Genomic DNA, 56,004 nt, shown 5'->3' with positions numbered 1-56,004 from the left:
CTGGTCCGTGAGGTCGGTGGGGACACCATCGCCGTCTGCGGGTCGGCCAGCGCCGAGCCGGGCGAGTTGCGCCGGCTGGCCTGGCAGTTGGAGGGCTCCGGCGTCGACCTGGTGGTCGCCCCGCAGCTCACCGACATCGCCGGCCCCCGGGTGCACATCCGGCCCATCGAGGGTCTGCCGCTGCTGCACGTCGAGGAGCCGACCCTCTCCGGGCCGGCGCTGCTGGCCAAGAACCTGATGGACCGGGTCGCCGCCGGCCTCGGCCTGCTGCTGCTGATCCCGCTCTTCCTGGCCATCGCCGTGGCGATCCGGATCTCCGACCCCGGGCCGGTCTTCTTCCGCCAGCCCCGGGTGGGGCACGAGGGGCGCACGTTCCGGGTGTGGAAGTTCCGGACCATGTACGTCAACGCCGAGGACCGGCTGGCCAGCCTGGTGGATCGGAACGAGACCGACGGCATGCTGTTCAAGATGAAGGAGGACCCTCGGGTCTTCCCGGTCGGTCGCTTCCTGCGGGCCACGTCGCTCGACGAGCTGCCGCAGCTGATCAACGTGCTGTGGGGCGAGATGTCGCTGGTCGGGCCCCGCCCGCTGCCGGCCGACGACGGTGACTTCCTGGGTGACGTGCGGCGCCGACTGCTGGTCCGCCCCGGCATGACCGGGCTGTGGCAGGTCTCCGGCCGCTCCGACCTGTCCTGGGACGAGTCGGTCCGACTGGACCTCTACTACGTCGACAACTGGTCGCTCGCGTATGACCTGAGCATCCTGTGGCGGACCGTCGGGGTGGTGCTCGCCCGCAAGGGCGCGTACTAGAGGGTTGGCGCGCGGGCTCGCAGGGGCGAGGATCGCTGCGTGGCTGCCAACCTCTCCGCCGTGGTCGGCGTCGTCTCACTCGTCACCGCGCTGACCGCGGCTCTGCTGGCGGTGCTGCGGCTGCGGGCCCGCCGTGGCATCGCCACCGCCACCCAGCGGGCCACCTACGAGGTGCTACACACCGCCGGCCTGGCCGCCGAGCCGCTGCGGGCGGGGTTGAGCGAGGCTGGCGCGGCGAAGGCCGTACGGCATCTGCGGGCGCTGGTGGGCGCGGTCGGGCTGGCGCTCGCCGACGCCGACCGGCTGCTCGCCCTCGACGGGCGCGGCACGCACCACGGGGAGCAACTGCTCGCGGCGGCGCAGCGGACTGTGGGCAGCGGCCGCTCGACGGTGCTGGGTGAGCAGGAACTGCACTGCGACCGGGTCGACTGCCCGGTCCGCGGGGCGGTGGTCGCGCCGTTGCTGGGGGCCGACGGCCGGGTGGTGGGCGCTCTGGTGGCGGTCGCCGACAGCCCGCCGCCTCCAGGGTTGGTGCAGGCCACCCTTGAGACGGCGCACTGGGCCGGCAACCAGCTCGCCCTGGCCGAGCTGGACTCGTCGCGGGAGCGGCTGGCCCGCGCCGAGATCCGTGCATTGCGGGCGCAGATCAGCCCGCACTTCATCTACAACGCGCTGACCGCCATCGGCTCGTTCGTCCGCACCGACCCGGAGCGGGCCCGGGAGTTGATCCTGGAGTTCGCGGAGTTCACCAGGTACTCGTTCCGGGCGCACGGGGAGTTCACCACGCTGGCCGAGGAGCTGCGGTCGATCGACCGCTACCTGACCATCGAGCGGGCCCGGTTCGGCGACCGGTTGCAGGTGCGGTTGCAGATCGCCCCGGAGGTGCTGCCGGTGACGCTGCCGTTCCTCTGCCTCCAGCCGCTGGTGGAGAACGCGGTTCGCCACGGGTTGTCCCGCAAGCCGGGCACGGGCATGGTGAGCATCGAGGCCCGGGACGCGGGAGCCGAATGCCACATCACGGTGGAGGACGACGGAGTGGGAATGGATCCGACCACGCTGACCGCCGGCATCGCCGAGCTTGCCCGCAGCACCGGCGACCCCGGTGAGGACACGGGCCAGCACGTCGGCCTCTCCAACGTCGACGAGCGGTTGCGCTCGGTCTTCGGGGACCGGTTCGGCCTGGTCGTGGAGACCGGGTTGGGCTCGGGCACGAAGGTGAGCATGCGGGTGCCGAAGTTCCACCCGGGCGTACGGGCAGGGTCGTGAGCGAGCGGACCGGGACGGGGGCGGTGAACGCGACCGGTTTCCTGCGCGTCCTCGCGGTGGACGACGAGCCGCCCGCGCTCGACGAGCTGGCGTACCACCTGCGGGCCGACCCCCGGGTGGCCCGCCTGCACACGGCCGGGGATGCCACCGAGGCGCTCCGGTTGCTGCGCGACGGTGACGTGGACGTGGTCTTCCTGGACATCCGGATGCCCGGCCTGGACGGGATGGAGCTGGCCCGGGTGCTGCGCCGGTTCGCCCGGCCACCGGCGATCGTGTTCGTCACCGCGTACGACGACGGCGCGGTGGACGCCTTCGATCTGGGCGCCACCGACTACGTGCGGAAACCGGTGCGCGCCGATCGGCTGGCCGAGTCACTGCGCCGGGTGATCGGCTCGCGGGTGGTGCCGTCGCACCCGGCGGCGCTGGCCCGCGCGGAGGAGGACCCGACCATCCCCATCGAGCTGGCCGGCACCACCCGGATGCTGCCCCGCTCGGCGGTGCGCTGGGTGGAGGCGCAGGGGGACTACGCCCGGTTGCACACCGCTGAGGGGTCGCACCTGGTGCGGGTCTCGCTGGCCACGCTCGCGGAGCGCTGGGCCGATGCCGGCTTCGTCCGGGTGCACAGGTCGTACCTGGTGCAGTTGAAGTTGATCGCGGAGTTGCGGTTGGTCAACTCCGGCTACGTGGTGGTGATCGACTCGACCGAGCTGCCGGTGAGCCGGCGGCACACCCGGGAGCTGAAGGACAAGCTGGTCAGGGCCGCGAAGCAGGACTGGAGTCGCTGAGCCGGGAATGGAAGCAGCCCTACCGTACGTTGTACGCTAGTCCGTACGACTTCCGGGAGGCCTGCCGTGACCGAGACCCCGTTCGACGCCGCATCCGAGTTCGACAACCAACTCGACCGACTGGTGCAGCTCGGTTACCCCGCCCTCGCCGGGCTGACCGAGAACGCCTTCCGCGACCTGGTCACGCCACTGCGGGCCACTGCCGTCGAGGGGGCCGCCGGACTGCCCGCCCCCACCGACGCCCGGGTGCCGTTCCTGCTGGTCATCACCCGGGACCTGATCGGTGTGCCGGAACGGGTGGAGCTCACCACACTGGCCGGCAAGCGCAAGCCCGGCGTCATCGACCGGAACTACACCGAGGACGACCTGCCCCGCTTCGACCCGATCAAGGAGCTGGAGGTCCCGGCCGGTCCGGCGTACCTGCTCTTCGACGTCGACCGGGGCGAGGAGTTCCGCAATCTGGCCCCGGCCACGGCCATGGAGGGGATCACCGCTCAGGGCCGGTTGCCGCTGAGCATCGACGAGGGGCTCGCCTTCATCACGCTGCACCCGGCCGCGTTGGCGAGCACCCGGTGCTTCTCGCTGGTCGGCTCCCGCTGTGGCGACAAGCGGGTGCCGGCGCTGTGGATCAGCCAGGGCGCACCCAAGCTCGGCTGGTGCTGGTACGGCAACCCGCACACCTGGCTCGGCTCCGCCTCGGCCCGACCGGAGCGCATCCCGTTGAAGATCTCGTAGGCCTGGTCGTCCTCGGGGAGGCCCTGGAGTTCCCACACGCCAGTCGGCATGATCCCCGAGTTATCCACAGCCGTGCGCGGTTCTCCACAGGTTATTCACAACGCAAACCACTGATCTCCACGGCCGCTCCCTACAGTCAGGACCCATGAACGAACGCCGGGTACTGGTGGTCGAGGACGAACGGACCATCGCCGAGTCCATCGCCGCCCGACTGCGGGCCGAGGGATTCACCGTGGAGATCGCGGCGGACGGGCCCAGCGCGGTCGCGCAGTTCCACGCCGGACAGCCGGATCTCGTCGTCCTCGACGTGATGCTGCCGGGCTTCGACGGACTGGAAGTGTGCCGCCGGATCCAGGCCGACCGGCCGGTGCCGGTGCTGATGCTCACCGCGCGGGACGACGAGACCGACCTGCTCGTGGGGCTGGCGGTCGGCGCGGACGACTACCTCACCAAGCCGTTCTCCATGCGGGAACTCACCGCCCGGGTGCATGTCCTGCTGCGTCGGATGGAGCGGGCCGCCGCCACTCCCGCGCCGCCTGCCATCCGCCTCGGCGACATCGAGATCAACCAGGCCGAGCGACGGGTCCGCCGGGCCGGGGCGGACGTGCACCTCACCCCTACCGAGTTCGACCTGCTGGTCCACCTCGCGGGACGACCCCGCACGGTGCTCCCCCGGGAACGGCTGCTCGCCGACGTCTGGGGATGGGTCGACGGGAGCGGCACCCGCACCGTGGACAGCCACATCAAGGCTCTGCGCCGCAAGCTCGGCGCCGACCTGATCCGGACCGTCCACGGCGTCGGGTACGCCCTGGAGATGCCCGCGTGATCGGCCGCGCGTTCGACTGGCTGGAACGGGTGCTACCGCGTCCACTGGATCCCGTCCGCTCGATCAAGATGAAGCTCGGCGTCCTGCTGGTCGCGTCCTGGGCCGTGGCCATCGGTTACTTCTGGTACGGCATCGGTTGGCTCCCGCCCGGCACGGCGGTCACCAGCATCTGCATCGCGCTGGTGACCTCGCAGGTGCTCGCCCACGGGATGACGTCGCCGCTGCGCGAGATGACGGCGGCCGCCGGCGCGATGGCCCGCGGCGACTACACACGTCGGGTGCGCGCCACCTCCCGCGACGAGGTCGGCGAGCTGGCCCAGGCGTTCAACAAGATGGCCGAGGACCTGCACGCCTCCGACCAGCGCCGACGCGAGCTGATCGCGAACGTCTCGCACGAGCTGCGTACGCCGATCACCGCGTTGCAGGGCGTGCTGGAGAACATGGTGGACGGGGTCGCCGACCCCGAACCGGCAGCGCTGCGTTCGGCGTTGGCCCAGACCCAACGGCTCGGGCACCTCGTCGCGGACCTGCTCGACCTGTCCCGACTCGACGCCGGGGTGGTGCCGCTGCGGCGGGTACGCATCGACGTGTGGGACTTCCTCGACGAGGCGGTGGAGCACGCCACCGCCAGCGCGTCCGGTGCCGGTCTGGACGTGCGCTTCGAGCTCCGGGAGCTGCCGACACCGCTGACGGTCCACGCGGACCCGTGGCGGCTGCACCAGGTCTTCGCGAACCTCCTCGACAACGCGGCCCGACACAGCCCACCCGGCGGCACGGTACGGGTGTGCGCCGAGGAACACGGCGACCAGCTCCGCTTCGAGGTGAGCGACGAGGGCCAGGGCATTCCACCGGCGGAGCGTTCCCGGGTGTTCGAGCGCTTCACCCGCGGCGACCGGTCGGCCGGCGGCGGGACCGGGCTCGGCCTGGCCATCGCCCGGTGGGTCGTCGAACTGCACGGCGGTCGGATCGGTGTCCTCGATCCCGCCGGACCGGACCGGGGTGGCCGGCCCGGCTGCCGCATCCAGGTCACCATCCCGTGCGACGGGCCATACCGAGAAGAGGCAGCATGACCAGCCCTGGCAGTACCCCTCTCCCGGCCACCGGGCCGACCGGACCGCCGGTCCCCCCGGTCGTCGGCCCCGGCCCGGCTGCCACACCGGTCGCCGGCCGACCTCAGGCGTGGCCTGTCGCACCCGCCCCGCCCAGGCCCCCGTCGCTGATCCAGCGCCGCTGGCCGGGGCCGTCCGGACCTGCCCGTCCGCTGGTGCTGGGGGCGCTGGCGGCTGCGGCGGTCATCGGGGCGTCGACCCTGACGATGCTTCGTCCCGGCCTCGGCTGGCTGGTGGCCGCGCTGGCCGTCACCGCTGCCCTCGGCACCGCCAGCGTCGTCCGTTCCGGGAGGCCGTCCCCGACGGGGAGCGCCATCACACCGACCAGCGCGGCGGTACCGCAGGGACCGACCTCCGCGCCGGAGCGGACTGTCCAGGCGGATCCGGCCGCCGCGCCCGAGCCGACCGTCCAGACGGCCACCGCCCGTCCCGGTGCCACGGGGGCACCGGGGCGGGCGGTACAGGCCCTCTGGGCCGCCGCGACGGTCGCGTTGGTCGCCGTCGGCACGGTCCGGGCCGCCGGCTGGCTCTTCGCCCTCTGCCTGCTCGCGGCGGCGGTGACCGGGGCTCTCGCGGTGACCGGTGGGCGAAGCCCGCTCGGCATGCTGGTCGCCGTGACGCTGCCGCCCGCCGCGACGGTACGGGCGCTTCCGTGGGCGGTACGCGGAGTACGCGACACCCGCCCGGCAGGGTCCGGGGTCGGCTTCGGACGAATCCTCACCAGCCTGGCCGTCTCCGCCGTCCTGCTGACGCTGTTCGGGCTGCTCTTCTCCTCCGCCGACGCGGTCTTCGCCGAACTGGTCACCGGTCTGCTGCCCGACATCTCGCTACCCGGCGTGATCGGCTGGACGTTCCGCCTGGTGGTGATCGGCGGTGGTCTGCTCGGCGGCGCGTACCTGATCAGCCGCCCACCCGACCTGGAGGGCCTGCGACCGAGGCCGTCACGACCGGTCCACCGACTGGAGTGGACCCTCCCGCTGGTGTTGCTCGACGCCCTGTTCGCCGCGTTCGTGCTGGTCCAGCTGACGGTGTTGTTCGGCGGCGCGGGGCACGTGCTGCGTACGGCCGGGCTCACCTACGCCGAGTACGCCCGTGGCGGGTTCTGGCAACTGCTCGCCGTCACCGCGCTCACCCTGCTGGTGATCGCGGTCGCCGCCCGCCGGGCGTCGCAGGCCACCCGCGCGGACCGGCTGCTGGTCCGCGTACTGCTCGGCACGCTCACCGCGCTCAGTCTGGTGATCGTCGCCTCGGCGCTCTACCGGATGCAGGTCTACGCCGACGCGTACGGGGCGACCCGGCTGCGGCTTGTCGTGGCGACCATGGAACTGTGGCTCGGGCTGCTCTTCGTCCTGGTCGGGGTCGCCGTGGTGCGGCTGCGGGCCGAGTGGCTGCCCCGGTTGGTGATCGGTACGGCGGTGCTGGCGCTGCTCGGGTTGGCGCTCGTCAATCCGGACCGGCTGATCGCCGACCGGAATGTCGACAGGTACCTGGAGACCGGCCGGTTGGACGTCGGGTACGTGTCCGGGTTGTCCGCCGATGCGGTACCCGCGTTGGCCCGACTGCCCGATCCGATGCGCATCTGCGCACTGACGCAGATCGCCGCCGAGCAGCCCCGGGACGGCCTCTGGGCGACGAACCTCGGCCGGCTGCGGGCCCGAGCGGAACTCGACACGATTCCGCTGAACCGCACCCTGACCTACTGCCTCGAACTAAGACGCTGGTGAGCGTGAGCGCTTGACAATCGCGTACGGCGGGCGAGACTGCCGGGGTGGCCAAGCAACTCCCCGACGTGGGGTCGAGCGGTGCGGTGCCGCCGCCCCGGCGGTCCCGGATCGTGCTGGCCGAGATCACCAGGCAGGACACCCGCGCCGAGCGGACCCGCGCCGAGCTGGCCCAGCAGACCCAGGTCGGCGAGGCGCTGGTCCGCGGCCTGGTCCGGGCCCAACTCGCGCTGGCGCTGCGGCTGTCCCTGGTGGTGGCCATCGGGTTGGGCGGGCTGCCCTGGCTGTTCGCGATCGCGCCCTCGCTCGGCCGGACCACTGTCGCCGGCGTCAACCTGCCGTGGCTGCTGCTCGGGGTGGTCTCCTTTCCATTCCTGATCGCGGTGGGCTGGGCGTACGTGCGGCTGGCCGAGCGCAACGAGCAGGACTTCACCGACCTGGTGCAACGGCCGGAGCGCTGAGTGGGCAACGACTTCGTGGTCCCGGCCATCGTCGCGGTCACCCTGGTCACCGTCGGGATCGGCTTCTACGGGCTGCGGTTGGCCCGGACCACGTCCGACTTCCTGGTGGCGTCCAGGGCGATCAGTCCGACCTGGAACGCCGCCGCCATCGGCGGGGAGTACCTGTCGGCAGCGAGCTTCCTCGGTATCGCGGGGCTGGTCCTCAAGTACGGCGTCGACGTGCTCTGGTACCCGGTCGGGTTCGCCGCCGGGTACCTGGCCCTGCTGCTCTTCGTGGCCGCGCCGCTGCGCCGCTCCGGTGCGTTCACCCTGCCCGACTTCTGCGAGTTGCGGCTGGGCTCGCGTCGACTCCGCATCCTGGCCACCGCCTTCGTGATCTTCATCGGTTGGCTGTACCTGGTGCCGCAGCTCCAGGGCGCCGGGCTGACCCTGGCCACGGTGGCCGGCTCCCCGTACCCTCTCGGAGCCCTGCTGGTGGCGGCCGTGGTCACCGCGAACGTGGCGCTGGGCGGCATGCGCGCGATCACCTTCGTGCAGGCGTTCCAGTACTGGCTCAAGCTGACCGCTCTCGCCGTACCGGTGATCTTTCTGGCCCTGCAGTGGCAGGCCGACGGCCGCCCGGCGGTGACCCCGCCGGACGGGCCGACGTTCCGGGCCTCGACCACCGTCGTGGTCGAGCACCGCGCGGCCCTCACCCTGCCCAACGGTGACATCCGGGAGGTACGCCCCGGCGACGAGTTGACCTTCGCCGCCGGTGATCCGGTGCCGAACGTCTCCGGGGTGGCCACCGACGCCAACGACTGGTTGCTGCCCAGCGCCGCCGGTGACGACGACCGGGGGCTGTTCGCCACGTACTCGCTGATCCTGGCCACCTTCCTGGGCACCATGGGCCTGCCGCACGTGCTGGTGCGCTTCTACACCAATCCGGACGGCGCGGCGGCCCGTCGGACCACCCTGGTCGTGCTGGCGTTGGTCGGCGCGTTCTACCTGCTGCCCACTCTCTACGGGGTCCTCGGCCGGATCTACACCCCGCAGTTGCTGCTCAGCGGCCAGACCGACGCGGTGGTGGTGCTGCTACCCGAAGCCGCCCTGGGTGACGGCCTGGCTGGGCGGTTGCTCGCCGCGCTGGTCGCCGCAGGCGCCTTCGCGGCGTTTCTCTCCACCTCGTCCGGCCTGCTGACCAGCGTCGCCGGGGTGATTTCGACGGACGTGCTCGGTCGGGGATCGGTACGCGGGTTCCGGCTGGCCACCGTCATCGCCGGTGGTGTGCCAGCGTTGCTGGCGCTGCACGTTTCCGGGCTGGACGTCTCGCAGGTCGTCGGGCTGGCCTTCGCGGTCGCCGCGTCGAGCTTCTGCCCGCTGCTGGTGCTCGGCATCTGGTGGCGCGGGCTGACCGACGTGGGCGCCACCGCCGGCGTGGTGGCCGGCGGCGGCGCGGCGATCGGCGCGGTGCTGGTCACCGTGCTCGGCCCACCGCTGTCCGGCTGGCCGGCCACGCTCATCGCCCAGCCGGCCGCCTGGACGGTGCCACTGGCCTTCACCGTGATGGTCGCCGTGTCGATGGCAACCCGCCGCCGCGCACCAGCCGACGTCGCCGCCACCATGCTCCGCCTGCACACTCCAGAAGCCCTCCGCATGCAGTGAGCGCCAACGCCCGGCCCCGGTCTCGCGCCAACGCCGGCGCCGATCTTGCAGTTTCGGTGGTGGATACGAGTGTTTATGCACCTTGTGTCGGTGCAGAAAGTGCAAGATCGCGTCGCGGTCCGCCTCGGGGATGATCGCGGGTCCGTCTGTCGCTGGAGGGCGGAACTGGTGATCGGCGGATAACGTCGGCGCATGACTGTTGAGCACCCCGCGCTCGCACTGCGTGGCCTGGCCAAGCGGTTCGACGGCACGATCGCGGTGGCCGGCGTCGACCTGGACGTCCCCGCCGGCTCCTTCTACGGCCTGCTCGGCCCGAACGGCGCCGGCAAGACGACCACGCTGTCGATGGCTGTCGGGCTGTTGCGACCGGACGCCGGCTCTGCCTGGGTGCTCGGGCACGACGTCTGGCAGGACCCGGTCACCGCCAAGCGGCTGCTCGGCGTGATGCCCGACGGGGTCCGGTTGTTCGACCGGCTGACCGGGGCGGAGCTGCTGGCGTACAACGGGTTGTTGCGGGGGATGGACCCGGCGGTGGTCGACCAGCGGGCCGCCGAGCTTCTGGACGTGCTGGCGCTCGGCGACGCCGGTCGCACGCTGGTGGTGGACTACTCGGCGGGCATGAAGAAGAAGATCGGCCTGGCCTGCGCGCTGCTGCACGGTCCTCGGGTGCTGGTGTTGGACGAGCCGTTCGAGGCTGTCGACCCGGTGTCCGCAGCGCTGATCCGGGACATCCTCACCCGGTACGCGGCCGGTGGCGGCACCGTGGTGTTCTCCAGTCACGTCATGGAGGTCGTCGAGCGGTTGTGCTCGCACGTGGCGATCCTCGCTCAGGGCGTCATCAAGCGGGTCGGGACCATCGACGAGGTCCGCGGCGGTCGCTCGTTGGAGCAGGTCTTCGTCGAGGTGGTCGGCGGGCGCACCGCTACCGGCGAGGAGCTGTCGTGGCTCTCCCAGTGAGCGCGGACGCCACCCCCGCCGCGCCGCTACGGTCGGTCTCCGCTCGACACTTCGTACGGCTCAAGCTGCGGGTGATGGGCAACAACTTCCGGGGCCAGGGCTGGCGGATCGCCCTGTTCATCGGCGGCGCGTTGCTCGGGCTCTGGTTCGCGGCCAGCGGGTTCTTCCTCTTCGCCGCGCCGGGCCTGGCCGGCAACGGCCGGTACGCGGTGCTCGTCGCGGCGGCCGGCGGCGGGCTGCTGGTACTCGGCTGGCTGCTCCTGCCACTTGTCTTCTTCGGCGTGGACGAGACGCTCGATCCAGCCCGGTTCGCGCTGCTGCCACTGCCCCGGCGCACGTTGGTGACCGGCCTGTTCGCGGCGGCTCTGGTCAGCGTGCCGGTGCTCGCGGTGCTCCTCGCGACGTCCGGGCTGGTGCTGACCGCCTGGTCGTTGGGTGGCTGGTCGGCGGGGTTGGTCGCCGCCGTGGGTGTGCTCGCCGGGCTCCTGCTCTGTGTTGCGGCGAGCCGTGCGGTGACCAGCGCCTTCGCCACCATGCTGCGGTCCCGACGGGTCCGCGACCTGGCAGCCGTGCTGCTGGCGGTGACGGCGGCGCTGCTCGGCCCTCTCCAGGTCATCGGCCTCGCCGCGCTACGGGAGGCGGACTGGAGCCGGTTGAGCGGTGTGGCGACCGTGATCGGTTGGACGCCGTTGGGCGCCCCGTGGACGCTCGGCATCGACGTGGCCCAGGGGCGTGCGTGGGCGGCACCGGTCAAGTTGCTGATCACTGTGGTGGCGCTCGGCGGCCTGCTGGCCTGGTGGTCCCGGTCGCTCGAGTCGGCGATGGTGGGCGCGGCGAGCGGCGGTAAGGCACCGGTTCGACGCGGGGTCGCGGGTGGCGCGGTCGCCCAACTGTTCCCCCGGGCCGCTGGCTGGGCCCGCCGGGACCGGTTCGGTGCCCTGGTCGCCCGGGAGGCCCGTTACTGGTGGCGGGACGCGCGCCGCCGCGCCAACCTGATCTCGATCGCGGTGGTCGGCATCTTCGTGCCCGTCTTCGTCAACGTCACCGGCGGCGACTTCGCTGCCATGGACAGCGGGGGGTTGACGGCGGCTGCCAACGACAGCTCGCCGGTCGTGGTCACCATTTCCATGGTTCTCGTGGGTGTGCTGGCCGCCGCCACCCTGGCCAACCAGTTCGGTTTCGACGGCAGCGCGTACGCCGCGAACGTGGTGGCCGGCGTGCCCGGCCGGGTCGAGCTGCGGGCGAGGATGACGGCCTTCTCGCTGTACGTGCTGCCGATGCTGGCGTTCGTGTCGGTGGTGCTGTCGGTGCTGCTCAGTCGACCCGGGTGGATCGGGCTCACCTTCGGCAGCCTGGTCGCCACCTACGGCGTCGGGCTGGCGGTGAACAGCCTGGTCTCGGTGCTCGGTGCGTACTCACTGCCGGAGACCAGCAACCCGTTCGCGATGAACAGCGGCGCGGGCCTCACGAAGGGGCTGCTCACCCTGCTGAGCATGCTCGCCTCGGCGGTAGCCGCGGTGCCGATGGTGGTGGCCGCCGCGCTGCTCGGTGACGCGTGGCTCTGGCTGGCCCTGCCGGTCGGCGCGGCGTACGGGCTGGGCGCGGCGCTGCTGGGCGCGTACCTGGCCGGCGACGTGCTGGACCGCCGCCAGCCGGAACTCCTGGCCACTGTCACCCCGCGCCGTTAACCGACGCGGCGGCCAGCCGCCTGGCCAGCGTCGGCGAGAAACCCACGCCAGGCGGCCGGAGCGAAGGTGAGGACCGGGCCGGAGCGATCCTTGCTGTCCCGGACCAGCACGACACCAGGCAGGTTGTCCGCGACCTCAACGCAATTGCCGCCGGAGTCAGTCGACCGGGTGGACGTGCGCCAGCGAGGCTCAAACATCGTCATGGGGTCACCTTCAGCTTCCGGATCAGATCCATTGAGCCGCTTGTGGACAGCGCTTCGCCGAGCAGGCTATCCCATTTACGATCAATCAACCGGAGTGTCTCCGGGTCGTCCATGACGTGTCCGCGAGCGGCATTCTCCAGGTAGAGCACCCTGTCGCCGTCTGGCAGATCGGCGAACACGAAGCCGCCTCCAAAGCCGACGTGCTCCCCGACGCTCAGGGGAATGACGTGCAGTCGGGCGGACGGAAGGTCCGCCACCTCAAGCAGTCGGCCGAGTTGGGCGTTGAGCACGGCATGACCACCCACCGGACGGTGGAGGCCCATCTCGTCCACCAGGAACACGCACGTCGGCGGCGCATCCCGGGACAGCAGCAGTTGGCGTTCCAGACGAACCGCGACAAGCTCATCAACCACCGCGGGCGGATGCAGCCCACCCGCCGAGATGACGGCACGGGCGTACTCCTCGGTCTGAAGGAGGCCGGGCACAAGACATGCCTCGAAGGCACGTAGGCGCGTCGCCCGCTGTTCGTATCCGCGCCAGGGAACGAACCAGGATGGGCCATATTCCTGGTCCGCAGCCTTGAGGAGTTCGGCGAGGAGGCCGCCGGTGGCGAGGGCCTCGTCGGCCGCCACAGCGAATTCCATCGTCGGACGGCGTCGCCCGGTCTCGATAGCCGCGACGGTGGAAGGGCTCCATCTGGTGAGCGTCGCCAACGCCTCCTGGGACACCTCGGCACCGGCGCGGGCGGCCTTCAACGCCCGTACCCACATCTCGACGTTCATCCTTACCTCTCCGGTAAGTACGTGACTGCGCTGTGTAGTAAGCCCTGGCATCCTCCCCTGTCCGCGCCTTGCCGTCCAGGGTGGAGGGCACGCGGCCCGGCCGGTGGAGGCGACGTCCCGGCGACCGGGTCCTGCGTTCGGGCCGCCCCGGTCGTCCCCCGGCCGGGGCGGCCCTCGTCGACGGGAGGAGATCGGCCATGTTCGGGTTCATCCGGGGCAGGAACGGGGCGCTCTGGTCGTACCGGAAAAGGAAGGTGGCCGCGCCGGCGGCCGTGCCGGGCTCGACCGGATCGGAGCGGTCGGCAGGCCCGCCGAACCGACCACCCGCGTGGGCTGACGGGCCGACGGTGGCCCTGCCGCGACCCGGCCGGGCCGGTTGGCTGACCCCGGCGCAGACCTGGCGGGCGAACGGCGGGCGCTGGTGAACCCCGCAGCCCAGCAGCCGGATCGGGCCTCGGACCAGGCAGGCGACCGGACGGCGCACCGCACCAGGGATCGGTGTCTCACCGCGAGCGTGATGTCTGTGAGGCATCAATATGACTCACAGACATCACGGTCGTTCGGGCATTGCCCTCCGCCGAGCGGACCGCGCCGCAGCCGGGCGACCCCACCGCCTGGGACGGCCGGAGAGCCGAGGTGAGCCGGCCACACCTGCCGATGCGGCCGCTCTGGCGGTGCCGTGGCTGTGGCCTGCACGAGCGCTTCCTTGGTTGGGCGAGGGCCCGGGGCGGCACAATGTTTCACGTGAATCATGAGCCGGGTGCCGAGATCCACCACACCGATCCGTTCGCGGTGCCGACCGGGCAACGATCGCCGGTACGCCGGCTGCGTGGTCGCCTCGCCGCACCGGTGACCCTCTGGACGGCGCCCGGTCCGGCCGGGCTGACCGTCTCGTCCACCCTGGTGGCCGAGGGGGAACCCGACCGGCTGCTCGGGCTGATCGACCCGGAGTCCGACCTCTGGGCGTCGGCCGAGGAGTCGGGTCGGTTCGCTGTCACGCCGCTCGGCCCGCCGCACCGGCAGCTCGCCGACCGGTTCGCCGGCCTCTTCCCCGCCCCGGGCGGGCTCTTCGCGACCGGCGCGTGGAACGAGACGCCGTACGGGCCGGTTCCGGCGGACGCCGGCGGCTGGGCCGGGTGCCGGCTGGACACCGCCCGGGAGTACGGCTGGGGCCTGCTGGTCGAGGCCACCATCGAGGCGGTCGACCTGACCGGGGAGGCCACCCCGCTGCTGCACTACCGGGGTCGCTACCACGAGCTGCCGATTTGAACGGAAGCCTCCCCATGAGGCGACCGATCACCGCAGTGACCTGAGTCACTTGGCGCAGCCAGCCAACCGCTCGGCGCACTCGCCGACCGGCGTCGATCTCAGCCTTCCCTGCCGGGGAGTGCGCTCTCTACGGTGCGCGAAACTCCTCTGACGCCTGTGAAGGTGGTGATCCACAGATGTCCACGGACACACCCGCTCCGGCCGCTTCCCAGTCGGACAAGTACCTGGCCGTACAACGGTCGGACGAGTTCGCCGGGCTGCGGCGTGCGCTGCGCGGCTTCGTCTTCCCGATGACCGTCGCGTTCTTCCTGTGGTATGCGCTCTACGTCATTCTCTCCGCGTACGCCCGGGACTTCATGGGCACGAAGCTGTTCGGCAGCAACATCAACGTCGCACTGGTCTTCGGCCTGCTCCAGTTCGTCTCCACGTTCGTGATCGCCTGGCTCTACTCCCGGTACGCGGACCGGAAGATCGACCCCATCGCGGACCGGATCCGCGCCGAGATCGGGGAGGTGACCCGTGAAGACGGTTCACGCGGTTGAGTCGTTCCTCGCGGCTGAGGCGGGCAATCACACCGCCCGCAACCTGACCATCACGCTCTTCCTGGTCTTCGTGGCGGTGACCCTGGGCATCACCATCTGGGCCAGCCGGCAGACCAAGACGGCTACCGACTTCTACGCGGGCGGCCGGTCCTTCTCCGGTTTCCAGAACGGCATGGCGATCGGCGGCGACTACATGTCGGCCGCTTCGTTCCTCGGCATCGCCGGCATCATCGCGTTGTACGGCTACGACGGCTTCCTCTACTCGATCGGCTTCCTGGTCGCCTGGCTGGTGGCCCTGCTGCTCGTCGCGGAGCTGCTGCGCAACTCGGGCCGGTACACGATGGCGGACGTGCTGGCCTTCCGGATGCGTCAGCGTCCGGTGCGTACCGCGGCTGCGGTCTCCACCATCACGGTGTCGATCTTCTACCTGCTCGCGCAGATGGTGGGCGCCGGCGCGCTGGTCGCGCTGCTGCTCGGCATCCGGCCGGGGACGACCTTCCTCGGCATGGACGCGGCCACCGCCAAGGTGGCCACCATCATCATGGTCGGCACCCTGATGATCATCTACGTGACCGTGGGTGGTATGAAGGGCACCACCTACGTGCAGATCGTCAAGGCGTTCCTGCTCATGGGCGGCGCGCTGTTGATGACCATCCTGGTGCTGGCGAAGTTCAACTTCAACCTGTCGGAGCTGCTCGGCCAGGCGGCCGCCGCATCCGGCAAGGGCAGCGCGTTCCTCGAACCCGGGCTCCGGTACGGCGTCGAGGTCGCCGGCAACTCGACGCAGACGTTCTACAACAAGGTCGACCTGCTGTCCCTGGGCATCGCCCTGGTGCTCGGCACCGCCGGTCTGCCGCACATCCTGATCCGCTTCTACACGGTGCCGACCGCGAAGGCGGCCCGTAAGAGCGTGCTCTGGGCGATCGGCATCATCGGCACCTTCTACCTGCTCACCCTGGCCCTCGGCTTCGGTGCGGCGGCGCTGGTCGGCAGCCAGGCGATCACGGCACAGGACAAGGCCGGCAACACCGCCGCGCCGCAGTTGGCCGAAGCGCTCGGCATCGACTTCTTCGGCGGCGAACTGGGCGGGGCAGCTCTGCTGGCGATCATCGCGGCGGTCGCCTTCGCCACCATCCTCGCGGTGGTCGCCGGGTTGACGCTGGCCTCGTCGTCCAGCCTGGCGCACGACTTCTACGCGAACGTGCTGAAGAAGGGTGAGGCGTCGGAGCGGCAGGAGGTGCGGGTCGCCCGGATCTCCGCCCTGGGGATCGGCGCGGTGTCGATCGCCCTGTCGATCTACGCGCAGAACCTCAACGTGGCGTTCCTGGTGGCGCTGGCCTTCGCGGTCGCCGCCTCGGGCAACCTGCCGGCGATCCTCTACAGCCTGTTCTGGCGGCGGTTCAACACCTCCGGCGCGGTGTGGTCGATCTACGGCGGGCTGATCTCGGCCGTGCTGCTGGTGTTCTTCTCGCCGGTGGTCTCCGGTGCGGCGACGTCGATGTTCCCGGACCATGACTGGCAGTGGTTCCCGCTGTCCAACCCGGGCATCCTCTCCATCCCGTTCGGTTTCCTCTGCGGGTGGATCGGCACTGTCATCTCCAAGGAGCACGACGAGGACAAGTACGCGGAGCTGGAGGTGCGCGCCCTCACCGGCTCAGGCGCCCACTGATCACAGCACCTGTCGAGGGGTTCCCTGTTGACGTCGCACGTCAACAGGGGACCCCTTCGGCGAATTCGGCGGTCGGTAGGCTGAGCGCATGAAGGTTGCTGAGCGCTTTGGTTCCGATCACCGCGTCCTCGTCACCGGCGGAGCTGGGTTCGTCCCGTCACATCTGGTGGACGCGCTGATCGCCCGAGGCTGCACGGTGGTGGCGCTGGACAACTTCGTGACCGGCTCCAAGGAGAACGTCGCCCACCTGCTGGACCGGCCGACCTTCACCCTCGTCGAAGCGGACATCTCCGACGGTCTGCCGACCCACCACCCGGCGCTGGCCGAGCGGTTCGACGCGATCCTGCACATGGCCTCTCCGGCCAGCCCCACCGACTTCGCCCAACTGCCGGTGGAGATCCTCCGGGTCGGCTCGGTCGGCACCCTGCACCTGCTGGAGCGCGCGGTCGCCGACGGCGCCCGGTTCCTGATGGCCTCCACCTCCGAGGCGTACGGAGACCCGAAGGAGCACCCGCAGCGGGAGACCTACTGGGGCAACGTCAACCCGATCGGGGTCCGCAGCGTCTACGACGAGGCCAAGCGCTTCTCCGAGGCCGCGACGATGGCGTACCACCGCTACCGCGGGCTCGACGCGGCGATCGTCCGGATCTTCAACACGTACGGCCCGCGGATGCGCCCGGACGACGGCCGCGCCATCCCCACCTTCATCTCCCAGGCGCTGCGCGGCGAGCCGATCACCGTGCACGGCACCGGCAACCAGACCCGGTCGATCTGCTTCGTCGAGGATCTGGTGCGCGGCATCCTGCTGCTGCTCGACTCGACCGAGACGGGCCCGGTCAACTGCGGCACCGAGCACGAGCTGACCATGCGGCAACTCGCCGAGTTGATCGTGTCACTCTCCGACAGCACCTCGAAGGTGACCTATGTCACCCGCAGCTCGGATGACCCGGAGATGCGCCGCCCGGATCTGACGCTCGCTCGCGAACTGCTCGGATACGAGCCGTCGGTCGCGCCCGAAGATGGCCTGCGACGCACGATCGAGTACTTCCGGTCGCGGCTAGGGTAACCGGATCCCCGCGTACCGCCTGCCGCTGAGTGTCGCCTGAAGGCGGCAGTGGCTCCCGCTACGTACCCTGATTTACATGTCCGCGACCTCGTCTGCCGGCGTCCCGCATCCGTACCTGCACCGCAGCGCCGGGCGCGCATCGGTGCCCGGCCCCGATCGGGGCGCCTCCGGGCGTGCCCGTCCGACCGAGGCGCGCTTCTACCCGTCGTACGACGAGGAACAGCCCCGGTCCGGCGGCCCGGCGGGGCCGACCGGGCCTGGCGGCCCGGGTGGCACCGGCGGGTCGGGACGGCGCGGCCCGCGACCGCGCTGGGGCCGGATCGCCCTGGTCGCCGGGGCCGCGGTGCTGGTGCTGGCGCTGCTCGGCAGCGTCGGCGCCTGGTTGTACGCCCGCAACCTCAACAGTGACCTGGCCCGCACCGACCCGTTCGCGGAGATCACCGGTGGTCGGCCCGCCAAGACCGTCGATGGCGCGCTGAACATCCTGCTGGTCGGCAGCGACTCACGGGACCCGGACGCACCGGTAGACAGCAAGAGTCAGTGGCGCGCCGACACGATCATCGTCATGCACATCCCGGCCGACCACCAGGAGGCCTACCTGGTCTCCATCCCCCGGGACCTGTACGTGCCGATCCCGGAGAGCGCCGGCGCGGACTGCGGCTCCGGTTCGCGCGCGAAGATCAACGCAGCGTTCGCGTTCGGTGGGCTGCCGCTGGCGGTACGCACCGTGGAGTGCTTCACCGACGTTCGGATCGACCACGTGATGGCGATCGACTTCGGCGGCTTCAAGGAGGTCACCGACGCTCTCGGTGGGGTGGACCTGAAGGTGGAGCGCACCATCACCTCGATCCACAAGCCGTACCGGACCTTCACCAAGGGCACCAACCACATGGACGGCGCGGAAGCCCTGGACTGGATCCGGCAGCGCAAGCAGTTCCCGGACGGTGACTTCGCCCGGATGCGGCACCAGCAGGAGTTCCTCCGGGCCCTGATGGACAAGGCGGCCAGCACCGGCACGCTGGCGAACCCGAAGAAGCTGAACGATTTCCTCAAATCGGTGACCGCGGCCGTAACCGTCGACCAGACTTTCTCGGTTACAGACATGGCGCTTCAGTTCCGTAACCTGCGCGGCCAGAACCTCACCTTCGTGACCAGCCCGAACTCGGGCAGCGACACGATCAACGGCGAGTCGGTGGTGGTGTCGGACCGGGAGAAGGCGCTCGCGATGTACCAGGCCATGTCCGCCGACACGATGGCCGACTGGGTCAAGGCGAACCCGCCGAAGAGCAACGACGGCGGCTGAGCGCGGCCCGGCTGGCACCAGCCGTTCGGATCATCGAGCGGCGACGATCGACTGAGTCTGCAAAATTCGACGTCCGGATTGACCCGGGATGAACTCGCCAAGTCGATTTGATGTACGTACAGTGGTGCCGCCCCCTCCTGATCACGAGCTGGAGCACGCATGCCGGTTCAGGCCAGTCGTCGCCCTTCTTCCTCCGGGTCCGCCGCCCCCAGCGGCCGAGTCGCTGCGGCCATACCCGCGCAGGCGCGCCCCTCGGGAGGCGGGCCGGGCTCGCGTCCGCCGGGTAGCGGCGGTGGTGGCGGTGGCGGCGACCGCCCGGGTGGCGGTGGGTCGAAGAAGCGGACCAAGCGCAAGGACCCGCTCTGGGCCAGGCTGACCGTCGTCTTCGGTGCCGTGCTGATGCTGAGCAGCGGGGTGGCCATCGTCGGCAGCAAGGCGTTGATCGGGCAGGCGACCGGCGGCATCGCGAAGGGCAACCTGCTGGGTGATGCCGGCAAGTCCGACGCCGAGGGCGGTGCGAGCCTGGACGGCCCGATCGACATGCTGCTGCTCGGCGTGGACGCGCGGGAGCGCTGGGCCGCCGACGACGTCCGTTCGGACAGCATCATCGTCCTGCACATTCCGGCCACGCACGACCAGGCGTACCTGATCTCGATCCCCCGGGACACCGAGGCGCAGATCCCGGCGTTCAAGAAGAGCGGCTACGGCGGCGGTTCCGGAAAGATCAACGCCGCGTTCCAGGCCGGTGCCGCCAACGGTGGCGGCTGGGAGGGTGGCGCCCAGCTGATGGCCCAGACGATCAAGCGGCTCACCGGGATCAGCTTCGACGGCGCGGCGATCATCAACTTCGGTGGCTTCAAGAACGTCATCGACACCCTGGGCACGGTGCGGATCTGTGTCAGCCAGGAGGTCAAGTCGCTGCACATGTCGTACGTCGACGGCAAGCCCATGTGGAACGCGGACGCCAAGAAGACCGGCAAGCAGCGGACCCCGGTGGTGCACAAGAAGGGCTGCCAGGAGATGGAGGGTTGGGCCGCGCTCGACTACTCCCGCCAGCGCAAGACCCTCAAGAACGGCGACTACGACCGGCAGGCCAACCAGCAGCAGCTGATCAAGGCGATGGCGAAGAAGGCCACCGAGGGTGGGATGTTGTCCAACCCGGCCAAGATGAACAACCTGATCAAGGCGGCGGGCAAGGCATTCGTGCTGGACACCGGCGGCGTGCCGATCGAGGACTTCATCTTCACCATGCGCGGGGTCACCGGCAACGAGCTGACCATGCTCAAGACCAACAACGGCACCTTCAACGCCAACAACAACAACACCGAGGGTCTGAACGAAGAGACCCTGGCGATGTTCCAGGCGGTCAAGCAGGACAAACTCGCCGAGTTCGTCTTCACCCACCCCGAGGTGATCTCCACTCGCAAGTGAGGCCGGGAGTCGCGGAAAGCCAGCGACGACCTCCTCACCGCCCGTAGCCTGACGTGAACGGGTTTCACGTATCGGCTGCGGGGAGGCGGTCACGTCCAGGTGGGGACGGAACGCAGCGGGCCGGGCCGAAGCAGCCCCGTCCGCCCGGTCGCCCCGCGCCCGTGGGCCGCGGATCCTGCTCGGCATCGGCCTGGCCCTCGTCCTGCTGGCGGGGCTCGCCGTGGCCGGGCTCAAGACGCTCAGCCACCGCTACGACCGCACGGTGACCAAGGAGCAACTGCTCGACGCCGACGCCCGCACCGAGCGCACCGACCTGGACGGCCCGCTCAACTACCTCCTGGTCGGCTCCGACCGGCGCCCGGGCGAGAGCGGCCCCGACCAGCGCTCGGACACCATCCTCATCGTGCACGTCCCCGCCGGGCAGCGGGAGGCGTACCTGGTCTCCATCCCGCGTGACCTGCTGGTCGCCATCCCGCCCGCGAACGGCTTCGGCGGCGGTCAAGACAAGATCAATGCCGCGTACGAGCACGGCGGCGGCGGGCAGGCCGGCGCCCAACTGCTCTCCGCCACCCTGCACCGGCTCACCGGCATCCGGTTCGACGGCGCCGCGCTGATCGACTTCTCCGGCTTCCGGAAGGTCATCGACCTGCTCGGCGGGGTGGAGATGTGCGTGGACACCGAGGTCCGCTCGATCCACACCAACCGGGTCTTCCCCACCGGCTGCCAGCAGATGGACGGCGCGCAGGCGCTCGACTACGTCCGACAGCGCTACGACCTGCCCGGCGGTGACTACGACCGGCAGCACCACCAGCAGCAGCTGCTCAGGGCGATGTTGGACAGCGCCGGCAAGGCGGACCTGCGGAGCAACCCCGTCAAACTGGACCAGGTGCTCCGGGCGGTCGGCGGCTCGTTGACCGTCGACACCAACGGCGTACCCCTGGAGGATCTGCTCCTCGCGCTGCGCGCGCTGCCGCCCGACGGGATGCGCGGCGTCCAGGTGCCCTCCTCGCCGCAGACCATCGACGAGGTCTCGTACGTGGTGCTGGACAACGGCGGCAACGGGCTGTTCGAGGCGCTGCGCGACACCCGGGTGCCGGCCTGGGCGCAGGCCAATCCCCGCTGGGTGACCCGGTTGTGACGGTGCCGACGGCCCGGTCGGTGTCGAACCGGGCCACGAGGATCTAGTGTTGCTTCCTGTGTTCGGACCCCAGGTTCCCACAGTGCCCGTGACCGAGATCGCCGACGAGACCTACCTGCTGGATGTGCGGGAGGACGACGAGTGGGCGGCCGGCCACGCCCCCACCGCTCACCACCTGCCGATGATGCAGCTGCCGGCCCGGCTGGCCGAGGTGCCCACCGACCGGGAGGTGGCGGTCGTCTGCCGTTCCGGCGGGCGTTCCGCCCAGGTCGTCGCCTACCTGATCAACAACGGTTGGGAGCAGGTGCGCAACGCCGACGGCGGGATGCGCCAGTGGGCTGCCGTCGGCCGACCGGTGGTCGATGCGAACGGGCAGCCCGGCCAGGTCATCTGAGGCCGGCGCAATGGGCGGGCCACTGGTCTTCGCGCACCGCGGCGCCTCGTTCGACCTACCCGAGCACACCCTCGCCGCGTACCTGCGCGCCCTCGACGAGGGCGCCGACGGCCTGGAGTGCGACGTCCGGCTGACCCGGGACGGGCACCTGGTCTGTGTGCACGACCGACGACTGGACCGCACCAGCAACGGTCGCGGTCTGGTCAGCGCGCGTACGCTCGCCGAACTGGACGCCCTGGACTTCGGCTCGTGGCACCCGGGCGGCGCCCCGGACGGTGATCTGCCGCCTGACGAGTCACACACCCGGCTGCTGACCCTGGCCCGGCTCCTGGACGCGGTGCTCGCCGCCGGGCGGCCGGTCCGACTGCTGGTGGAGACGAAGCACCCGTCCCGCTACGGCTCGAACGTGGAACGGCGGCTGGTCAGCCTGCTGCGCCGGTACGGGCTCGCCGACCCCACGCCGGACGACCCGGTGCAGGTAACAGTCATGTCGTTCTCCCCGCTGGCGGTCCGTCGGGTGCGCGAGCTGGCCCCGACGCTGCCCACCGTGCTGTTGCTGGAGGTGCTGCCGCGCTGGCTGCGGTTGGGTCGGCTGCCGTTCGGCACCCGGATCGCCGGGCCGGGCATCGGCCTGGTCCGGACCCGCCCGCAGTTGCTGCCCGCGCTACGCGCCGCTGGCAACCAGGTGTACGTCTGGACGATCAACGAGCCGACCGACCTGGAGCTGGTGCTGGCCGCCGGGGTGGACGGGATCATCACCGACCGGCCCGCGTACGCCCTCGCCCGGCTGGACCGCTGACCCATCGACCGGGCGGGGGTGCCCAAAACCGGGTCGGCGGGGCAGACTCGGCACATGCCGGAGCGTATCGATTTCCCCGCTCTCCTCGCCGGCCACACCGTCGTGATCGAGATGATCAACTCAGGCGACGCGGGCCTGCCGGTCCTCACCCAACTGCTCCGGGTGGCCCAGCCGGCGCTCGGCGCGACCGGGATGGCGTTCGTCGAGTTCGGTCCCACCGGCGGTCGCGTCATCGCCGCGACCGGCGCGGCGGAATGGGCCCTGGGCCGACCACTGGCGGTCGACGACCCGGACACCGTCTGCCTGCTCACCGGGCCACGAGTACGACAGGCGCGGGTGAGTGACCTCAACGGCAAGCTGGCCGCCGAACTGGCCGGCAGCGGCCTGCGCCGGATGGTCGTCTCCCGGGCCGAGATCGGCGGTCACACCGTCGGCAGCCTGCACGCGCTCTACCCGGGCGACGACGAGCCGGGCGCCGAGCAGCAGGGGGTGATCGCCTATCTCGCCTCCTGCGTCGGGCACATGTACGGCGACCAGAGTGGCCTGCCGGTGCACGGCGACGGCCCGGTGGTGGCGGCCCTCGCCGACGGGCTGGCCGTCGTCGACCGGGACGGGCACGTCCGGCTCTGGAACCCGGCCGCCGCCCAGGTCACCGGCCGGACGGTCGAGCAGTCGCTGAGCCGCCCGTTGCCGTTCCCGCTGCCACCCTCCGGGCAGGTTCGGGACCACCGGATGCCGGACGGCCGCTGGCTGCGGATCACCTCCGGCGACCTGCCCGGCCCGGGAACGTTACGGGTGGTCACCTTCCGCGACATCACCGACCAGCAGCGCCGCGACCACGACCGCGAACTGTTCGTCGCGGTGACCAGCCACGAGCTACGCACCCCGGTCACCGTCATCAAGGGGTACGCGGACACCCTCACCGACCACTGGGAGTCGCTGACCGACGTCGACCGAAGGCAGGCGGCCCGGGTAATCGGGCAACGCGCCAACGAGCTGGCCCGGCTGGTCGACCGTCTGCTCAGCTCGGCGGCCGAGGTGGGGCCGGGCGACGACCCTCCCACCCCGTTCGACCTCGGTGAGGCGCTGCGCTCCGCCGTCGTCGACCTGCCGGCCGAGCTGCGCCGCCGGCTGGTGCTCCGCCTTCCGAGCGACCTGCCCAAGGCGCTCGGTCACCGGCCCAGCCTGGCCACGGTGCTGACCGAGTTGACGACGAACGCCGGTAAGTACTCGGCACCTGAATCTCCCATCGAGATCACCGCCTCGGGCGACGGTCATCTGGTGGCGTTCCGGGTCAGCGACCAGGGCATCGGCATCCGACCCGAGCACGTGGAACGGGCGTTCGACAGGTTCTGGCAGGGCGAGTCCGGCGACCGGCGCGGCTATCCCGGAGCCGGGCTCGGGCTCTATCTCGTCCGCCGGATCGTTGAACAACAGAATGGATGGGTATCCCTACGTCCGAGGACCGGCGGCGGTACGGTCGCAGAGGTGCGGCTACCACGCGGTTGACCAGGGGTGGCGCGACGTGGAGGCGACGGTGGCAGCGGCAACGAGGGATCGGGCCTGGTGCGTGGTGGTTCCTCACCACCCGGGCGGGGCACGGCTGGCCCGACACCGGCTCGCCGCCGAGCTGACGGATGTCGTACCCCCGACGATCCTCGCGGACCTGATCGCGGTGCTCGCGGAGCTGGTGGGCAACGCGGTGCGGCACGCCAGACCGCTGCCCGGCGACGTGATCAGGGTTGCCTGGCACCTGCGGCCCTCGGCCGAGGGCACACTGATCCAGCTTCGGGTCACGGACGGCGGCAGCGCGAGCACCGGGCCACGGCTCCGGACGGCCAGCCCGGATGCGGCGGACGGGCGCGGCCTGCACATCGTGGCCGGCCTGGCGACCCGTTGGGGTTTCGAGCAGGACGGCATGGGCCAGCGCGTCTGGGCGGAGTTCGACGGGGTGCCGACACCCCGACCCGACCTGGTGCCGGCGGGCTGAGGACCACTCGGGCGGGTCCCGGTCACGGCGAGCCGCTCGAAGCTCTAGGCTGTGACGCCGTGAGTAAGCGTCGAAAGAGCCAGCGTGCCGCCGCCGACACCACCCCCCGTCGCGACAAGGTGCGGGACGTCTTCGTGCCGCGTCCGTTCGACGGGCTGGTCGACGAGTCCGAGTGGATCGCGCTGCGCGAGTTGGTGCCCGCTGCCTCCGCCCCGCTGCGGCTGGCGCCCGCCCTGGTCGACGAGTTCGGTGACCGGACGGCGACGCTCGCCACGGTGCTGCCCATGGCCGCCCCGGCGATCACCAAGCCGGATGGCCGGGTGCTGATCGGCCTCCAGCGCCACCAGCAGTCCGGTGACGTGTCGCGGGACCTGGCCGACGCGTTGCTCAGCGCGCTGCGTGCTGAGCCGGGTGGCCAGGTGGCGGTGGCGCCGCTGCCCGGCCCCGGGCCCCGGCTGCAGGACATCCTCGTGGACGGTCCGCTGGACATCACCATGCACGACGGTTTCGACTTCTGGCTCGACCCCGGGGCCGCCGACGATCCGACCGTCCAGGCGTCACTGGAGCGGGCGAACGCGGCCATCTACCCAACGGTCCGGCTGACCGCGGCGAAGGCCGCGTACTGGTGTCAGGTCCCGGAGAAGGCCCACGTGCGCTGGGTGCTGCCGGACGACGAGGACGCCGCCCTGGACGCGCTGGCTCGACTCGGCGCGGCTGGCACGTTGACGCTCGGCGAGCAGACCAAGTTCGCCGGCATGTTCCGCGCGCACGGTCGACTCGTGCCGGTCTGGGACCTGCCGGAGGAGACCCCGGCCGCCGAGTGGGAGGAGCCGGTGGCGCAGTTCGCCAAGCGGTACGCCGAGGCGCTCACCGTCACCGACCCACTCGACGCCGCCGGCCGCCGGGCCCGTCAGGGGCTGCTCGGCCGCCAGCTCACCCTGCGCTGAGCGGGTCCCGGGTGATCGGGCAGGACATGCAGCGCGGTCCGCCCCGACCGGAGCCCAACTCGGAGCCGGCGATCGGGATCACCTCGATGCCGGCCCGCTCCAGTTGGGCGTTGGTCGCCGTGTTGCGCTCGTAGCCGACGCAGAGCCGGGGGGCCAGCGCGAGCGTGTTGTTGCCGTCGTCCCACTGCTCGCGTTCGGCGGTGACCGGATCCAGGCCGGTGTCGATGACCCGGAGCAGGTCGAGGTCCATCGCGTCGGCGGCGGCCCGCAGGAACGGTGCCGGCCCGTCCACCCGCGGATCCTCGCCGTCCCCGCCGGCGATCACCGTGTACGCGGACAGCGTGCTGGCGATGTTGGGGTACATCAGGACGGCGTCCACGTCGACCATCGTGCACACGGTGTCCAGGTGCATGGTGGCGCGCTTCTGGGCGATCGGGACCACCAGGATGGTGTGGGCCAGGCCGGCGGCGAAGACCTGCCGACCGAGGCGTTCCGCGCCGGCCGGTGTCGTCCGCTCACCCACCCCGACCGCCAGCACGCCGGGCGCGAGCAGCAGCACGTCCCCGCCCTCCAGGTGCTCGAGGCTTGGGCGGTAGACGAACTCGGTGCCGGCGAACCGGGGGTGGTGGCGGTAGATGGCGTCGGTCAGGGTGGTCTCGCGGCGGCGGGCCGGCATGGCCAGGCTGGTGACGCCGACCCGGTCGCCGATCCACAGCGACGAGTCGCGGGTGAAGAGCAGGTTGGGCAACGGGTCGATGACGAAGTCGTGTCGGTCCATCAGCGTGTAGACCAGCCCACCGGGCCGCTCGGAGCTGATCCGCAACTCCTCGTGGGCCAGCCCGGCGGTGAGCACGTCGGCCAGCGCGGCCGGGTCCAGGTAGGAGAGGTGGTCGGCGACGCGGGCGCGCAGCGTGTCGCCGAGCCGCCGGGAGCGCAGCACCTGCTCGGTGAGTTCGGCCCGGGCGTCCGCGACGGCCAGCGTCTCGGCCAGCAGAGTGGCCAGGTAGAGCACCTCGACGCCGCGTTCGCGCAGGGCGGCGGCGAACGCGTCGTGTTCCTCCTGGGCGCGCTCCACCCAGGGGATCGCGTCGAACAGGAGCGAGTCGTTGTTGCGCGGGGTGAGCCGGGCCAGTTCGGGGCCGGGCCGGTGCAGCAGTACGGTGCCGAGCCGGCCGACTTCACTGTCGACGTAGTGGGTCACTCCCGCAGCGTAGGGCAGGGTTTAGCGGCATCCGAGAAAAGAACTGTGGATGAATATGGCATTCATCCACAGTCACTCCGGCGCTCCGGCTTGCAGAACACCGGTAGTGGCAACGTAGGGTAGTGAGGACATAACTTCGAGGGACCTTTTGCCGGAGGTCGCGATGACTGTCTTTCCCGCACGACGAGCCGTACCGTCCGCTCGGGCACTGCCGCCCGTCGCGGTGCCACACCCCCGCGTCGAGGCGCCGGGGGTTCTCGAACCGGTCCGTCCGACACCGCTCGAATGGGCCCGCCGCCGTCGTGCTGAGCGGGGTGCACGCCGCCTGGAGGCGGCCGGTGCACGGGCGTTGGGCCAACTCGACCACCTCGGGCCTTCCTGGCACGTGATCGAGTGGCCGCGCACCGACGTGACAGACGTCCTCGACCACGGTCAGGACGATCGAGCCGGGTTCCTCGCCATCGGGCCGAGTGGCCTCTTCGCCGTGACCATCGCCGACCACGGCCGGGCCCGGGTGCTCGTCGCCGGAGACGTGGTGCAGATCAACGGCAAGCGACCTCCGTACGTGGCCGAGTCCCGCCGGGACGCCAAGAGGGCCAGCAAGGCCCTCTCGGAGGCGGTGGGGCTTCCCGTTCCGGTGACACCGGTGCTGACCTTCGTCGGTTCGGGCGTGATCAGCGTCTACGGCCTTCCGAAGGACTGTCTGATGGCCACCCACCGGGAACTGGACCGGCTGCTCGTGGCCGGTGGCAGCCGGATCAGCCCTGCCACCGCCGAGAAGCTTTCCCGGGTCGCGCAACACCCGGGCACCTGGCTGAACGGCACGTACCGTCCAACCGCCGACTACCGGTGGTACGACGAGGGCCGAACGGCCGCTGACAAGCCGGCCCACCGCCGGTAACGTCACCGGCGACGCCACGCGGCTCCGGTCCCCCCGTTCACCTCACCGGTTTCCGCGCCGTCACCGGTCGCTGCGGTTCACGCTGCGCGCCCCGGTGACCCGGTGCGCTCGGTGATTCCGTCGGCGACCCGCTAGCGTGGACAGTCGATCGGTGCACATAGGAGGCGCGGTGGCCCACGTCGAACTTTCGCTCTCGGAAGCGTTCGTGCCGGCGGTGCGGGCCTCGACAGAGCCGGAGTCCGACAATGTCGGCCAATGGTCGTCGACAGTCTCCCGGGCCGACGAGCCGTGCCTGCTGATCGACGCCGACACCCGGGTGGTGGCAATCTCCGCGGCCGGTTGCGAACTGCTCTGCCTCGGTGAGCCGGCCGGGCTGATCGGTCGACCGTTGCTCGATGGCGGGCTGCGCCTGCTCGACTTCACCGCCAACCGGGGCGAGCTGACCGAAGCCGAGATCGACAAGATTCCGCCCCTGCTGGCGCTCTCCTCCGGCCGACTCGCCCGGGGGCTACTCAGGGTGCAGGCCGCCTCCGCGAACAGCTCCGACGCGACAGTTGACGCGATCTCCACCCCGGTGCTCACCGACGGCACCGTCGCCGGCTCACTCACCTTCTTCTCCGAGGTCTGACCTGCGGCGCAGTGTGTCCTTCGCCGCACGCGGCGTTGCCGGGGCGGGTTTGCACGAAGGCCGTAGGGTGCCCTCATGCTCGATATCGCTCTGCTGCCGGGGGAATACGCTGTGTGCCGGCTGGCTCCTGGCAACACCCTGCCGTACGCGCTGTCGAGCGGGCTGCGCGGCGCGGACGTGGTGACCGTGAGCTGGACCTCCGACGGGATCTCCGTGATCTGCCCGACCGAGCGGGCGCCGGCACAGGCCGTGGTGGAGACGACCTGGCGCTGCCTACGGGTCACCGCCCCGGTGACGCTGGCCGGCACCGGCAGTCTGGCCGCGCTGGTCGACCCGCTCGCCGAGGCCCGGGTCAGTGCCGTCACGTTCTCCACGTTCGACACCGACTATCTGCTGGTGCCGACCGTCCGGTTGACCGAGGGCACGGCCGCGCTCCAGCGCGCCGGGCATCGCGTCACCGGCTGACCTTCACCCGACCGGCCGCTCACCCTACGATGGGCTCGGCCACCCCGGCCGCGAAGAATTCTCCGATGTCCCGAGGATCGGCCCGTGCCGTTCATCCCGCCCCCGCCCGCGTCCCCCGCACCGCGGTCGACGATCCACCCCGCACCGGCGGCTCCTGGGCGGGCAGTCGATCGCGTTCCGGCGCGGAGCCTCGCCCGAGTCCTGCCGATGGCGCTCGCCGTCGCGGCGCTGGCCGGCTGTGGCGCCCCACCCGGGCTGGGGGAGCCGACGAGCGTTCCCACCCACACCGCAGCCCCGACACCGTCCGGCCCGAGCACCGCACCGGCCACCCCGCCGACCACCCCGCCGGCCACCGCCCCGTCTCTCGGCACTGTCACGCCCACCCCGGACGGCGGGTTGGTCGCGACGGCCTGCCGCAACGGGCCGACCGGCCAGCGTGTGCTGCAACTGTTGCGGGGCAGGGCCGGAGTGCTGCCGGCGAACGTCCGGGTCCAGGTCCGCACCGGGCCGCTCTGCGCGGGCGACTGGCAGTTCACAGTGCTGACGGTGACCGGGCACGAGGAACTCCAGGTGATCACCCGGGGCGAGCCCGGTTCCCCGGTGCTGGTCACCGCCGGCACTGACGTCTGCACCATCGAGGTCCGCGCCACCAGTCCGGCCGGGATTCGGGCCCTCGCCTGTGACGCCGGCCCGGCCAACGGGCCGGGTGCGTAGGCTGATCGGCATGCCGGGAACACCGCCGACACGTTTCGTCTTCCTCGGGCCGGAAGGCACCTTCGCCGAGCAGGCCCTGCGCTCGATACCCGCCGCCGAGCGCGGCGCCCGTACGCCCGCTCGCAGCGTCGGAGAGGCGCTGGACAGCGTCCGCGCCGGCGACGCCGACGCCGCCCTGGTGCCACTGGAGAACTCGATCGGCGGGGCGGTGGGCGTCACGCTGGACGAGATGGCCGAGGGCGAGCCGCTGGTGATCACCCGGGAGGTGATCCTGTCGGTGGAGTTCGTGCTCGCCGCACGGCCCGACACCCCGCTGACCTCGATCCGCACCGTGGCGGCCCATCCACAGGCGTCCACCCAGTGCCGGGGCTGGTTGCGCAACCACCTGCCCGACGCCGTGGTGGTCGACGTGCTCTCCAACGGCGCGGCGGCCGCCGGTGCCGGCACGGGCGAGTACGACGCGGCGATCTGCGCACCGATCGGAGCCGCCCGGCACCGACTCACCACACTCGCCGACAAGATCGCCGACCACCCCGACGCGGTGACCCGGTTCGCGTTGGTGTCCCGCCCCGGGCCGCCACCCCCGCCGACCGGTGACGACCTCACCTCGCTCGCGGTCTTCATCGCCCACGACCGGGTCGGCGCGCTGCTGTCCGTGCTGATGGAGCTGGCCGTCCGTGGGGTCAACCTGACCCGGATCGAATCCCGGCCGACCGGCGAGGCGTTGGGCCGCTACGTCTTCTTCCTGGACTGCACCGGCCACGTCGCCGACGTACGCCTGGGCGAGGCGTTGCAGGGGCTCCGCAGGGTCTGTGCCGACGTGCGCTTCCTGGGCTCCTACCCCCGGCACCGGTGGGCCGAGGCGGGCGAACGCCCGGTGCCCGCGCCGGCGGGCCTCTCCGACGTCGACTACGCCGACGCGGCGGCCTGGTTGGCCCGCCTGCGTACCGGCGAGTTGACCTGACCGACGCGGAGCGCCCCCGAGGAAACGGGAGCGCCCGCGCCGCCGCGGTCAGCTCGACGGATCAGGTGCGCGTCGCGCGACTGTCGATCAGCTCAGCAGACCGCCGAGCAGACCGCCCTCCTGCTGCTGCTGGCCACTGCCCATGACGGGTGGCTCCTCGGACGGCTGCACCACCACGAAGCCCTGACCGGCGAAGCTCATGGTGAACGACTCACCGGTGCGGCGCCCCAACAGAGTGCCGAGGCCGAGCTGTTCGGCCCGGTGGTAGCCGGTCTGGAGGTTTGCCGACCAGCAGACCGCGGCCTGGGGGTCGACGTACGTCGGAGCGTCCACGTTCAGCACGACCGGGGTGCCCTTGGTGGTGATGGCGATCCGCCCGTAGCCGCTGAACACACAGTTGAAGAGGCCGGACGAGGACGCCATCCCGGCGCCGCCGACCATCCTGATGTCGTACTGGAGGGTGGAGTCGAAGGCGAGCACGCTGCTGCCGTTGATGGAGAGGGCGTCGCCCGGCTCCAGGTCGATGATGTGCACGTCCTTGGCCAGCTCGGCGAGGAAGACGTCACCCTGCCCGGTGACCTTCATCAGCGGGACGCCCTCGCCGGTGAGCTTCTGCTTGAGGAACTTGCCGAGCCCACCTGAACCCAACGCCTGGAACTGCACATTCCCCTGGTAGGCGACCATCGACCCGACCCGGGCCATCGCCTCGCCGTTGAGCTCGATCTTCAACATCTTGGAGTTCTGCAACCGCATGCCGGGCTGCGCGGACTCCTTCTCCAGATTCTCCGCGGAGAACAGCTCGCTGCGCATGAAAGGGCCTCCTGAATAGGGTCGCGTTCGCTGCACCGACGGTAGGCGACCTCGGCAAGCGCCGGCCGTCGGACGGGCGGCGCGGCGCGTTCGTGTGGCGCGGGTGGGCGGACGTCGAGCGGCGGGGCTCAGCCCCAGCCGAGCGCGTGCAACCGCGCGTCGTCGATGCCGAAGTGGTGGGCGATCTCGTGCACCACAGTAACCGCCACCTCGTCGATGACGTCGTCGTCGTTGTCGCAGATCCGCAGGATTGGACGGCGGTAGATGAAGATCCGGTCGGGCAGCACACCGGAATAGCCCCAACCGCGGTCGGTGAGCGCGTGCCCCTCGTAGAGGCCGAGCAGGTCGACCTCTCCCGGAGGTGGGTCGTCCTCGACCAGGATCACCACGTTGTTCATCAGGCCGAGTAGTTCTTCGGGCACCTCGTCGAGGGCTTCGCCGACCAACTCCTCGAAGCGCTCACGGCTCATCTCCACCGGCACCTCGCCCATTGTGCCCGACGCGCGGGCACGCGGCCCGGTCCTGCTGGACGACGGTGACTGTCATCCGCACATGCACGGAAGAAGCGACCACCCGAAACCGGGCGGAGGCTCCTTCCGTGGACGTACGGGGTGGGCCGGCTGGCTCAGGCAGCCAGGCGGGCGTTGAGGGTGATCTCGGCGCCCGGCGAGAGCAGACGGGAGATCGGGCAGTTGGCCTTGGCGGCCTCGGCGAGCTTCTGGAACTCCGCCTCGTCGATCCCCGGGACCTGGCCGACCGTCTCCAGATCGATCCGGGTCACGGTCATGCCGGCGTCGGTCTTGTCCAGGTGCACCTTGGCGGTGGTCTCGACCGAGGTGGCCGTCGAGCCCGCGTCGGCAAGCGCCTTGGAGAACGCCATCGAGAAGCAGCCGGCGTGCGCGGCGGCGATCAGCTCCTCGGGGTTGGTGCCTTCACCCTCCTCGAAGCGCGACTTGAAGGAGTAGTTGCCGGACAGGCCGCCCTTACCGGTGCGAATGGTGCCCGCGCCCTCGGTGAGATTGCCCTGCCATTGTGCTGAAGCGGTACGGATAGGCATGGGGCAAACGCTAGCGGAAAGGCGACCATCGGGCGACAGACCGGCGCGCGCGCCAGCCCTGCGATCCCTGTCACCACCAGCTTGCTGTGCCATGATGCGACCCAGGTCCGTGACCGGCGGAAGGGTGGCCGATGTCCGAGGAGCTTCCGATCCCGCGGCAGGGCGACCGCTCCGAGGCCCCTGCGGTAATCGAGTGGGGTGCCGACGAGCCGGCCCCGCGACGCCGCTTCGCCTGGTCCCCGGCCGACCTCGCGCAGGATCCCCGGCTGCCCCTGCTGCTCGCCGGTCTGGGCGCGGTGGCCGCGATCGCCTCGCTCGTCGGTGAGTGGCTGGTGATGAGCCTGCCGAACGGTGGGCCCGAGGGCAACACGACGATCGAGGTGCCCGCCGGGGTGTCCGAGGTCGGTGGCTTCGGGGTCGGCTACCTGGTCGGGCTTATCGCCCTCGTCTGTGCCGTGGCGCTGACGTTGCGCGGCACGGCGGCCGTACGGCCGAATGCCCGGCTGGCCGGCCTCACCCTGGCCGCTGCCCTGCTGGTGCTGCTGGTGGCCGCCACGGCGGGCCTCGACAACCCCGGTCAGCGAAACTTCTTCTACTCGCTCGAGGACGGCTTTCGGATCGAGTACGGCCGTGGGCTGGTGATGGCGTTCGTCGCCTGTGTGCTGTTCGCTGCCGCTCTGCGACTGACTCCCGCCGCACCCCCCGCCGTGTTCGGCGGCACACCAGACGACGATGACCGGCCCGGCGACGCGCCAGCACCGCGCCCCTGGCGCCGCCGCCGGGGCCCCGACCCGATCGAGGACGGCCTTCCGTCTCCGGCCGACCTGACGGTCACCCCCGCCGCCCCCTTCGCCCGCCCTGACTCCCAGCCCTGACCGGCCCCCCATCACCCGCCCACCGAACAGGAGTGGGTGGGAGTTGGCGTCCGATTCGCCTGGAAGTCATGGATGCGACCCGTTCCGCGAGGTACGGTTGCTGACCCGCCGTCACTCCGAGACTCGGGTTCCCTGACCCTGGCGGTGCGACGGCGGCGGGCGAAGGAGGAACCATGACCCGCCCGGGACTGCCCAAGTTGATCGCGACCGACCTCGACGGGACGCTGGTCCGCAGCGATGACACCGTCTCCGCGTACACCCATGGGGTGCTCGACCGGGTGCGCGCCGCCGGAATCCCGGTGGTCGGCGCGACCGGACGCGGCCCTCGGTTGACCGAGTTGACCCGCAACGACATCCGCGCCGCCGACTTCCTGGTGATGGCCGGCGGTGGACGGGTGGTCGACCAGAGCGACCCGAGCGGCCCGGTGGTGCTCCGCGACGAGCGGCTGCCCGCCGAGGTGCTGGCTCGGCTCCTCGCCGACCTGGAGGCGGAGGTCGGCCCGCTGACCGTGATGGTCGAGGCGTCCGACGAGCACGACGCCCCGCTGTGGGGCGACTACCACGAGAGCTGGCCGTACCAGGACCGCTTCGAGGCACGCACTCGCGACGAGTGCCTCGCCTGCGACGTGATCAAGGCGTTCGCCCGGACCGCCGACCATCACGTGGACGAGCTGCTGGCGGTGGCCCGCCGGATCGTCCCGCCGCAGGTCGCCACGCTCACCCAGGCCGGGCTCGGCTTCATCGAGATCTGCCCGCCCGGCGTGGACAAGGCGACCGGGTTGACAGTGGTGGCGCAGACCCTCGGGGTCGACCCGGCCGATGTGCTGGTCTTCGGCGACATGCCCAACGACCTGCCGATGTTCGAGTGGGCCGGCTGGTCGCGGGTGGCCGTGGCCAACGCGCACCCCGAGTTGCGTGCCGTCGCCGACGAGGTGACCTTGCGCAACGACGACGACGGGGTGGCGGTGTATCTGGACCGGCTACTGTCCCGGTAATGGGAGACACACCCCGCCTCATCGCCACCGACATCGACGGCACGCTGATCCGCGACGACCACACCGTCAGCCCACGCACCGCCGACCTGCTCGCGCGGATCTCCGCGCAAGGCACGCCGGTCGTCCTGGTCACCGGCCGTCCGGTCCGCTGGCTCAAAATGGTGTACGACCAGCTCGCCCGACCGCTGCCGGCGGTCTGCGCCAACGGCGCCGTGGTCTACGACCCGTTCTCCGACGAGGTGGTGCGGGCTGACCCGCTCGCCCCGCACCACCTGGCCGAGGTGGCCCGGAGGCTACGGGCCGAGGTGCCCGGGATCAGCTTCGCCGTGGAGATCCTGGACAGCCGGGAGATGCGGCACGAGGAGCACTACCCCCTGCGCTGGGACGCCGACGCCAGCGGCATCCGACCGGTCGAGACGCCGGAGGAGCTGCTCTCCGTCCCGGCGGTGAAGCTCCTCGCCCGAGCCGGCGAGCAGGACCCGGATGCCTTCGCCGAGCTGATCGCCGCGGCGGTGGCGGGGTTGGCCGAGGCCACGCACTCGTCGTCCTCCGGGCTGGTGGAGATCTCGGCGGCCGGCGTGACCAAGGCGGCGGGGCTGGCCTGGTACTGCGACCAGGTCGGGGTGGCCGCGGAGGACGTGCTGGCCTTCGGCGACATGCCGAACGACGTGCCGATGCTGACCTGGGCCGGGCGTGGTGTGGCGGTGGCCAACGCGCACCGCGCCGTCCTGGCGGTCGCCGACGATGTGACGACGGCGAACACCGAGGACGGCGTGGCGGCGTACCTGGAGAAGATCTTCGGGGTGGACTGAGGTCAGAGGTACTGACCGGTGTTGTGGCCCTCGCCGCCGCCCGGCTGGCCGATGCCCGGCATCCCGGGGACGACCCCACCGGGGCCGCTGGGCAGCGCCTGCCGGCCGCCGCGCATCTGCTCCAGCTGCACCCGGGCGGCCATCTGCTGGGCCACCAGGGCCGCCTGGATGCCGTGGAACAGGCCCTCCAGCCAGCCGACGAGCTGGGCGTGCGCGATCCGCAGCTCGCTCTCGCTGGGGGCCTTGTCCTCGGCGAAGGGCAGCGAGATGCGCTCCAGCTCGTCGCGAAGCTCGGGGGCGAGGCCCTCCTTGAGCTCGACGATCGACCGCTCGTGGATCTCCCGCATCCGGCTGCGGCTTGCGTCGTCGAGAGGTGCGGCCTTCACCTCCTCCAGCAACTGCTTGATCATGCTGCCGATCCGCATCACCTTGGCCGGCTGTTCGACCAGGCGGGTCGGGTCCTCGCCCTGGCCCTCGTCGGTCTGCATCGTGCCGATCGGCCGGCCGTCCGGACCAACCACCACCACTGTGCCGGAGTGGCCGGAGTCGTCGGGGCCGGGCTCGTCGTTCTGTCCAGCGGAGCGCGCTTCGGTCATGGGGTCCATCTTTACCCAGCGGGCGCGACCCATGCCGCCCGGGACCGACTACCGGGGCCGAACCACCCGGGCGGGGCGCGCTACCGTCGCGCCATGCCTGTCGACCCGCGCGCCGTGTTGACCCGGCCCGCCCCGGAGCCCGACCGGACGGTGGCGTACGGGGACCACCCGGATCAGGTGGCCGATCTGCGCCTCCCGGCGGGCACCGGGCCGGCCCGGCCGCTGGTCGTCGTCCTGCACGGCGGCTTCTGGCGGGCCGAGTACGACCGACGGCACACCGGCCCGCTGGCCGCAGCCCTCGCCGCCGACGGCTACCCGGTGGCGCAGCTGGAATACCGCCGCACCGGGCAGCCGGGAGGCGGCTGGCCGGGCACCCTCACCGACGTACTGACCGGGGTGGCCGAGCTGCCGGCGCTGGCGGCCGAGGCGCTGCCCGGCCGGGTGAGCCTGGCCGCGCCGATCCTGGTCGGGCACTCCGCAGGCGGCCACCTGGCGCTGTACGTGGCGGGCACCGCACCGGCGACGGTGGGCGGAGTACTCGCCCTGGCCCCGGTGGCCGATCTGGGCGAGGCGTACCGGCGGGACCTGGACTCGGGGGCGGTCGCCGCGCTGCTCGGCGGCGGGCCGGCGCACGTCCCGGACCGGTACGCGGCAGCGGATCCACGGATGTTGGTACCGATACGAACACGCACAGTAGTCGTTCATGGGTCCGACGATCATCAGGTTCCAGTGGAGATGAGCCGGGATTTCGTCGCGGAAGCGCGTGCCACGGGTTCCGATATCTCCCTTGTTGAACTGCCCGGATGCGAGCATTTCGGGCTGATCGACCCGGAGGCCGTCGCCTGGCCTCAGGTCCTTGCCGTGTTGCGGTCCCTGCACGATGATCAATAGCCATTGACGCAGCGTCGCGGACCAGGTAGAACGCCGTTGGGGCGGTGTTCAGCCCTGCAACGCTTCCCTGGAAGGAACTCGGTGTCGCAGATGAATCGCAGGCGGGCGCTCCAACTGTTGGCCGCGCTCGGAACCACCGGGTTCGTCGCCGCGTGCGGCTCCGACGGTGACGCCGAGCCGACCGCCGACCGGGGCCCGATCAAGATCGGTTTGATCACGCCGCAGGCCGGTGGTTTCAAGAGCATCGGCGATGACATCACCAATGGCTTCCAGCTCTTCCTCGACCTGCACGACCAGCGGCTGGGCGGCCACTCGGTGGAGCTGCTGACCGCCGACGAGGGCGACACCGCCAAGACGGGCAAGGCCGCCGTCGAGGGCCTGCTCAAGCAGGGCGTCCTGGCACTCACCGGCGTCGTCAACTCGGCGGTGATGGTCGGCATCCGGGACACCGTGGAGCAGGCCCGGGTCCCGCTGATCGGCTCCAACGCCTCACCGAGCAGCCTGCAGAGCGTCTTCTACATCTGGCGGACCTCGTACGTGCTCGACGAGGCCGGCAAGGCGCTGGGCACCTACCTGCGCGACCAGCTGCCGGCGAACGGCCGCGTCGCGATCATCATGCCGGAGAACGTCGGCAGCCCGGACGTCGTCCGCGGCTTCCGGGAGTACTTCGGCACGAACGACCCCCGGATCCGCGACGCGGTGACCTACACCAGCGCCACCTCCAACCCCGGCAAGACGACATACGCCTCGGACATCAGCAGGGCGCTGGCCAAGAAGCCCACAGCGGTCTTCTGCTTCTTCGCCGGAGCGGCGGCGGTGGAGTTCATCAAGCAGCTGCGCGAGAAGTTCGCCGGGCCGATCTACGCACCCGGCTTCCTCACCGAGGGCGCCGTGCTGGAGAACCTGAAGGACAACGCGCTGGGCATCCAGACCGCGCTGAACTACTCGGCCGACCTGAACAACACGTCGAACCGGGTCTTCGCCTCGGCGTACCGCAAGAAGTACCAGGTCACCCCCACCACGTACGCGATGGCGTCGTACGACGCGGCGCAGGTGCTCGACCAGGCCATCCAGCTGACCGGTGGGAAGCCCACGCCGCAGCAGGTCAACCTGGCCCTGGGCAAGATCGGCCAGATCGACAGCCCGCGCGGCATCTGGCAGTTCAACCAGCCGCGTACCCCGCAGCAGAAGTGGTACCTGCGCGAGGTGCAGCGCGACGGTCAGGTCATGTCGAACGTGCTGATCAACGAGCTGGCCACGCTGGGCTGAACGCCCACCCGGAGCACGATTCGGGGCCGGTCTCCCAGTGGGAGGCCGGCCCCGGCACGTTCGCGGGTCAGTGCCGCAGCTCGGCGATGCAGCACTTCACGCTGCCGCCGCCCTTCTTCAGCTCGGCCAGCTCGACCGGGACCGGGGTGTACCCGGCCGCCTTGAGCTTGCCGGCCAGGCGGGTGGCCTCGCTGTTCAGCACCACGTTCGCGCCGTCGCTGACCAGGTTGAGCCCGAAGGCCATCGCGTCCTCGTCGTCGGCGATCACCGCGTCCGGGAAGAGCTGGGTGAGCACCCGCTGACTGGCCGCGGAGAACGCACCCGGGAAGTAGACGACATTCGCGTCGTCGATGGCCGCGAGCGCCACGTCCAGGTGGTAGAAGCGGGGGTCGATCAGGCGCAGCGACACCACCGGACGGCCCAGCGCCTCCTGCGCCTCCGCGTGCGCCGGGATCTCGGTACGGAAGCCGTGCCCGGCCAGGATGAGCCCGCCGTGCGCCTCCGGCACGTACGCGAAGTCGCCCTCACCCTCGTTGGTCTCGCTGGGTGCGATGAACCGCCAGCCCTGCGCGTCATAGAAGGCGTGGTGGGCGGCGGCCTCGGCGGCCCGCTGCTCGTGCTTGAACCGGGCGCCGTAGACGCTGCCGTCCACCACGAAGCCACCGTTGGCGGCGTAGACCATGTCGGGCAGGCCCTGCTCGGCGGTGAGCAGGTGCACCTCGTGGCCGAGGCCGACAAGCGTCTCGCGCAGCCGGTCCCACTGCTTGACGGCCAGGGCCCGGTCGACCGGCGTGGTCACGTCCATCCACGGGTTGATCGCGTACTCGACCGCGAAGTACTCCGGCGAGCACATGAGATATGTCCGCTTTCGCGGGAAACGCTGCTGGTTCACGGTCACCAAGAGTAGGTACCGTGGAACTTTGAAAACAGCCACAAGCGTTGCTTCCCAGAGGCGGAACGTTGCAGATAGACGCGGTAGACCAGCGGATCATTGCGTTACTCGTCGCGGACGCCCGTGCGTCCTACGCCGACATCGGTGCCCGGGTGTCACTCTCCGCCCCGGCGGTCAAACGTCGCGTCGACCGACTGCGCGCCACCGGCGTGATCAGGGGATTCACGGCCGTCGTTGATCCAGCCGCCGTCGGCTGGACCACGGAGGCCTTCGTCGAGCTGTTCTGCGCCGGCCGGACCACCCCGGCGCAGATCGGCGTGGCCGCCCGCCGGCACCCTGAGGTGGTCGGCGCGTACACCGTCTCCGGGGAGGCGGACGCGCTCGTGCACCTGCGCGCCGCCGACATCAGCCACCTGGAGGCGGCACTGGAGCGGCTGCGTGCCGAGTCCTTCGTGACCTCCACCCGCAGCACCATCGTGCTCTCCCGGCTGGTCGAGTCGCCCGGCGTCGGCCCGTCCGCCGGCACCTCTTGACCTCAACCCAGGTTGAGGAGATGGACTGGCCCCGAGTGGGCGAGGCAGCCCACCGGGGCCGAGGGGGCTGTCATGCGGGCGATCTGGTTACGTGAGTTCGGCGGGCCCGAGGTGCTGGTGCCCGGCCCCGCGCCGGACCCGGTCCCCGGTCCCGGCCAGGTGCTGATCGACGTCGCACACGCGAACATCACCTTCGTCGAGACCCAACTGCGCGCCGGTCACCCCGGCCCGTTCCGCCTCACCCCACCGCTGATCCCCGGCAACGGCGTCGGCGGGGTGATCACCGCCGTCGGGCCGGACGTCGACCCGGCGCTGACCGGGCAGCGGGTGGTCAGCGCCACCGGAGGTTCCGGCGGTTACGCCGAACGCGCGGCAGTGGACGCGTCGGCGACGATCGCGGTGCCGACCGGGTTGGCTCTGGACGAGGCGGTGGCACTGCTGGCCGACGGGCGGACCGCCACCATGCTCATCGAGGCGGTCGGCGTACGCCCCGGCGACCGGGTGCTGGTGGAAGCCGCTGCCGGCGGCGTTGGCAGCCTGTTGGTGCAGCTCGCGGTCCGCGCCGGGGCACGGGTGATCGGCGTGGCCGGTGGGCGACGCAAGGTGGACCTGCTACCCGGCCTGGGCGCCGAACTGGCCGTCGACTACCTGCTGCCCGAGTGGGCCGAGCAGGTCCGCGCCGCGGTGGGCGGGGTCGACGTGGTGCTCGACGGGGTCGGTGGTTCGGTGGCCCGGGCCGCCTTCGACCTGCTCCCGCCGAGCGGCCGGATGGTCAGCTTCGGGCTGGCGAGCGGAGAGTGGTCCCCGGTGTCGACGGAGGCCGCCACGGCACGGCAGGTCACCATGATCCGCCCGGACGTGCCACCGGCCCGGCTGCGGGCGTACACCGAACAGGCCCTGACGGACGCGGCGGCCGGCCACCTGCGACCGCTCATCGGCCAACGCTTCCCACTGGAACGCGCCGCCGACGCGCACGCCGCCATCGAGGCGCGCGCGACGGTCGGCAAGACCCTGCTGGACGTGGCCTGATCGAGCTCAGAGGTACATGCCGGTGCGGTGCTCCGACTCGTCGCGTCGGACCGGCTTGTCACCCTCACCGAAGAACCGCTTGCCGCCGAACTCGCCGTGCAGACGGTCGTCCAACTCGTCGGCGAGACCGGTCATCACCTGCACCGCCAGCATCAGATGGGTCGCCTGGAAGTTGCGGCCGAACACCGGGATGGACGCCCACACCGTGTCGTCGGCGCAGTAGAGGCGGCCGATCGGCATCCGGTTCGTCAGTTCGGAGAGCTTGACGTAGAGCCGCTCGGTCGGCTCCACCTCGGTGAGCACCGGGGAGAAGACGTCCACCAGGGGCGGGTTGTCCCGCACGCGCACGAAGACCATCGCCGAGCCGGCGCGGATGGTGATGTCGCCGTCCGAGTCGATCTGCAACCGGTCGGTGTCCGACTTCAACATGGTGGAGACCACGGTTCGGACCCGATCGGCCAGGTCGAGCACGTCGTCCTGCTCGACCTGCGCGGCGGCCGCCTCGGCCAACGCCTCCTCCAGGTCCGCCTCGACGTCGGCGTCCGGACCGAACTCGCTGCGAGCGGTGCCCAGCGGTTCCACGGCCAACGGCTCGCCCTCGGCGTCGTGCACCAGATAGACGAGGAAGGCCGGGTGCGGAGCGCCGTAGACGTCCCGCAGCGTGCGGGAGAGCAGGGTGGCGACCTGGGTCGACTCGGCCGTCGTGGCGTTCAGCCCGAAGGAACCGCCAGAGCCGGCGACCACCCCGGGCGGGGACCAACCGAGCGCGACCATGTCCGCCACCGCGCCCCGGTCCAGTCGGTAGCCCGCCGGCAGAGCGGCGTTGCCGACCGCGCGGGCGGACAACACCCGGTCCGCGTCCACGTCGACGCTGATCGAATAGACAGCGTCCCCGGTGCCGGAGGCGGTGGGGTCCAGGGTCAGGTCGAGGTTTGCGCCGACGGGAAGTTCCCGCAGCCGTACGGCGAGCGCACGGGCGAACTCCCGCCACGCCTCGGTCACCTTCGCCCGCAGGTCGGTGGTGCTGGGCTCGTCGAGCAGGATCGATTCCGCCGGCTCAATCGAAGCGCCGGGCAGCTCACCGTGCGGCGCCGAGGGGTGGTCAGCCGTCATGATCGCCTCCGTCCGTCACGATCACCCTACCCACGCCGCCCGTGGGTCGGATCAGCCCGGACCGGGATCGGACAGCGGCGGTCAGGGGGCCGTCGGGTCCGTGGGGTCGGCGCCCAGCTCGACCGGCCAGGCGCCCGCCAGCGCGCTGAGCCGGGCCGCGGCGTCCGCCGGGTCCGCGCCCCGGCCAACCGCCAACCCGAAGAGGTACGCGGTGACCGGCGCACCCGGACGCAGCACCTGATGGGCGACGTCCCGGGCCAGATCCAGCACCGCCGGCACCGGCACCGCGGTCGGGTCCAGATCCAACTCGGCACACACCGCCGTGACCCAGTCGTCCATCACCGTCATCGCGCCCACTCCTCCGCCCGGCGTACGTCCTCGTCAGTGTCGCAGTCGAACCACGGCGGCGGGCCCTCGCCGGACCAGGCCACCTCCGACACGACGAGCCCCGCCAGCAACGCCCGGACCGGGGCCCCGGACAAGCTGCCGCCCCGCTCGACCGCCAACCGGTCCACCGCCGCCCGCAGCGCGGCCACCCGCCAGATGCCGCAGAGCGACTGCCGCCGCCCACCGCCGTCCACGAAGCACGCCCCGTCGGGTCGCTCACCGCCGCCGAGGCCGTCGCGGGCCTGCGCGAGGCCGTCGCGAGCCGGCGGTGCGGCGAGGCCGTCACGGATCAACGGTGCGGCGAGGCCGTCGCGGGCCGGCGGTGCCGGATCGGTGGGGCCGCCCGCCGAACCGGTGTCGGGGATCTTCCGATCGAGGTGGTGCAGCAGGTCCCCGATCGCGGCCCGGGTGAGCAGCGGCAGGTCGGCGGCGAGCAGCGCGACCAAGGTGACGTCGGTGTCCAGCAGTGCCAGCCCGGCCGCCGCCGCGGCGACCGGGCCCCCGCCGGGCGGGTCCTCCCGGACGACCCGGACGCCCGCCGGCACGGCGTCGGCCGCACCGACAAGCACCCGCGGCGTCGCGTCGGCGACTGCGGCCAGCACCCGGTCGCGCATCGGCCGGCCGCCGATCGGAAGCGCGGGTTTGTCGAGGCCGCCCATCCGTCGGGCGGCCCCACCCGCGAGCACCACGGCGGCGTACGTCCCCACCCGGCCACCGTAGCCGGGACCGGTCCCACCCAGATGTCGGGCGGCTGCGCGAACCCAGCGCGGCGAACGAACACCATGATCCACTCGGATTCGCCGAAAGCGCGGTGTCCCGGTGCCGGGGATACCCCGACTTCAAGGAACACGAGTGGATCACCCCCGGGCACCGCCGGCGGACCGGATCGGAGGGGCATCGGTCGGACGGCGCCGCCGGGTGCCCGATGGCCGGTGGTCGTGCGGGTGTGCCGGCGGGGGGTGGAGGATGGCGGGATGGGACGGGCAACTGATCGACGGGGCGTACTCCGGATCGACCTGGACGCGGCGACCGCCGCACGCGGGGCGATCCGCCGACCGGACACGCTCGCCGTGGAGGAGCCGCTGGAGATCCGGGTCGGCGCGGCAGGCCCCGGCCGACGCCGGCCGCTCGCTGTCACCATGCGTACTCCCGGCGACGATCTGGACCTGGCCATCGGGTTCCTGCTGACGGAGGGGCTGATCCGGTCGACCGACGACGTGTTGACCGCGCAACTCTGTGCCGGCGCGGAGACGCCGAACACGTACAACGTGGTGGACGTGGTGCTCGCCCCCGGCGTACCGGAACCGACCACCGACCCGTCCCGGAACTTCTACACGACCAGCTCCTGCGGTGTCTGCGGCAAGGCCAGCATCGACGCGGTACGCACCCGATCGCTCTTTCCGGTCGCGGCGGACACGCTCAGCGTCCCGGCCACGCTGCTCGCCGAGCTGCCCGACCGGTTGCGCGCCGCCCAGCGCGGCTTCGATCGGACCGGCGGGCTGCACGCGGCGGGGTTGTTCACCCCCGACGGTGAGCTGGTGGTGCTCCGGGAGGACGTGGGCCGGCACAACGCCGTGGACAAGGTGATCGGCTGGGCCGTGCGGGAACGCCGGCTGCCGCTCACCGGGCACCTGCTGCTGGTCTCCGGGCGGGCCAGCTTCGAGCTGACCCAGAAGGCGTGGATGGCGGGGTTGCCGCTGCTGGCAGCGGTGTCCGCCCCGAGCACCCTCGCCGCGGAACTGGCCGACGAGGCGGGGATGACACTTGTCGGCTTCCTGCGCGGGCGGACCATGAACGTCTACACCGGGCCGCACCGGATCATCGTGGAGCAGCCAGCCTGACCCGAGCGGCCCGTCAGCGACCGATCCGGTCGATCAGGTCGAACAGGGCCAGCCTTGCGGCGGCGTCACGGGCGATCAGGAAACCGGCGATGCCGAGGATCCAGCCCAACGCGCTGCCCGCCTTCGTGACGATCCAGGTGTTCAGGCGGGCCAGCACCGGCTCGACCAGTCGCGGGCGGGCCACTCTGGCACCCAGCAGCAGCACCGCCGGCAGCACCATGACCAGGCAGTATCCGGCGAGCAGCGCCACCACGCTCGCCGCTCCCACCTCCGATGTGGCCAACAGACCCACCGCACCGAGGTACGGAAGCATGGTCGCCACCTCGGCCAGCGCCGCGAGCAGCGCCAGCCCGACCAACCAGCGTGCGGAGGAATCTCCGGCGGTGGCCCGGTCCCGCCAGCGCAGGACGCCACCGGTACGGGGACGCCGCTTGCCGTCGTAGCGGAAGCTGAGCGCCAGCATTCCCACGCCCAGCACGAGTTGTGCCCAGAGGACGCCCCGGTTGTCCAGGGCGCCGCCCAGCGCGTCGCCCAGGCTGCTGCCTCCCCAGACCAGAAGCAGCCCAACCGCGAGGTAGAACACCGCGATGGTGGCGAGGTAGCCCAGGATCCGCCGGACGTTGACCGGCCCGGGGGCGAGCAGCAACCAGACCGGGATGAAGAGGGTGCCGATGCTGGTGCTGTCGATCAACGCCAGCCCGGCCAGCGACAGCAGCAACTCGGGGGTCATGTCGTACCAATGCGGAGAACGGCCACGAGATCATTCTCCGGCGGCGACGAGCCTGCCGCGTCGGCCGTGAACAGGAGCAACGCGTACATCCTTCGACGGAGGCGTCGCCGGAAGACCCGTCACGCCAGGTCGAGGATGCTCCAGTTGGTAGGGAGCACCTTCGCCGCCACCTTGGGTCGCACTGTCGCGTAGTGCGCCTCGTGGGTGAGTGCCGCACGGGCGGCATGGCCGAACGAGATGTCGCCGTCCACGGCGCGGGCCAGCCTGCCGGTGTCCTGCACGTCCTCGACGTCGAGCGGCAGCAGACGGATCATCGGGGCAGTCATCATCAGGGCCAGTAGCGCGGCATCGATCTCGTCGGCCACGCTCGCGAAGGCGACAGCGAGGCACGCCGCTGGGACGGCGACCTGCCGACCCTCGTCGGCGACCTCCAGCATCAACTCCCCCACCGAGACGTTGCCCTCGATGTAGGCAGTCAGCGCCGACGCGTCGAACACGGCGGCGATCTGATCGCTCATCCGGGGCGGCCCAACATCCGGCGTCCCTCAGCCAGGGCGTCCGCCGGAATGGGTGTCGCCAGGCGCTCCCGCCATCGCGCCCTACCCGCCTCGGTCACCTCGATGCCGGCGCGCCGCAGCACCTCGTCGAGGTGTACGCGGGCCATCTGCACCCGTACCGCCGCGGTGATGGCGGCCGAGACGTTGGGCTGCTGGTCGAGCCAGTCCGCGACGTCGTCGGGAAGGCTCACGGAGCGCTTCACTGTCACGTCCGCCAGCCTATCAATTCCGGTAGCACCCGCGGTATTACCACGCGGGTGATCGCGTCCTTCAGCGGCGGCCACGACGGCTCCGCTTGCGGGGGCGGATGACGCCGGGCATCCCGACCGACGGCCAGCCGTCCAGCTCCGCCGGGGGCACGCCCCGCCGGAGCAGGTCGTCCAGCAGCAGCGCGAGCGAGTAGTCGGGGTGCAGGCTCAGCGTGCGTTCGAGCGCGACCGCCGCCAACGCGCCCTGCCCGGCACGCCAGGCGGCGAACGCCAGCAGCGCACCCGGCGCGGCGGCCACCTCCGGCTCGGCGCGGCGCAGCACGTCGGTCCAGAGGGCGATGTCCCGGTCCCGGCCGTCGGTGCGTTCCCACGCGTGATCGCGGACCGGCAGGTGGGTCATCAGCAGGCTCAGCCAGGCCACCTCGTCGTCGTCGAGCCGCTCACCACGCCGCTGCCGACGCTGGGCCTCGCGGACCGCCGCCACCCCGGCGGCGCGCAGCGCCCGTGCCCCGAGCAGGTCGCTCTCGGATGCCTGCTCGACCAGCTCGGCCAGTCTCAGCTCGGCGCGGGCGGTGGCCGCGCGGGCCGCCTCCCGGGCCGGCCCCTCCACCGGTGCCACCTGCGCCCCCAGGGCGGCCCGGTCGGGGAGCGCGACCTGACCGGCGAAGACCGCCGAGGCGGTCACCGGGTTGGCGGTCGGGTCGTAGCGGCGACCCTCGGGCGGGCAGCACTCGGGCTCGGTGCAGAGATAGGACCACCAGCGGCCGTCGGTCACCCGCAGCGCGTCGAGCACGTGCAGCCCGAAATCGTTCAACGCGTCGCGCAGCGCGTCCACTGCTGGGGTGACCTGCTCCGGTTGCCCGTAACCCACAACCGTGGCGGCCTCCGCGCCCTGCCGGCGGAGCACACCAGCCAGGTGCCCGGCCAGTCCGCCCAGCTCGGTCGGGTCGGGCAGGTCCGCGCGGGCGGCGAAGACGATCTGTCGGCCGACCAACGCCACGGCGACGACGCTGTCGGTGGGGTGGAAGCCGAGCAGGTACGGCACAGCGGCGATCAGGTCGGCGGGTGAGCGGACGGCGAGCTGAGGGCGTTCGGTCGAGGTCATGTCGGAAGCCTGCGGCGGGCGTGCCGGGCCCTGCCACCCCTGTGGACGACACGCGGCTTATCCACAGTTACTGAACGTGTTTTCCCTGCTCACGCGCCACCTACGGGTGCGGAAAGAGCGCCGATGTCGTCGGGCGACACCTGGCTGTCGTAAGGAGCGGTTACCGTGCGCTGATGGACCTGGCGTACCTGCGCGCGCATCCGGCACACCTCCCGACCTTCCGGACCCATCAGCGGCTCCGGGAGACGCCGGTCGCCGGCGGAAACATCTGCGCGGCCGCCCGGCTCACCCTCGACGACGGCCACTCCGTCTTCGCCAAGTCCTGGCCGGAAGACGCCGACCGACCGGCGCCGGAGGGCTTCTTCGCCGCCGAGGCCGCCGGCCTGCGCTGGCTGCGGGAGGCGGGCACTGTCGGCGTACCCGAGGTGATCGTGGTGTTGCCGGAGCTGCTGGCGCTCGACTGGGTGGAGCCCGGCGAACCGACGCCGGAGGCAGCGGAGCGCTTCGGTCGGGAGCTGGCCGGGCTGCACCGGGCGGGCGCAACCGCCTTCGGTGCCGCCTGGCCCGGCTTCATCGGCTCGCTCCCACAGGACAACACCCTCACCGGCGGGCGCTGGTCGACCTGGTTCGCCGAGCGACGCCTCGCCCCCTACCTGCGACGTTCGGTCGATGCTGGCGCGCTGACCAGCGCCGATGCCGCTCTGGTCGAGCAGGTGATCGGTCGCCTCGACGGGCTCGGCGGCGACGAGCCGCCCGCGCGCATCCACGGCGACCTGTGGCCGGGCAACGTGCTGTGGGGGTTCGACGACCGGGCCTGGCTCGTCGACCCGGCGGCGCACGGCGGACACCGGGAGACGGATCTCGCCCAGCTCGCCCTCTTCGGCGGCATTCCCCACCTGGATCGGGTGCTGGCCGCCTACCAGGAGAGTTGGCCACTACCGGACGGTTGGCGTGACCGCGTGCCAGTGCATCAGCTGCATCTGCTGCTCGTGCACACAGCACTCTTCGGCGTCAGCTTCCGAGATGTGGTCGTCCAGACCGCCCGTGGCGTCCTGAGCCGGGCCGAGCGCGCTACGGTCGACAGGTGAACGTCGCCCCGGGGATCGACGGCGTCCTCGTCGACCGGTACGGCCGTGTCGCCCGGGACCTGCGCGTGTCCCTCACCGACAAGTGCAACCTGCGCTGCACCTACTGCATGCCGGCGGAAGGGCTCCCCTGGCTGGCCGGCCCCGAGTTGCTGACCGACGAGGAGATCGTCCGGCTGGTCCGGGTGGCTGTCGAGCTGCTCGGCGTGACCGAGGTGCGGTTCACCGGCGGTGAGCCGCTGATCCGAGCCGGGCTGGTCGACATCGTGACGGCGGTCGCCGCCCTCGAACCCCGCCCCCGGGTCTCGCTGACCACCAACGGCATCGGCCTGGACCGAGTGGCCCCGGCGTTGCGGGCGGCCGGCCTGGACCGGGTGAACGTCTCACTGGACACCCTGGACCCGGACCGGTTCACCAAGCTCACCCGGCGCCCCCGCCTCGACGCGGTGCTGGCCGGGCTTGCCGGTGCGGCGACCGTCGGGCTCAGCCCCGTGAAGATCAATTCAGTGCTGATGCGTGGTGTCAACGAGGACGAGGCGCCGGCGCTGCTCCGCTTCGCCCTTGAGCACGACTACCAGCTGCGGATCATCGAGCAGATGCCGTTGGACGCCCAGCACGGTTGGGCCCGCGACACCATGGTCACCGCCGAGGAGATCCTGGCGTCACTGCGTACCGTATTCGATCTGAGCCCCGACCCGACCGAGCGCGGCGCGGCACCGGCGGAGACCTGGCTGGTCGACGGAGGCCCCGCCCGGGTCGGCGTGATCGCCAGCGTCACCCGCCCCTTCTGCGGGGACTGCGACCGCACCCGGTTGACAGCCGACGGCCAGGTCCGCGCCTGCCTCTTCGCCACCGAAGAGTCGGATCTGCGCGCCGCGCTGCGCACCGGTGCCGACGACGACGAGTTGGCCCGGCGCTGGCGTACCGCGATGTGGGGCAAGCGTGCCGGGCACGGCATCGACGATCCCACCTTCCTCCAGCCGACCCGCCCGATGTCAGCGATCGGAGGCTGAGCGTGGAGTCGACGACGCTGACCATCCGCTACTTCGCGGGCGCCCGCGCCGCCGCCGGCCGCGCCGAGGAGATCGTGCCGGCTGGGCGGTCACTCGACGACCTCACGGCCGAGCTGACCGAGCAGCACGGCGACCGGCTCGCCGGGGTGCTGCGGGTGGCGAGTTTCCTCGTGAACGGCGTCAGCTGTCATGATCGTCAGACCCCCCTACCGGCCGGGTCCACGATCGATGTCCTGCCCCCGTTCGCGGGCGGCTGAGGGAGGCTTCACACATGATGGCGGTTCTGGGGTTCGTGGCTGTCCTGGCGCTGGTCACCGGCCTCATCCACCTCTACCTGTGGAAGCGGCTCGTTCGGGACGCCACCGCGCCGGGCCGCTGGCGACGGGTCGGCGGGATCGCCGCAGTGGTGCTGGCACTGCTCGTGCCGGTCACGATGGCCGGCACGCAGGCCGGGCTCTACTGGCTCGCCTGGCCCGGCTACCTGTGGCTCGCGCTGATGTTCTACCTGCTGATCGTCCTGGTCGTGCTGGAAGTCCCGATGCTCGTCGCCCGGCTGGTGCTGCGCCGCCGGGTGGTCGCCGCGGAGCCCACCACCGCCGCGCCCGAGCCGGTGCTCGTCGGGGCCGCCGGGCCGACCGACCCGCCGGCCGCCGACGCCGTCGCGGCACCGGACCACGACCCGTCCCGTCGGTTGGTGCTCGCCCGTGGGGCCGCCATCTTCGCCGGTCTCACCGCCACAGGCATCGTGGGGTACGGCGTTCGCACGGCACTCGGTCCACCCCAGCTCGACCGGGTACGCATCCCGCTCGCCAAACTCCCCCGCAGCATGGACGGCCTGCGCATCGCCACCGTCTCCGACATCCACCTCGGTCCGCTGCGCGGCCGGGCGCACACCGAGCGGATCGTCGCCGCGATCAACCGGCTCGACGCGGACCTGGTCGCGGTGGTCGGCGACCTGGTCGACGGGTCCGTCGCCGAACTCGGCGCGGCCGCCGAGCCCCTGCGTGACCTGCGCTCCCGGTACGGCAACTTCTTCGTCACCGGCAACCACGAGTACTACTCCGGGGTGGAGGAGTGGGTCCAGGAGGTCGACCGGCTCGGCCTACGGGTCCTACAGAACCAGCGGCAGGAGATCCAGGCTCGGGGTGGTGTGCTCGACCTGGCCGGCGTGAACGACCTCACCGGGGCCGGCACCGGCCTCGCCGCCGGCCCGGACTTCGCCGCCGCCCTCGGCGACCGCGACCCGAGCCGTCCCGTGGTCCTGCTCGCGCACCAGCCGCTGGCGGCGAAGGAGGCCGCCCGCTACGGCGTCGACCTGCAACTGTCCGGGCACACCCACGGTGGGCAGATGGTGCCGTTCAACCTGGCCGTCAGGCTCGAACAGCCGGTGGTCAGCGGCCTCGGCGAGGTCGACGGCACGAAGGTCTACGTGACCAACGGCGCCGGTTTCTGGGGGCCACCGGTCCGGGTCGGGGCCGAGCCGCAGATCAGTCTGGTCGAGCTGCGCTCGGCATAGCGGAGGTCACGTCCGCGCGTGGCGGCGGGTGGCCGGCGCGGCGGGCGTGACAGGATGCGGCGTGCCCCCGTTCAGCGCCGTACCCCCCGGTGGCCTACCGCCATTCGTCGCGGACCTGCACATCCACTCGAAGTACTCGCGCGCGTGCAGCCGTGACCTCACCCTGCCGAACCTCGCGTGGTGGGCCCGGCGTAAGGGCATCGGCCTGCTCGGCACCGGCGACTTCACCCACCCCGCCTGGTACGATCACCTGCGGGAGACGCTGCGCCCGGCCGAACCGGGGCTCTACCGGCTCGACCCGGAGGCGGAACGGGACCTCGCCCGGCGGCTGCCACCCCGACTCGCGCCGAACGCGGAGGCGGACCCGGTCCGGTTCATGCTGAGCGTGGAAATCTCCACCATCTACAAGCGGGACGACCGGACCCGCAAGGTGCACCACCTGATCTACCTGCCGGATCTGGACGCGGTGGCCCGGTTCAACACCGCCCTGGGCCGGATCGGCAACCTCGGCTCCGACGGCCGGCCGATCCTCGGACTGGACTCCCGCGACCTGCTGGAGATCACCCTGGAGGCCAGCCCGGACGGCTACCTGGTGCCGGCACACATCTGGACTCCCTGGTTCTCCGCGCTGGGCTCGAAGTCGGGCTTCGACGCGATCGCGGACTGCTACGCCGACCTGGCCGAGCACATCTTCGCCGTGGAGACCGGGCTCTCCTCCGACCCCGCCATGAACTGGCGGGTCGGCAGCCTGGACGGCTACCAACTGGTGTCCAACTCGGACGCGCACTCGCCGCCGGCGCTCGGCCGGGAGGCGACGGTGCTGACCGCCGAACGGGACTACTTCGCCGTTCGGGAGGCGCTGCGTACCGGTGACGGCCTGGCTGGCACCATCGAGTTCTTCCCGGAGGAGGGCAAGTACCACGCGGACGGGCACCGGCTGTGCGGGGTCAACTGGACTCCGGAGCGCACCCGGGCCGCCGACGGGCGCTGCCCCGAGTGCGGCAAACCCCTCACCGTGGGTGTCCTCAGTCGGATCGAGGAGTTGGCGGACCGGCCGGACGGACACCGGCCGGCGCACGCCCGGGACGTCACCCACCTGGTGCCGCTGGGCGAGATCCTCGGCGAGATCAACAAGGTGGGTGCCCGGTCGAAGAAGGTCGAGGGGCGGCTCAACGAGCTGCTGGCCACGCTCGGCCCCGAGCTGGAGATCCTGACCACGACGCCGCTGACCGAGATCGCGCAGGCCGGTGGTGAGCTCCTCGCGGAGGGCATCGGGCGGCTGCGGCGCGGCGACGTCCGCCGGGTGCCCGGTTACGACGGCGAGTACGGCGTGATCACGCTCTTCGACCCGGCCGAGCTGGGCGCGCAGGAGACACTGTTCGACGTACCGGTGCCGGCGCAGCGACGCCCCTCGGAGCCGGCTCCACGGGTCCCGGCCAAGCGCCCGGCGGCGGCCAAGGCGGAGCCGAAGCGGAAGCCGGTCCCGGCGCCCGCGCCGCCGATCGCGTCACCGCCGTCTCCGCACGAGCCGTTCGAGCCGATGCTCTCCGGCATGGAGGAGGTCGGCACCGGCCTGCTGGACCGACTGGACGCCATGCAGCGGGTGGCCGCCTCCGCACCCGGCGGTCCGCTGCTCATCGTGGCCGGTCCGGGCACCGGCAAGACCAGGACGCTCACCCACCGGATCGCGTACCTCTGCGCGGAGCTGAACGTCTTCCCCGAGCACTGCCTCGCGATCACCTTCACCCGTCGGGCAGCCGAGGAACTGCGGCACCGCCTCGACGGCCTGCTCGGCCCGGTCGCCGAGGACGTCACGGTGGGTACGTTCCACGCGTTGGGGCTGACCATCCTGCGGGAGAACGTCGGCGCAGCGGGTCTCCCCGCCGACTTCCGGATCGCCGACGACGCCGAGCGGGCGGCGGCACGCACCGAGGCCGGCGACGACAGCGCCGCTTACGTGTCGTTGCTGCGCAAGCAGGACCTGGTCGACCTGGACGAACTGGTGACCCTGCCGGTGGAGCTGCTGCGGGCCGACCGGAAGCTTGTCGACCGGTACCGGGACCGCTGGCGGTGGATCTTCGTCGACGAGTACCAGGACGTCGACGAGGTGCAGTACGAGCTGCTGCGGCTGCTCAGCCCCGCCGACGGCAACCTCTGCGCGATCGGCGACCCGGACCAGGCCATCTACTCGTTCCGGGGTGCCGACGTCGGCTACTTCCTGCGATTCTCCGAGGACTTCACCGACGCCCGACTGGTCCGACTCAACCGCAACTACCGCTCGTCGGCCCCGATCCTGGCCGCCGCCGTGCAGGCCATCGCGCCGTCCTCGCTGGTCCGGGGCCGGCGGCTGGACCCGGCCCGGCTCGACCCGGAAGCTCCGCTGGTCGGGCGGTACCCCGCGGAGTCGGTGAACGAGGAGGCCGACTTCGTCGTGCGTACCGTCGACGATCTGGTCGGCGGGTTGTCGCACCGCTCGCTGGACTCGGGCCGCATCGACGGCCGGTCCACCTCACTGTCGTTCTCCGACATCGCCGTGCTGTACCGCACCGACGCGCAGGCCGCCCCGATCGTGGACGCCCTGACCCGGGCCAACATCCCTGTGCAGAAGCGTTCCCACGACCGGCTGCGGGATCGGCCCGGGGTGGCGGCCATCGCCCGGGAGCTACGACACGCCGACGGCCTGTCCGGCTCACTTGCCGCCCGGGTGCGGCTGGCCGGTCAGGTGGTCGCCGAGCGGTTCGCCGTGCCCACCCTGGACGGCGCCAGCAGTGCGGTCCGCCCCGAGGACGTCCGCTCGGCCGTGGACCTGCTGACCCCGCTGGCCCGACGCTGCGGTGACGACCTGGAGGCCTTCCTGTCGCAGTTGGCCACCGGCGCCGAGGTGGACGCCCTCGACCCGCGCGCCGAGGCGGTCACGCTGCTCACCCTGCACGCCGCGAAGGGCCTGGAATTCCCGGTTGTCTTCCTGGTCGGTGTCGAGGACGGGTTGTTGCCGTTGCGCTGGCCGGGCTCGACGCCCGACGAGGACGCCGTCGCCGAGGAGCGCCGGCTCTTCTTCGTCGGCCTGACCCGGGCCCAGGACCGGCTGTACGTCAGTCACGCCGCCCGCCGCACCCGGCACGGCACCGAGCGCGACTGCGCACCTTCGCCGTTCCTCAGCACCATCGACCCCGGCCTCTTCGAACGCTTCGGCGAAGCCGAACCCCGCCGCCCCAAGGACCGCCAACTCCGCCTGATCTAAGCCCGAGCCGCCGAGCCGTCGCCGATCTTGCACTTTCGGTTGCCGATGTGCGTGGGATGCCTCTTATGTCGGCGCAGAAACTGCAAGATCGACGAAGCCTGGGGGCGGGGCCGGGCCGGGGCGGGGGGGTGTTAGGGGAGGAGGGCGGCTAGCCAGGCGCCCGCCAGCAGGGCCGGGCCGAGGGGTAGCAGGGTGGTCCGGCGCACCTTTCGGGTGACGAGCAGGGCGAGCACCAGACCGCCGTGCAGCACGTGCGGCAGGAGCAGCCCGGTCAGCAGGGCGTCCCACCCCAACCAGCCGAGCGGCAGGCCGAGGACGGCGGCGAGTTTCACGTCCCCGAAACCCAGCCGTGAGCCGGGCAGCAGGGCCAGCAGCACGTGCGCCCCGCCCGCGACTGCCGCACCTGCCAACGCGCCGGGCAGCCGGCCGGGAGTGCCGGACAGCAGCGCCGCTGTGATCAGCCCTCCGAGGGCCAGCAGCCCGGCGACGAGGACCAGCGGGTCGGGCAGCCGCAGGCAGGCCAGGTCGACCCGCGCCAACACCAGACCAACCGCCGCGACCGCGAGGAAGACCGGCAGCGCCGGGTCGTCACCCACGGCGACGGCAAGGCCGGCGAAGACGCCGGCCGCCACCACCGGGCCGACCCAGGGCCGCCGGACCGGCTGCGGCAGTGAAAACGCCGGTGGCCGGGCGTCCGCGGTGGCGAAACACCGCGACACCAGGGGTACGACGAGGCCGACCAACGCGCCGAGCAGCGCGATCGACACCAGCGCGGCGGCCGACATGGGCCGGACGTTACTGGCGGTCGCGCACCGGTGTGTCCCCCGATCGTGATGCCGGCGTATCCCCCGATCGTGATCTCGTGCCCGCCCGACGCGGCCGTTCGGTGGTCACCACCACGGCGACCCCGGCGACGATGACGGCACCGCCGAGCAGCACCTGCGGGGTGATCGGCTCGGCCACCAGCAGCGCGCCGAGCGCCACCGCAACCGCCGGGTTCACGTAGGCGTACGTCGACACCAGCGAGATCGGCGCGTTGTGCAGCAGCCAGACGTACGCGGTGAAAGCCACCAGCGAGCCGGCCACCATGAGGTAGCCCAACGCCAACCAGGACCGGGTGCTCACCGCCGCCGGGTGGAAGTCGGCCAGTTCGCCCCGACCGGCGGCGAGGGCCACCAGCACCAGCGCGCCGGCCATCATCTCGTACACCGTGGCCACGAACGGGTCGGCGGGCATCCGGATCCGTCCGGACAGGAACGACCCGACCGACCAGGAGGTGGCCGCCGCCACCACTGTCAGCGCCCCGACCAGGGGCACCGCTGCCGAACTACCGCTCGGCAGCACCAGCAGGACGAGGCCGGCGAAGCCCACCGTGACTCCGGCGAACGTCCAGATCGGCGGCCGGTCCCCGGTGGCCGAGCGCAACAGCACGACCAGCAGCGGCACCGTGGCCACCAGCAGCGCGGCGATCCCGGACGGCAGCGCCACTCCCGGTGGCCCCGATTCGGCGAGCACCACCAGGCCGTTGCCGGCGCTGAGCAGGAGTACCCCGACCAAGGCGGCCGAGCCGAGTTGCCGTCGGTCCACCCGCAGCGCGCCGGGGCCTCGCCGCAGTCGCAGCACCACCGCCAGGACCAGGCCGGCCACGGCGAAGCGGAGCGCGGCCGACAGCAGCGGAGGCAGTGTCTCCACTGTGATCCGGATGGCCAGATAGGTCGACCCCCAGAGCACGTAGACCACGATCAACGCGGTCCAGATCACTGTCGGTGTGCTGTTGGCACGACGGCCGGCGAGGGCCGTGGCGCTCGGTGGAGGTGAGCTCATCAGTGGACCACGCTACGGTGACCCCGGAGCCCGCGTCGCGCTTTGGTGGCCGGCCTCTCACCACTTGTGCAGGAGGGCGGCATGACGAACTACGGACAACCGGGGAGCGGCCACCCGGGGCCGTGGCGTGGGCAAAGACCCGACGAGACGCCCGGTCGACCGCCGCAGCAGCCCTACCCGCCCGCGGCGGAGCCCTACCCGCCGGCGGTCCCGTCGTACCCGCCCGCACCGCAGGGACGACCCGGGGCGTACGGCGGCCCACCCTCCCCGCCCTACGGTGCGGCACCGGACGCGCCCTACGGTGCGGCATCCGACGCGCCCTACGGCGGCGGTACGGCCACGCCCTACGGCCACGAGCCCAGCCCGCCCTACGGCGGCCAGTACCAGCCGACCCCGACGTACGGCGGGCAGCCGTACCGGCCCGACGACCCGTACGGCGAGGATCCGGCACCGAGCCGGCGCGGTCGGGGGCCGCTGATCGCGGTACTGGCCGTCGTACTTCTGCTGGTGGTGGCCGCCGCCGGGGCGTTCTGGTTGCGCAGTGGGCCGAGCGACCCGCCGCCGGCAGCCGCGCCGAGCAACTCGGCCGTTGCCGGTGAACCCAGCGCGGACGCGGTAGAGCCCGCGCCGAGCGCGGCCGCGCCGGAGTCGTCGGCCGATCCCCGGTTCGCGAAGGTCGGCCAGTGCGTCCGCAACGACGGCACCGCTGGTGGCAAGCCGAAGCTGCTGATCAGCGGCTGTACCGCGAAGTCGTACGAGGTGCTGAGCCGGATCGACGGCCCGACCAGCGGCGAGCGGGACGCCGAGGCCAAATGCGGCAAGGTCGAGGGCTACACCAACTGGTATTTCTTCGACAGTGAGCTGGACACTCTCGACTTCGTCCTCTGCCTCAAGCAACGCTGAGACCACCCACCCCCGGGGATGACATGACGACCTACGGACCTACGGGTTCCGACCAGCCGGACGATCCGTACCAGCGCCCGCCCAACGGGCCTGACAGCGCACCACCGGTCGATGAGACGGTGCCGCTGCGGAGCACGCCGCCGCCCGCGGACGACCCGACCCGGCAGCAGTGGGGTCCCCCGCCGGCCGGCGGGGAGCCACCGACGGCACCCATGTCGGCGCCGCCGACCCCGCCGCTGTGGGGGGCGCCGCCCCCCACGGGCCCCGGGTGCCCACCGCCCCCCCCCGACCCGCCCCCGCGGCCCACACCGCC

General features: G+C 71.6%; 59 protein-coding genes and 1 pseudogene (1 of these 60 only partly in view). 43 read left to right on the top strand and 17 right to left on the bottom strand.

All coding sequences use genetic code 11. The features are described 5' to 3' along the window. The 11 genes from AB0B48_RS00300 to AB0B48_RS00250 all read left to right on the top strand — a co-directional run. Positions 1-810: the 3' portion of a sugar transferase gene (locus tag AB0B48_RS00300; protein WP_355418248.1), read on the top strand. The gene continues 762 nt to the left of window position 1, outside the view; 810 of the gene's 1,572 nt are visible here — the last part of the coding sequence; its start codon lies beyond the left edge, outside the window; the stop codon is at positions 808-810. A gap of 39 nt (positions 811-849) precedes the next feature. Next, a complete protein-coding gene (locus AB0B48_RS00295; protein ID WP_357193657.1) occupies positions 850-2,076 on the top strand; it encodes a histidine kinase in 1,227 nt (408 codons plus the stop codon). A gap of 23 nt (positions 2,077-2,099) precedes the next feature. Beyond that, positions 2,100-2,861: a LytTR family DNA-binding domain-containing protein gene (locus AB0B48_RS00290; protein WP_355005152.1), complete on the top strand. Its 762-nt coding sequence runs from the start codon at positions 2,100-2,102 to the stop codon at positions 2,859-2,861. A 66-nt stretch (positions 2,862-2,927) separates the two neighbouring features. Further along, a complete protein-coding gene (locus AB0B48_RS00285) occupies positions 2,928-3,596 on the top strand; it encodes a DUF5701 family protein (protein WP_357193654.1) in 669 nt (222 codons plus the stop codon). 145 nt (positions 3,597-3,741) lie between these two features. Next, positions 3,742-4,422, top strand: coding sequence for a response regulator transcription factor (locus tag AB0B48_RS00280; RefSeq protein WP_124861938.1), 681 nt, complete (start codon positions 3,742-3,744; stop codon positions 4,420-4,422). Positions 4,423-4,490: 68 nt separating this feature from the next. Continuing rightward, complete coding sequence (locus tag AB0B48_RS00275) at positions 4,491-5,492, top strand: HAMP domain-containing sensor histidine kinase (protein ID WP_357193797.1); 1,002 nt, start codon at positions 4,491-4,493, stop codon at positions 5,490-5,492. Between the two features lie 194 nt (positions 5,493-5,686). Then, positions 5,687-7,255 (top strand): DUF4173 domain-containing protein, encoded by a 1,569-nt coding sequence (locus AB0B48_RS00270; RefSeq protein WP_357193651.1) that lies wholly within the window; start codon positions 5,687-5,689, stop codon positions 7,253-7,255. A gap of 44 nt (positions 7,256-7,299) precedes the next feature. Further along, entirely contained in the window at positions 7,300-7,713 is a 414-nt protein-coding gene (locus AB0B48_RS00265; protein ID WP_238669992.1) for a hypothetical protein, read from the top strand. Then, positions 7,714-9,357, top strand: coding sequence for a cation acetate symporter (locus tag AB0B48_RS00260; protein ID WP_357193647.1), 1,644 nt, complete (start codon positions 7,714-7,716; stop codon positions 9,355-9,357). Positions 9,358-9,549: 192 nt separating this feature from the next. Further along, positions 9,550-10,314: an ABC transporter ATP-binding protein gene (locus tag AB0B48_RS00255; RefSeq protein WP_203119014.1), complete on the top strand. Its 765-nt coding sequence runs from the start codon at positions 9,550-9,552 to the stop codon at positions 10,312-10,314. Next, on the top strand, positions 10,311-12,002 hold the full coding sequence (locus tag AB0B48_RS00250; protein ID WP_357193794.1) for an ABC transporter permease: 1,692 nt from the start codon (positions 10,311-10,313) through the stop codon (positions 12,000-12,002). Before AB0B48_RS00255 ends, AB0B48_RS00250 begins: the two co-directional genes overlap by 4 nt. Here AB0B48_RS00250 and AB0B48_RS00245 read toward each other — a convergent pair. Continuing rightward, a complete protein-coding gene (locus AB0B48_RS00245; RefSeq protein WP_357193643.1) occupies positions 11,999-12,205 on the bottom strand; it encodes a DUF397 domain-containing protein in 207 nt (68 codons plus the stop codon). The genes AB0B48_RS00250 and AB0B48_RS00245 overlap by 4 nt on opposite strands. Continuing rightward, positions 12,202-12,987: a helix-turn-helix transcriptional regulator gene (locus AB0B48_RS00240; RefSeq protein ID WP_357193640.1), complete on the bottom strand. Its 786-nt coding sequence runs from the start codon at positions 12,985-12,987 to the stop codon at positions 12,202-12,204. Before AB0B48_RS00240 ends, AB0B48_RS00245 begins: the two co-directional genes overlap by 4 nt. 197 nt (positions 12,988-13,184) lie before the next feature. Here AB0B48_RS00240 and AB0B48_RS00235 point away from each other — a divergent pair, with 197 nt between their 5' ends. From AB0B48_RS00235 to AB0B48_RS00175, 13 genes are all read left to right on the top strand, one after another. Beyond that, on the top strand, positions 13,185-13,412 hold the full coding sequence (locus AB0B48_RS00235) for a hypothetical protein (RefSeq protein WP_357193637.1): 228 nt from the start codon (positions 13,185-13,187) through the stop codon (positions 13,410-13,412). Between the two features lie 232 nt (positions 13,413-13,644). Beyond that, positions 13,645-14,256 carry a flavin reductase family protein gene (locus AB0B48_RS00230; RefSeq protein ID WP_357193792.1) on the top strand — a complete coding sequence of 204 codons (612 nt, stop codon included), beginning with the start codon at positions 13,645-13,647 and terminating at the stop codon, positions 14,254-14,256. 176 nt (positions 14,257-14,432) lie between these two features. Next, positions 14,433-14,798 carry a DUF485 domain-containing protein gene (locus AB0B48_RS00225; RefSeq protein ID WP_355004471.1) on the top strand — a complete coding sequence of 122 codons (366 nt, stop codon included), beginning with the start codon at positions 14,433-14,435 and terminating at the stop codon, positions 14,796-14,798. Next, complete coding sequence (locus tag AB0B48_RS00220; protein ID WP_357193634.1) at positions 14,776-16,467, top strand: cation acetate symporter; 1,692 nt, start codon at positions 14,776-14,778, stop codon at positions 16,465-16,467. Before AB0B48_RS00225 ends, AB0B48_RS00220 begins: the two co-directional genes overlap by 23 nt. A gap of 88 nt (positions 16,468-16,555) precedes the next feature. Further along, on the top strand, positions 16,556-17,533 hold the full coding sequence (locus AB0B48_RS00215; protein ID WP_091396807.1) for an NAD-dependent epimerase/dehydratase family protein: 978 nt from the start codon (positions 16,556-16,558) through the stop codon (positions 17,531-17,533). A gap of 76 nt (positions 17,534-17,609) precedes the next feature. After that, positions 17,610-18,836, top strand: a complete 1,227-nt coding sequence (locus tag AB0B48_RS00210; RefSeq protein ID WP_357193631.1) for an LCP family protein — start codon at positions 17,610-17,612, stop codon at positions 18,834-18,836. A gap of 159 nt (positions 18,837-18,995) precedes the next feature. Then, entirely contained in the window at positions 18,996-20,267 is a 1,272-nt protein-coding gene (locus tag AB0B48_RS00205; RefSeq protein WP_357193628.1) for an LCP family protein, read from the top strand. 220 nt (positions 20,268-20,487) lie between these two features. After that, positions 20,488-21,405 (top strand): LCP family protein, encoded by a 918-nt coding sequence (locus tag AB0B48_RS00200; protein ID WP_357193625.1) that lies wholly within the window; start codon positions 20,488-20,490, stop codon positions 21,403-21,405. A gap of 58 nt (positions 21,406-21,463) precedes the next feature. Next, entirely contained in the window at positions 21,464-21,799 is a 336-nt protein-coding gene (locus AB0B48_RS00195; protein WP_030331693.1) for a rhodanese-like domain-containing protein, read from the top strand. A 10-nt stretch (positions 21,800-21,809) separates the two neighbouring features. Further along, positions 21,810-22,598: a glycerophosphodiester phosphodiesterase family protein gene (locus AB0B48_RS00190; protein WP_357193622.1), complete on the top strand. Its 789-nt coding sequence runs from the start codon at positions 21,810-21,812 to the stop codon at positions 22,596-22,598. A gap of 54 nt (positions 22,599-22,652) precedes the next feature. After that, on the top strand, positions 22,653-24,107 hold the full coding sequence (locus AB0B48_RS00185; RefSeq protein ID WP_357193619.1) for a PAS domain-containing sensor histidine kinase: 1,455 nt from the start codon (positions 22,653-22,655) through the stop codon (positions 24,105-24,107). A gap of 61 nt (positions 24,108-24,168) precedes the next feature. Then, positions 24,169-24,588, top strand: a complete 420-nt coding sequence (locus tag AB0B48_RS00180) for an ATP-binding protein (RefSeq protein ID WP_357193616.1) — start codon at positions 24,169-24,171, stop codon at positions 24,586-24,588. Positions 24,589-24,647: 59 nt separating this feature from the next. Beyond that, positions 24,648-25,535 carry a DUF5926 family protein gene (locus AB0B48_RS00175; protein WP_357193613.1) on the top strand — a complete coding sequence of 296 codons (888 nt, stop codon included), beginning with the start codon at positions 24,648-24,650 and terminating at the stop codon, positions 25,533-25,535. On the opposite strand, the gene AB0B48_RS00170 is transcribed toward AB0B48_RS00175, so the two are convergent. Next, positions 25,522-26,736 (bottom strand): arginine deiminase, encoded by a 1,215-nt coding sequence (locus tag AB0B48_RS00170; protein ID WP_357193611.1) that lies wholly within the window; start codon positions 26,734-26,736, stop codon positions 25,522-25,524. The two genes, AB0B48_RS00175 and AB0B48_RS00170, sit on opposite strands and share 14 nt — an antisense overlap. Positions 26,737-26,899: 163 nt before the next feature. Here AB0B48_RS00170 and AB0B48_RS00165 point away from each other — a divergent pair, with 163 nt between their 5' ends. From AB0B48_RS00165 to pheA, 5 genes are all read left to right on the top strand, one after another. After that, positions 26,900-27,637: a hypothetical protein gene (locus AB0B48_RS00165; protein WP_355004480.1), complete on the top strand. Its 738-nt coding sequence runs from the start codon at positions 26,900-26,902 to the stop codon at positions 27,635-27,637. 169 nt (positions 27,638-27,806) lie between these two features. Then, positions 27,807-28,265, top strand: a complete 459-nt coding sequence (locus AB0B48_RS00160; protein ID WP_357193608.1) for a hypothetical protein — start codon at positions 27,807-27,809, stop codon at positions 28,263-28,265. A gap of 75 nt (positions 28,266-28,340) precedes the next feature. Continuing rightward, the gene (locus AB0B48_RS00155; RefSeq protein WP_357193605.1) at positions 28,341-28,730 is read left to right on the top strand and encodes an ACT domain-containing protein; all 390 of its coding nucleotides are present in this window, start codon (positions 28,341-28,343) and stop codon (positions 28,728-28,730) included. 207 nt (positions 28,731-28,937) lie between these two features. After that, entirely contained in the window at positions 28,938-29,444 is a 507-nt protein-coding gene (locus AB0B48_RS00150; RefSeq protein WP_357193602.1) for a hypothetical protein, read from the top strand. A 10-nt stretch (positions 29,445-29,454) separates the two neighbouring features. Beyond that, a complete protein-coding gene (pheA, locus tag AB0B48_RS00145; RefSeq protein WP_355004484.1) occupies positions 29,455-30,408 on the top strand; it encodes a prephenate dehydratase in 954 nt (317 codons plus the stop codon). A gap of 87 nt (positions 30,409-30,495) precedes the next feature. Here pheA and AB0B48_RS00140 read toward each other — a convergent pair whose 3' ends face one another. The 3 genes from AB0B48_RS00140 to AB0B48_RS00130 form a co-directional block, all read right to left on the bottom strand. Further along, the gene (locus AB0B48_RS00140; RefSeq protein WP_354969821.1) at positions 30,496-31,218 is read right to left on the bottom strand and encodes an AIM24 family protein; all 723 of its coding nucleotides are present in this window, start codon (positions 31,216-31,218) and stop codon (positions 30,496-30,498) included. Positions 31,219-31,346: 128 nt separating this feature from the next. Then, positions 31,347-31,694 (bottom strand): metallopeptidase family protein, encoded by a 348-nt coding sequence (locus AB0B48_RS00135; protein ID WP_357193788.1) that lies wholly within the window; start codon positions 31,692-31,694, stop codon positions 31,347-31,349. A 149-nt stretch (positions 31,695-31,843) separates the two neighbouring features. Then, complete coding sequence (locus tag AB0B48_RS00130; protein ID WP_355004485.1) at positions 31,844-32,275, bottom strand: OsmC family protein; 432 nt, start codon at positions 32,273-32,275, stop codon at positions 31,844-31,846. Between the two features lie 131 nt (positions 32,276-32,406). Here AB0B48_RS00130 and AB0B48_RS00125 point away from each other — a divergent pair, with 131 nt between their 5' ends. From AB0B48_RS00125 to AB0B48_RS00115, 3 genes are all read left to right on the top strand, one after another. Next, positions 32,407-33,150 (top strand): hypothetical protein, encoded by a 744-nt coding sequence (locus tag AB0B48_RS00125; protein ID WP_357193597.1) that lies wholly within the window; start codon positions 32,407-32,409, stop codon positions 33,148-33,150. Positions 33,151-33,323: 173 nt separating this feature from the next. Further along, on the top strand, positions 33,324-34,145 hold the full coding sequence (locus AB0B48_RS00120) for an HAD hydrolase family protein (RefSeq protein ID WP_355004487.1): 822 nt from the start codon (positions 33,324-33,326) through the stop codon (positions 34,143-34,145). Then, positions 34,145-34,957 carry an HAD family hydrolase gene (locus AB0B48_RS00115; RefSeq protein ID WP_357193594.1) on the top strand — a complete coding sequence of 271 codons (813 nt, stop codon included), beginning with the start codon at positions 34,145-34,147 and terminating at the stop codon, positions 34,955-34,957. Before AB0B48_RS00120 ends, AB0B48_RS00115 begins: the two co-directional genes overlap by 1 nt. A gap of 2 nt (positions 34,958-34,959) precedes the next feature. On the opposite strand, the gene AB0B48_RS00110 is transcribed toward AB0B48_RS00115, so the two are convergent. Continuing rightward, on the bottom strand, positions 34,960-35,562 hold the full coding sequence (locus AB0B48_RS00110) for a bacterial proteasome activator family protein (RefSeq protein ID WP_355004489.1): 603 nt from the start codon (positions 35,560-35,562) through the stop codon (positions 34,960-34,962). An 84-nt stretch (positions 35,563-35,646) separates the two neighbouring features. Between AB0B48_RS00110 and AB0B48_RS00105 the strand changes: the two genes are divergently transcribed. Together AB0B48_RS00105 and AB0B48_RS00100 are read left to right on the top strand one after the other, a co-directional pair. Further along, a complete protein-coding gene (locus AB0B48_RS00105) occupies positions 35,647-36,444 on the top strand; it encodes an alpha/beta hydrolase (protein WP_357193591.1) in 798 nt (265 codons plus the stop codon). 81 nt (positions 36,445-36,525) lie between these two features. Continuing rightward, positions 36,526-37,713, top strand: coding sequence for an ABC transporter substrate-binding protein (locus tag AB0B48_RS00100; RefSeq protein ID WP_357193589.1), 1,188 nt, complete (start codon positions 36,526-36,528; stop codon positions 37,711-37,713). 67 nt (positions 37,714-37,780) lie between these two features. Here the strand turns inward: AB0B48_RS00100 and ddaH are convergent, their stop codons facing one another. Further along, the gene (gene ddaH, locus AB0B48_RS00095) at positions 37,781-38,614 is read right to left on the bottom strand and encodes a dimethylargininase (protein ID WP_355004492.1); all 834 of its coding nucleotides are present in this window, start codon (positions 38,612-38,614) and stop codon (positions 37,781-37,783) included. 59 nt (positions 38,615-38,673) lie between these two features. Between ddaH and AB0B48_RS00090 the strand changes: the two genes are divergently transcribed. Then, positions 38,674-39,138 carry an Lrp/AsnC family transcriptional regulator gene (locus tag AB0B48_RS00090; RefSeq protein WP_357193585.1) on the top strand — a complete coding sequence of 155 codons (465 nt, stop codon included), beginning with the start codon at positions 38,674-38,676 and terminating at the stop codon, positions 39,136-39,138. A gap of 72 nt (positions 39,139-39,210) precedes the next feature. Beyond that, the gene (locus tag AB0B48_RS00085; protein ID WP_357193582.1) at positions 39,211-40,167 is read left to right on the top strand and encodes a zinc-binding dehydrogenase; all 957 of its coding nucleotides are present in this window, start codon (positions 39,211-39,213) and stop codon (positions 40,165-40,167) included. 6 nt (positions 40,168-40,173) lie between these two features. On the opposite strand, the gene AB0B48_RS00080 is transcribed toward AB0B48_RS00085, so the two are convergent. From AB0B48_RS00080 to AB0B48_RS00070, 3 genes are all read right to left on the bottom strand, one after another. Beyond that, complete coding sequence (locus AB0B48_RS00080) at positions 40,174-41,280, bottom strand: hypothetical protein (RefSeq protein ID WP_357193579.1); 1,107 nt, start codon at positions 41,278-41,280, stop codon at positions 40,174-40,176. A gap of 81 nt (positions 41,281-41,361) precedes the next feature. Beyond that, complete coding sequence (locus AB0B48_RS00075) at positions 41,362-41,628, bottom strand: DUF6457 domain-containing protein (protein ID WP_355004496.1); 267 nt, start codon at positions 41,626-41,628, stop codon at positions 41,362-41,364. After that, positions 41,625-42,374 carry an NTP transferase domain-containing protein gene (locus tag AB0B48_RS00070; protein WP_357193576.1) on the bottom strand — a complete coding sequence of 250 codons (750 nt, stop codon included), beginning with the start codon at positions 42,372-42,374 and terminating at the stop codon, positions 41,625-41,627. The genes AB0B48_RS00075 and AB0B48_RS00070 overlap by 4 nt, the downstream gene beginning before the upstream one ends. A gap of 267 nt (positions 42,375-42,641) precedes the next feature. On the opposite strand from AB0B48_RS00070, the gene fdhD reads away from it, so the two are divergent. After that, a complete protein-coding gene (gene fdhD / locus AB0B48_RS00065) occupies positions 42,642-43,508 on the top strand; it encodes a formate dehydrogenase accessory sulfurtransferase FdhD (RefSeq protein ID WP_357193573.1) in 867 nt (288 codons plus the stop codon). Positions 43,509-43,521: 13 nt separating this feature from the next. Here the strand turns inward: fdhD and AB0B48_RS00060 are convergent, their stop codons facing one another. The 4 genes from AB0B48_RS00060 to AB0B48_RS00045 all read right to left on the bottom strand — a co-directional run bounded on the left by AB0B48_RS00060 (position 43,522) and on the right by AB0B48_RS00045 (position 46,109). After that, positions 43,522-44,238, bottom strand: a complete 717-nt coding sequence (locus AB0B48_RS00060) for a GAP family protein (RefSeq protein ID WP_357193570.1) — start codon at positions 44,236-44,238, stop codon at positions 43,522-43,524. 119 nt (positions 44,239-44,357) lie between these two features. Continuing rightward, complete coding sequence (locus AB0B48_RS00055) at positions 44,358-44,756, bottom strand: hypothetical protein (protein ID WP_357193568.1); 399 nt, start codon at positions 44,754-44,756, stop codon at positions 44,358-44,360. Further along, the gene (locus AB0B48_RS00050) at positions 44,753-45,004 is read right to left on the bottom strand and encodes a hypothetical protein (RefSeq protein WP_357193565.1); all 252 of its coding nucleotides are present in this window, start codon (positions 45,002-45,004) and stop codon (positions 44,753-44,755) included. Before AB0B48_RS00050 ends, AB0B48_RS00055 begins: the two co-directional genes overlap by 4 nt. Positions 45,005-45,065: 61 nt before the next feature. Next, positions 45,066-46,109: a DUF4192 domain-containing protein gene (locus AB0B48_RS00045; RefSeq protein WP_357193562.1), complete on the bottom strand. Its 1,044-nt coding sequence runs from the start codon at positions 46,107-46,109 to the stop codon at positions 45,066-45,068. Between the two features lie 173 nt (positions 46,110-46,282). On the opposite strand from AB0B48_RS00045, the gene AB0B48_RS00040 reads away from it, so the two are divergent. The 5 genes from AB0B48_RS00040 (at position 46,283) to AB0B48_RS00020 (ending at position 52,964) form a co-directional block, all read left to right on the top strand. Further along, positions 46,283-47,197 carry a fructosamine kinase family protein gene (locus tag AB0B48_RS00040; protein WP_357193559.1) on the top strand — a complete coding sequence of 305 codons (915 nt, stop codon included), beginning with the start codon at positions 46,283-46,285 and terminating at the stop codon, positions 47,195-47,197. Beyond that, on the top strand, positions 47,194-48,207 hold the full coding sequence (gene moaA / locus AB0B48_RS00035) for a GTP 3',8-cyclase MoaA (RefSeq protein WP_357193556.1): 1,014 nt from the start codon (positions 47,194-47,196) through the stop codon (positions 48,205-48,207). Before AB0B48_RS00040 ends, moaA begins: the two co-directional genes overlap by 4 nt. Positions 48,208-48,209: 2 nt before the next feature. Then, the gene (locus tag AB0B48_RS00030; protein ID WP_357193553.1) at positions 48,210-48,464 is read left to right on the top strand and encodes a MoaD/ThiS family protein; all 255 of its coding nucleotides are present in this window, start codon (positions 48,210-48,212) and stop codon (positions 48,462-48,464) included. A 14-nt stretch (positions 48,465-48,478) separates the two neighbouring features. Beyond that, positions 48,479-49,723 carry a metallophosphoesterase gene (locus AB0B48_RS00025; RefSeq protein WP_355004506.1) on the top strand — a complete coding sequence of 415 codons (1,245 nt, stop codon included), beginning with the start codon at positions 48,479-48,481 and terminating at the stop codon, positions 49,721-49,723. A gap of 61 nt (positions 49,724-49,784) precedes the next feature. Next, positions 49,785-52,964 carry a UvrD-helicase domain-containing protein gene (locus AB0B48_RS00020; RefSeq protein ID WP_357193549.1) on the top strand — a complete coding sequence of 1,060 codons (3,180 nt, stop codon included), beginning with the start codon at positions 49,785-49,787 and terminating at the stop codon, positions 52,962-52,964. 131 nt (positions 52,965-53,095) lie between these two features. On the opposite strand, the gene AB0B48_RS00015 is transcribed toward AB0B48_RS00020, so the two are convergent. Together AB0B48_RS00015 and AB0B48_RS00010 are read right to left on the bottom strand one after the other, a co-directional pair. Then, positions 53,096-53,749: a prepilin peptidase gene (locus tag AB0B48_RS00015; protein WP_357193546.1), complete on the bottom strand. Its 654-nt coding sequence runs from the start codon at positions 53,747-53,749 to the stop codon at positions 53,096-53,098. Between the two features lie 10 nt (positions 53,750-53,759). Next, positions 53,760-54,788, bottom strand: coding sequence for an EamA family transporter (locus tag AB0B48_RS00010; protein WP_357193543.1), 1,029 nt, complete (start codon positions 54,786-54,788; stop codon positions 53,760-53,762). A 432-nt stretch (positions 54,789-55,220) separates the two neighbouring features. Between AB0B48_RS00010 and AB0B48_RS00005 the strand changes: the two are divergent. Beyond that, positions 55,221-55,691: pseudogene (locus tag AB0B48_RS00005) on the top strand (hypothetical protein); the annotation flags it as partial. Positions 55,692-56,004 lie beyond the last annotated feature (313 nt).

The organism is Micromonospora sp. NPDC049089, from assembly GCF_040648775.1.
Taxonomy (GTDB): domain Bacteria; phylum Actinomycetota; class Actinomycetes; order Mycobacteriales; family Micromonosporaceae; genus Micromonospora.
This window is presented reverse-complemented; position numbering and strand designations above follow the sequence as displayed.

Excerpts from the sequence above, each read along its gene's own strand:
- AB0B48_RS00280 (WP_124861938.1), top strand. The coding sequence starts at position 3,742 with ATGAACGAACGCCGGGTACTGGTGGTCGAGGACGAACGGACCATCGCC.
- AB0B48_RS00275 (WP_357193797.1), top strand. The coding sequence starts at position 4,491 with ATGAAGCTCGGCGTCCTGCTGGTCGCGTCCTGGGCCGTGGCCATCGGT.
- AB0B48_RS00255 (WP_203119014.1), top strand. The coding sequence starts at position 9,550 with ATGACTGTTGAGCACCCCGCGCTCGCACTGCGTGGCCTGGCCAAGCGG.
- AB0B48_RS00245 (WP_357193643.1), bottom strand. The coding sequence starts at position 12,205 with ATGACGATGTTTGAGCCTCGCTGGCGCACGTCCACCCGGTCGACTGAC.
- AB0B48_RS00240 (WP_357193640.1), bottom strand. The coding sequence starts at position 12,987 with ATGAACGTCGAGATGTGGGTACGGGCGTTGAAGGCCGCCCGCGCCGGT.
- AB0B48_RS00235 (WP_357193637.1), top strand. The coding sequence starts at position 13,185 with ATGTTCGGGTTCATCCGGGGCAGGAACGGGGCGCTCTGGTCGTACCGG.
- AB0B48_RS00230 (WP_357193792.1), top strand. The coding sequence starts at position 13,645 with ATGCGGCCGCTCTGGCGGTGCCGTGGCTGTGGCCTGCACGAGCGCTTC.
- AB0B48_RS00225 (WP_355004471.1), top strand. The coding sequence starts at position 14,433 with ATGTCCACGGACACACCCGCTCCGGCCGCTTCCCAGTCGGACAAGTAC.
- AB0B48_RS00215 (WP_091396807.1), top strand. The coding sequence starts at position 16,556 with ATGAAGGTTGCTGAGCGCTTTGGTTCCGATCACCGCGTCCTCGTCACC.
- AB0B48_RS00210 (WP_357193631.1), top strand. The coding sequence starts at position 17,610 with ATGTCCGCGACCTCGTCTGCCGGCGTCCCGCATCCGTACCTGCACCGC.
- AB0B48_RS00205 (WP_357193628.1), top strand. The coding sequence starts at position 18,996 with ATGCCGGTTCAGGCCAGTCGTCGCCCTTCTTCCTCCGGGTCCGCCGCC.
- AB0B48_RS00190 (WP_357193622.1), top strand. The coding sequence starts at position 21,810 with ATGGGCGGGCCACTGGTCTTCGCGCACCGCGGCGCCTCGTTCGACCTA.
- AB0B48_RS00185 (WP_357193619.1), top strand. The coding sequence starts at position 22,653 with ATGCCGGAGCGTATCGATTTCCCCGCTCTCCTCGCCGGCCACACCGTC.
- AB0B48_RS00165 (WP_355004480.1), top strand. The coding sequence starts at position 26,900 with ATGACTGTCTTTCCCGCACGACGAGCCGTACCGTCCGCTCGGGCACTG.
- AB0B48_RS00155 (WP_357193605.1), top strand. The coding sequence starts at position 28,341 with ATGCTCGATATCGCTCTGCTGCCGGGGGAATACGCTGTGTGCCGGCTG.
- AB0B48_RS00150 (WP_357193602.1), top strand. The coding sequence starts at position 28,938 with ATGGCGCTCGCCGTCGCGGCGCTGGCCGGCTGTGGCGCCCCACCCGGG.
- pheA (WP_355004484.1), top strand. The coding sequence starts at position 29,455 with ATGCCGGGAACACCGCCGACACGTTTCGTCTTCCTCGGGCCGGAAGGC.
- AB0B48_RS00140 (WP_354969821.1), bottom strand. The coding sequence starts at position 31,218 with ATGCGCAGCGAGCTGTTCTCCGCGGAGAATCTGGAGAAGGAGTCCGCG.
- AB0B48_RS00130 (WP_355004485.1), bottom strand. The coding sequence starts at position 32,275 with ATGCCTATCCGTACCGCTTCAGCACAATGGCAGGGCAATCTCACCGAG.
- AB0B48_RS00125 (WP_357193597.1), top strand. The coding sequence starts at position 32,407 with ATGTCCGAGGAGCTTCCGATCCCGCGGCAGGGCGACCGCTCCGAGGCC.
- AB0B48_RS00120 (WP_355004487.1), top strand. The coding sequence starts at position 33,324 with ATGACCCGCCCGGGACTGCCCAAGTTGATCGCGACCGACCTCGACGGG.
- AB0B48_RS00115 (WP_357193594.1), top strand. The coding sequence starts at position 34,145 with ATGGGAGACACACCCCGCCTCATCGCCACCGACATCGACGGCACGCTG.
- AB0B48_RS00110 (WP_355004489.1), bottom strand. The coding sequence starts at position 35,562 with ATGGACCCCATGACCGAAGCGCGCTCCGCTGGACAGAACGACGAGCCC.
- AB0B48_RS00105 (WP_357193591.1), top strand. The coding sequence starts at position 35,647 with ATGCCTGTCGACCCGCGCGCCGTGTTGACCCGGCCCGCCCCGGAGCCC.
- AB0B48_RS00085 (WP_357193582.1), top strand. The coding sequence starts at position 39,211 with ATGCGGGCGATCTGGTTACGTGAGTTCGGCGGGCCCGAGGTGCTGGTG.
- AB0B48_RS00080 (WP_357193579.1), bottom strand. The coding sequence starts at position 41,280 with ATGACGGCTGACCACCCCTCGGCGCCGCACGGTGAGCTGCCCGGCGCT.
- AB0B48_RS00075 (WP_355004496.1), bottom strand. The coding sequence starts at position 41,628 with ATGACGGTGATGGACGACTGGGTCACGGCGGTGTGTGCCGAGTTGGAT.
- fdhD (WP_357193573.1), top strand. The coding sequence starts at position 42,642 with ATGGGACGGGCAACTGATCGACGGGGCGTACTCCGGATCGACCTGGAC.
- AB0B48_RS00060 (WP_357193570.1), bottom strand. The coding sequence starts at position 44,238 with ATGACCCCCGAGTTGCTGCTGTCGCTGGCCGGGCTGGCGTTGATCGAC.
- AB0B48_RS00055 (WP_357193568.1), bottom strand. The coding sequence starts at position 44,756 with ATGAGCGATCAGATCGCCGCCGTGTTCGACGCGTCGGCGCTGACTGCC.
- AB0B48_RS00045 (WP_357193562.1), bottom strand. The coding sequence starts at position 46,109 with ATGACCTCGACCGAACGCCCTCAGCTCGCCGTCCGCTCACCCGCCGAC.
- AB0B48_RS00040 (WP_357193559.1), top strand. The coding sequence starts at position 46,283 with ATGGACCTGGCGTACCTGCGCGCGCATCCGGCACACCTCCCGACCTTC.
- AB0B48_RS00025 (WP_355004506.1), top strand. The coding sequence starts at position 48,479 with ATGATGGCGGTTCTGGGGTTCGTGGCTGTCCTGGCGCTGGTCACCGGC.
- AB0B48_RS00015 (WP_357193546.1), bottom strand. The coding sequence starts at position 53,749 with ATGTCGGCCGCCGCGCTGGTGTCGATCGCGCTGCTCGGCGCGTTGGTC.
- AB0B48_RS00010 (WP_357193543.1), bottom strand. The coding sequence starts at position 54,788 with ATGAGCTCACCTCCACCGAGCGCCACGGCCCTCGCCGGCCGTCGTGCC.